General features: G+C 53.7%; 44 protein-coding genes, 1 tRNA gene and 1 riboswitch (2 of these 46 running past the window's edge). Of the genes, 27 read left to right on the forward strand and 18 right to left on the reverse strand.

The annotated features are described in order from the left end of the window. Window positions 1–931: the beginning of an RNA polymerase-associated protein RapA gene (rapA, locus tag CBE72_RS15515; protein ID WP_100144797.1), read on the reverse strand. It extends 1,976 nt beyond the left edge of the window; only the first 931 of its 2,907 coding nucleotides appear in the window; it begins with the start codon at window positions 929–931; the stop codon falls past the left edge of the window. A gap of 343 nt (window positions 932–1,274) precedes the next feature. Between rapA and CBE72_RS15520 the strand changes: the two genes are divergently transcribed. From CBE72_RS15520 to CBE72_RS15535, 4 genes are all read left to right on the forward strand, one after another. Next, the gene (locus CBE72_RS15520; protein ID WP_100144799.1) at window positions 1,275–2,669 is read left to right on the forward strand and encodes a PhoH family protein; all 1,395 of its coding nucleotides are present in this window, start codon (window positions 1,275–1,277) and stop codon (window positions 2,667–2,669) included. A 147-nt stretch (window positions 2,670–2,816) separates the two neighbouring features. Beyond that, on the forward strand, window positions 2,817–6,509 hold the full coding sequence (locus CBE72_RS15525) for a response regulator (protein WP_100144801.1): 3,693 nt from the start codon (window positions 2,817–2,819) through the stop codon (window positions 6,507–6,509). Window positions 6,510–6,569: 60 nt separating this feature from the next. Further along, entirely contained in the window at window positions 6,570–8,975 is a 2,406-nt protein-coding gene (locus CBE72_RS15530) for a zinc-dependent metalloprotease (RefSeq protein WP_100144803.1), read from the forward strand. Window positions 8,976–9,094: 119 nt separating this feature from the next. Beyond that, entirely contained in the window at window positions 9,095–11,878 is a 2,784-nt protein-coding gene (locus CBE72_RS15535; protein ID WP_229671993.1) for a M16 family metallopeptidase, read from the forward strand. On the opposite strand, the gene CBE72_RS15540 is transcribed toward CBE72_RS15535, so the two are convergent. Further along, window positions 11,875–13,683 carry a protein kinase domain-containing protein gene (locus tag CBE72_RS15540; RefSeq protein WP_100144805.1) on the reverse strand — a complete coding sequence of 603 codons (1,809 nt, stop codon included), beginning with the start codon at window positions 13,681–13,683 and terminating at the stop codon, window positions 11,875–11,877. The two genes, CBE72_RS15535 and CBE72_RS15540, sit on opposite strands and share 4 nt — an antisense overlap. Window positions 13,684–13,911: 228 nt before the next feature. Here CBE72_RS15540 and CBE72_RS15545 point away from each other — a divergent pair, with 228 nt between their 5' ends. Further along, window positions 13,912–14,259: a hypothetical protein gene (locus CBE72_RS15545; protein WP_100144807.1), complete on the forward strand. Its 348-nt coding sequence runs from the start codon at window positions 13,912–13,914 to the stop codon at window positions 14,257–14,259. Window positions 14,260–14,396: 137 nt separating this feature from the next. After that, window positions 14,397–15,053, forward strand: a complete 657-nt coding sequence (locus CBE72_RS15550; protein WP_100144809.1) for a thiopurine S-methyltransferase — start codon at window positions 14,397–14,399, stop codon at window positions 15,051–15,053. Between the two features lie 113 nt (window positions 15,054–15,166). On the opposite strand, the gene CBE72_RS15555 is transcribed toward CBE72_RS15550, so the two are convergent. Beyond that, window positions 15,167–16,225, reverse strand: coding sequence for a porin (locus tag CBE72_RS15555; RefSeq protein ID WP_100144811.1), 1,059 nt, complete (start codon window positions 16,223–16,225; stop codon window positions 15,167–15,169). A 551-nt stretch (window positions 16,226–16,776) separates the two neighbouring features. Here CBE72_RS15555 and tcdA point away from each other — a divergent pair. Together tcdA and pepT are read left to right on the forward strand one after the other, a co-directional pair. Continuing rightward, window positions 16,777–17,610 carry a tRNA cyclic N6-threonylcarbamoyladenosine(37) synthase TcdA gene (gene tcdA / locus CBE72_RS15560; protein WP_100144951.1) on the forward strand — a complete coding sequence of 278 codons (834 nt, stop codon included), beginning with the start codon at window positions 16,777–16,779 and terminating at the stop codon, window positions 17,608–17,610. A 127-nt stretch (window positions 17,611–17,737) separates the two neighbouring features. Beyond that, the gene (pepT, locus tag CBE72_RS15565) at window positions 17,738–18,967 is read left to right on the forward strand and encodes a peptidase T (RefSeq protein ID WP_100144813.1); all 1,230 of its coding nucleotides are present in this window, start codon (window positions 17,738–17,740) and stop codon (window positions 18,965–18,967) included. A 27-nt stretch (window positions 18,968–18,994) separates the two neighbouring features. Here the strand turns inward: pepT and CBE72_RS15570 are convergent, their stop codons facing one another. Then, window positions 18,995–20,626, reverse strand: coding sequence for a sensor histidine kinase (locus CBE72_RS15570; protein WP_100144815.1), 1,632 nt, complete (start codon window positions 20,624–20,626; stop codon window positions 18,995–18,997). Window positions 20,627–20,787: 161 nt separating this feature from the next. Here CBE72_RS15570 and CBE72_RS15575 point away from each other — a divergent pair, with 161 nt between their 5' ends. Then, window positions 20,788–21,399, forward strand: coding sequence for a superinfection exclusion B family protein (locus CBE72_RS15575; protein ID WP_100144817.1), 612 nt, complete (start codon window positions 20,788–20,790; stop codon window positions 21,397–21,399). Window positions 21,400–21,480: 81 nt separating this feature from the next. On the opposite strand, the gene CBE72_RS15580 is transcribed toward CBE72_RS15575, so the two are convergent. Next, entirely contained in the window at window positions 21,481–21,609 is a 129-nt protein-coding gene (locus CBE72_RS15580; protein WP_071237139.1) for a DUF3149 domain-containing protein, read from the reverse strand. Between the two features lie 279 nt (window positions 21,610–21,888). Here CBE72_RS15580 and CBE72_RS15585 point away from each other — a divergent pair, with 279 nt between their 5' ends. From CBE72_RS15585 to CBE72_RS15595, 3 genes are all read left to right on the forward strand, one after another. Then, entirely contained in the window at window positions 21,889–23,478 is a 1,590-nt protein-coding gene (locus CBE72_RS15585; RefSeq protein WP_167387687.1) for a bacteriohemerythrin, read from the forward strand. 130 nt (window positions 23,479–23,608) lie between these two features. Then, window positions 23,609–23,695 (forward strand) — tRNA-Leu (locus tag CBE72_RS15590). A gap of 946 nt (window positions 23,696–24,641) precedes the next feature. Next, entirely contained in the window at window positions 24,642–25,211 is a 570-nt protein-coding gene (locus CBE72_RS15595) for an acetate uptake transporter (RefSeq protein ID WP_100144819.1), read from the forward strand. A 259-nt stretch (window positions 25,212–25,470) separates the two neighbouring features. Here CBE72_RS15595 and CBE72_RS15600 read toward each other — a convergent pair whose 3' ends face one another. Next, window positions 25,471–26,010 carry an outer membrane beta-barrel protein gene (locus CBE72_RS15600; protein WP_100144821.1) on the reverse strand — a complete coding sequence of 180 codons (540 nt, stop codon included), beginning with the start codon at window positions 26,008–26,010 and terminating at the stop codon, window positions 25,471–25,473. Window positions 26,011–26,680: 670 nt separating this feature from the next. After that, window positions 26,681–30,400, reverse strand: a complete 3,720-nt coding sequence (metH, locus tag CBE72_RS15605) for a methionine synthase (protein ID WP_100144955.1) — start codon at window positions 30,398–30,400, stop codon at window positions 26,681–26,683. Window positions 30,401–30,641: 241 nt separating this feature from the next. Here metH and CBE72_RS15610 point away from each other — a divergent pair, with 241 nt between their 5' ends. The 9 genes from CBE72_RS15610 (at window position 30,642) to CBE72_RS20155 (ending at window position 39,434) form a co-directional block, all read left to right on the forward strand. After that, window positions 30,642–31,400: a histidine phosphatase family protein gene (locus tag CBE72_RS15610; protein ID WP_100144823.1), complete on the forward strand. Its 759-nt coding sequence runs from the start codon at window positions 30,642–30,644 to the stop codon at window positions 31,398–31,400. Window positions 31,401–31,495: 95 nt separating this feature from the next. Then, a riboswitch (cobalamin riboswitch) is annotated at window positions 31,496–31,632 on the forward strand. A 99-nt stretch (window positions 31,633–31,731) separates the two neighbouring features. Continuing rightward, window positions 31,732–32,673, forward strand: coding sequence for an ABC transporter ATP-binding protein (locus CBE72_RS15615; RefSeq protein WP_100144825.1), 942 nt, complete (start codon window positions 31,732–31,734; stop codon window positions 32,671–32,673). Continuing rightward, a complete protein-coding gene (locus tag CBE72_RS15620; RefSeq protein ID WP_229671994.1) occupies window positions 32,670–33,740 on the forward strand; it encodes a FecCD family ABC transporter permease in 1,071 nt (356 codons plus the stop codon). The genes CBE72_RS15615 and CBE72_RS15620 overlap by 4 nt, the downstream gene beginning before the upstream one ends. Window positions 33,741–33,757: 17 nt before the next feature. Further along, complete coding sequence (gene cobT, locus CBE72_RS15625) at window positions 33,758–34,822, forward strand: nicotinate-nucleotide--dimethylbenzimidazole phosphoribosyltransferase (protein WP_071237202.1); 1,065 nt, start codon at window positions 33,758–33,760, stop codon at window positions 34,820–34,822. Further along, window positions 34,822–35,598 (forward strand): adenosylcobinamide-GDP ribazoletransferase, encoded by a 777-nt coding sequence (locus CBE72_RS15630; RefSeq protein ID WP_028781210.1) that lies wholly within the window; start codon window positions 34,822–34,824, stop codon window positions 35,596–35,598. Before cobT ends, CBE72_RS15630 begins: the two co-directional genes overlap by 1 nt. Further along, window positions 35,595–36,191: a bifunctional adenosylcobinamide kinase/adenosylcobinamide-phosphate guanylyltransferase gene (cobU, locus tag CBE72_RS15635; protein ID WP_100144827.1), complete on the forward strand. Its 597-nt coding sequence runs from the start codon at window positions 35,595–35,597 to the stop codon at window positions 36,189–36,191. The genes CBE72_RS15630 and cobU overlap by 4 nt, the downstream gene beginning before the upstream one ends. 74 nt (window positions 36,192–36,265) lie before the next feature. Further along, window positions 36,266–37,987, forward strand: coding sequence for a cobyric acid synthase (locus CBE72_RS15640; RefSeq protein ID WP_229671997.1), 1,722 nt, complete (start codon window positions 36,266–36,268; stop codon window positions 37,985–37,987). Next, window positions 37,977–38,591, forward strand: coding sequence for a cob(I)yrinic acid a,c-diamide adenosyltransferase (gene cobO, locus CBE72_RS15645; protein ID WP_100144831.1), 615 nt, complete (start codon window positions 37,977–37,979; stop codon window positions 38,589–38,591). Before CBE72_RS15640 ends, cobO begins: the two co-directional genes overlap by 11 nt. Window positions 38,592–39,077: 486 nt before the next feature. Beyond that, complete coding sequence (locus tag CBE72_RS20155) at window positions 39,078–39,434, forward strand: hypothetical protein (RefSeq protein ID WP_144360944.1); 357 nt, start codon at window positions 39,078–39,080, stop codon at window positions 39,432–39,434. Between the two features lie 274 nt (window positions 39,435–39,708). On the opposite strand, the gene CBE72_RS15650 is transcribed toward CBE72_RS20155, so the two are convergent. The 5 genes from CBE72_RS15650 to CBE72_RS15670 form a co-directional block, all read right to left on the reverse strand. Further along, window positions 39,709–40,980, reverse strand: a complete 1,272-nt coding sequence (locus tag CBE72_RS15650; RefSeq protein ID WP_100144833.1) for a hypothetical protein — start codon at window positions 40,978–40,980, stop codon at window positions 39,709–39,711. 416 nt (window positions 40,981–41,396) lie between these two features. Next, window positions 41,397–41,963 (reverse strand): hypothetical protein, encoded by a 567-nt coding sequence (locus CBE72_RS15655; protein ID WP_100144835.1) that lies wholly within the window; start codon window positions 41,961–41,963, stop codon window positions 41,397–41,399. A gap of 73 nt (window positions 41,964–42,036) precedes the next feature. Further along, window positions 42,037–43,710, reverse strand: a complete 1,674-nt coding sequence (locus CBE72_RS15660) for a hypothetical protein (protein ID WP_100144837.1) — start codon at window positions 43,708–43,710, stop codon at window positions 42,037–42,039. Between the two features lie 12 nt (window positions 43,711–43,722). Then, window positions 43,723–46,074 (reverse strand): PEGA domain-containing protein, encoded by a 2,352-nt coding sequence (locus tag CBE72_RS15665; RefSeq protein WP_100144839.1) that lies wholly within the window; start codon window positions 46,072–46,074, stop codon window positions 43,723–43,725. Window positions 46,075–46,084: 10 nt separating this feature from the next. Beyond that, window positions 46,085–47,497 (reverse strand): glycerophosphodiester phosphodiesterase, encoded by a 1,413-nt coding sequence (locus CBE72_RS15670; RefSeq protein ID WP_229671995.1) that lies wholly within the window; start codon window positions 47,495–47,497, stop codon window positions 46,085–46,087. 303 nt (window positions 47,498–47,800) lie between these two features. Here CBE72_RS15670 and CBE72_RS15675 point away from each other — a divergent pair, with 303 nt between their 5' ends. The 4 genes from CBE72_RS15675 to CBE72_RS15690 all read left to right on the forward strand — a co-directional run bounded on the left by CBE72_RS15675 (window position 47,801) and on the right by CBE72_RS15690 (window position 50,524). After that, window positions 47,801–48,640, forward strand: a complete 840-nt coding sequence (locus CBE72_RS15675) for a cobalamin-binding protein (protein ID WP_478010356.1) — start codon at window positions 47,801–47,803, stop codon at window positions 48,638–48,640. A 322-nt stretch (window positions 48,641–48,962) separates the two neighbouring features. Then, window positions 48,963–49,337, forward strand: coding sequence for a curli production assembly/transport protein CsgE (locus CBE72_RS15680; RefSeq protein WP_052248079.1), 375 nt, complete (start codon window positions 48,963–48,965; stop codon window positions 49,335–49,337). Between the two features lie 12 nt (window positions 49,338–49,349). Beyond that, window positions 49,350–49,742 (forward strand): curli assembly protein CsgF, encoded by a 393-nt coding sequence (locus CBE72_RS15685; protein ID WP_100144842.1) that lies wholly within the window; start codon window positions 49,350–49,352, stop codon window positions 49,740–49,742. Beyond that, window positions 49,739–50,524: a CsgG/HfaB family protein gene (locus CBE72_RS15690; protein ID WP_025008874.1), complete on the forward strand. Its 786-nt coding sequence runs from the start codon at window positions 49,739–49,741 to the stop codon at window positions 50,522–50,524. The genes CBE72_RS15685 and CBE72_RS15690 overlap by 4 nt, the downstream gene beginning before the upstream one ends. Window positions 50,525–50,729: 205 nt before the next feature. Here CBE72_RS15690 and CBE72_RS15695 read toward each other — a convergent pair whose 3' ends face one another. Further along, window positions 50,730–51,344 (reverse strand): TetR/AcrR family transcriptional regulator, encoded by a 615-nt coding sequence (locus tag CBE72_RS15695; protein ID WP_100144844.1) that lies wholly within the window; start codon window positions 51,342–51,344, stop codon window positions 50,730–50,732. Beyond that, the gene (locus tag CBE72_RS15700; RefSeq protein ID WP_100144846.1) at window positions 51,341–52,789 is read right to left on the reverse strand and encodes a coniferyl aldehyde dehydrogenase; all 1,449 of its coding nucleotides are present in this window, start codon (window positions 52,787–52,789) and stop codon (window positions 51,341–51,343) included. Before CBE72_RS15700 ends, CBE72_RS15695 begins: the two co-directional genes overlap by 4 nt. Window positions 52,790–52,988: 199 nt before the next feature. Here CBE72_RS15700 and CBE72_RS15705 point away from each other — a divergent pair, with 199 nt between their 5' ends. Continuing rightward, window positions 52,989–53,372 carry a SpoIIAA family protein gene (locus CBE72_RS15705; RefSeq protein WP_100144848.1) on the forward strand — a complete coding sequence of 128 codons (384 nt, stop codon included), beginning with the start codon at window positions 52,989–52,991 and terminating at the stop codon, window positions 53,370–53,372. Between the two features lie 51 nt (window positions 53,373–53,423). Here the strand turns inward: CBE72_RS15705 and CBE72_RS15710 are convergent, their stop codons facing one another. Beyond that, entirely contained in the window at window positions 53,424–54,668 is a 1,245-nt protein-coding gene (locus tag CBE72_RS15710; RefSeq protein WP_100144850.1) for a lysozyme inhibitor LprI family protein, read from the reverse strand. A gap of 89 nt (window positions 54,669–54,757) precedes the next feature. On the opposite strand from CBE72_RS15710, the gene CBE72_RS15715 reads away from it, so the two are divergent. Further along, the gene (locus tag CBE72_RS15715) at window positions 54,758–55,189 is read left to right on the forward strand and encodes a universal stress protein (protein ID WP_100144851.1); all 432 of its coding nucleotides are present in this window, start codon (window positions 54,758–54,760) and stop codon (window positions 55,187–55,189) included. 25 nt (window positions 55,190–55,214) lie between these two features. On the opposite strand, the gene CBE72_RS15720 is transcribed toward CBE72_RS15715, so the two are convergent. The 3 genes in view from CBE72_RS15720 to CBE72_RS15730 are tightly spaced (at most 25 nt apart) and all read right to left on the reverse strand, a layout consistent with a single transcriptional unit that may run on beyond the window. Continuing rightward, a complete protein-coding gene (locus tag CBE72_RS15720) occupies window positions 55,215–55,778 on the reverse strand; it encodes a DUF924 family protein (RefSeq protein ID WP_100144853.1) in 564 nt (187 codons plus the stop codon). Between the two features lie 25 nt (window positions 55,779–55,803). Beyond that, window positions 55,804–57,282 carry a PH domain-containing protein gene (locus CBE72_RS15725; RefSeq protein ID WP_229671998.1) on the reverse strand — a complete coding sequence of 493 codons (1,479 nt, stop codon included), beginning with the start codon at window positions 57,280–57,282 and terminating at the stop codon, window positions 55,804–55,806. Between the two features lie 5 nt (window positions 57,283–57,287). After that, window positions 57,288–57,671, reverse strand: the 3' portion of a protein-coding gene (locus CBE72_RS15730) for a PH domain-containing protein (protein WP_100144857.1). The gene runs 165 nt beyond the window's last position; 384 of the gene's 549 nt are visible here — the last part of the coding sequence; the start codon falls outside the window, past its right edge; it ends in the stop codon at window positions 57,288–57,290.

The following is a 57,671-nucleotide window of genomic DNA, read 5'->3' on the forward strand; positions in this document are numbered from 1 at the left end:
TCAGCAGCAGTACGCCGGGCACCACTTCCGCCAGAGCTTCAACCACTTGATAGGCGCGGCTCGGAGCTTCTTCGGTCCACTCCAGGTGATGGGCCTCGTCGACCACCATAAGATCCCAGTCGGCATCCAGCGCCTGATCGAGACGGCGCTTCTTGCGCAGCAATTCCAGCGAGCAGATCACCAACTGTTCTGTGTAGAAGGGGTTGTCGTGGTCGGCAAAGGCCTCGATGCAGCGGTCTTCATCGAATACGGCAAACCGCAGGTTAAAGCGGCGCAGCATCTCCACCAGCCATTGGTGGCGCAGGGTATCGGGCACTATCACAAGTACCCGCTCGGCGCGGCCTGTCATCAACTGTTGATGAATGATGAGGCCGGCTTCTATGGTCTTGCCCAGGCCCACTTCATCGGCCAGCAGTACCCGTGGCGCGTAGCGGCGCCCAACTTCATGGGCAATCCACAGCTGATGCGGAATAAGGCCGACTCTGGGGCCCTGCAGTCCCAGCAGATCTGAGGTGGCCAGATTGTGGCGCAGTTGCTGGGCGGCGTAGCGCACCCCGAATCTGTCCAGTCTGTCTATCTGGCCGGCAAAGAGTCTGTCTTGCGGTTTGTTGAAACGAATATTGTGATCCAGCAGGGTTTCCCGGAGCTGCACTTCTTCGCCGGTTTCGCTGTGAATGCCGGTGTAGATCACCAACCCGTCTTTTTCATCCAAAGAGTTGATGGTCAGTGTCCAGTCTTCATGGCTCTTGACCTGATCACCTGGGTTATAAATCACCCGGGTTAACGGGGCGTCGTTGCGGGAGAACATGCGGTTCTCTCCGGTGGCGGGGAACAGCAGTGAGACCATGCGGCCTTCCAGTTGTACTACTGTACCCAAACCAAGCTCTGATTCGGTATCACTGATCCAGCGTTGACCTAAGGCGAAGGGCATCTTTAACTCTCATCTCCGGGCGGATTCACAAAGGGCGCGTATGTTATACCAATCCGAGTATAATACCAATCCCGCCCTCCTGGCCTTTTCGCCCGCCTGTCATCCAATCGTCATCTTTGACGCCCTACACTCAAAATGGCTTTTGCGCAGTGACGATTAAAGAGGTTGTAAAGGGTATTTGTCATCCGTTGTTAAAGGTGCCAGTATTAGTTTAAGCCATGTCACAGTGGTGAAACCTGCCCGCATCAGTTAGAAACAGGAGTGCCATATACCCCAATCCCAGGCCTGCGCTGGCCCATGACAACAAAGCTGTGAGTAGCTCATTGACGCAAATGGAGGCGCCATGGAACAAGACGACAGAAAGTTGTTTGTACTTGATACCAATGTGTTATTACATGAACCCTTAGCGATTTACTCCTTTAAAGAACATGATGTTGTGGTCCCAATGACGGTACTGGAGGAATTGGACCAGATAAAAGACAGAAAGCGGGATGTCAGCCGCGATGCCAGGGTCGCCATTCGGGCGCTGGAAGATATCCTCGGCGGCAAGACCACTCCGGAACAGATAATCAAAGGGGTTCCCCTTCCGAGCCGCGAAGGGCACACAGATGCCACAGGTACTCTGGCCATCTTCCCCGACCACCAGATTGAATTCACCATAGGCTCGCTGCCCGGCGACAACAACGACAACCGCATCATCAACACCGCCCTACATCTGCAAAATCAATATGAGCCCCGTACCGTGGTGCTGGTCACCAAAGACATCAATATGCGTCTCAAGGCCAAGGGCGCCGGGATACTCCTGGTAGAAGACTACCGCACCGATCAGTTGATCGATGACATACGTTTTCTATCCAAGGGTTTTCATCAATTTGAAGGCAACTTCTGGGAGCATCTGCACAAGGTGGCCACCGAACGTCATGGCCGTCATACTGTGCATGATGTGCCGCTCAAGGACCTGGGCGACGATCTCTTTTATATCAACCAATATCTGCTGGATGAGGAATCCGAGTTTTGTGGCCGGGTGGTCGGCCGCAGTGAAACCAGTCTCAATGTGCTGGATCTCGGTCGCGAACGCCTGATGAATATGGAGGCCTGGGGCGTGAGGCCGAAGAACATCTATCAGGGCATGGCACTGCAGGCCTTGATGGATCCCGATATCGATCTGGTTATTCTCACCGGCCCTGCCGGATGCGGCAAGACCTTGCTGGCGATGGCGGCGGCACTGGAGTTGGTGGTGGAGCGCAATCTCTACGACAAGGTAATCGTTACCCGTAACACCCCGGAAATTGCCGAGTCGATAGGCTTCCTGCCAGGCACGGAAGAGGAGAAAATGGCGCCCTGGCTGGCGGCAATTACCGATACTCTGGAGGTGCTACACAAGCATGATGTCAATCCCAGTGGTTCGCTCAACTACATAATGGAAAAGGCCAATATCCAATTTAAGTCGATCAACTTCATGCGTGGGCGTTCGATTCAGAACTCAGTGGTATTGCTGGATGAGTGTCAAAACCTGACCGCCTCACAGTTGAAAACCATGATCACCCGTATGGGAGAAGGCACCAAGCTTATCTGTTGTGGCAACCTGTCACAGATAGACTCCAACTATCTGACCGCGGTCACCTCGGGTTTGACCTATATGGTTGAACGCTTTAAAAATTTTGAGGGTAGTGCCAACATTTATCTCAACGGTGTAGTGCGCTCACGGCTGGCAGAGTTTGCCGAAGAGCACCTCTAGAGAAACCCAGCAACAGAAAAAGGCCCCATTTAGGGGCCTTTGCTTTATGCGGGGGACTGCATATTGGCTCAAATTAAGTATATGATATTGGCTCTGTTCTTTGTGCTTTCCCGCCGCTTGGGATGGGCCGTGATGCAAGGGTAATGGATGAAATTGAGTGAGCCGGATCTGCAGCTGAAATCTCCGATCCAGAGAAATTACAACCGCGCAGTGTTTTACACCTATATGGGGGTAATCGTACTGGCGCTGCTCACCGCCTGGGTGTTTTTTGAACGCCAGAAAACCCAGCAGATGGAGCTCAGGGAGGAGCAGGTCGATCGCCATGTGATGCAGATTGATCTCTTGCTGGAATCCAGTATCCGCGCGGTCAAGAGCCTGCGTAATGTGGCCGTGGATCACTTACGTCTGGCCGAGCAGGTGCGCAAGGACAGGTTGCCCCAGTACGAGAAGTTTAACGAAAGCGGACAATTTTTTACCCTGGAGCCCAATTACGCCAAGAGTGGCGAGCCCTTCACCAACATGGGGCGGATAACCGGCTCCGGCTCTCTCGATGGCCGCAGCGACAAGTTCTATCAGGAACTGGAGATGCTGTTCGAGTTGTCGTTGTCGTTCCCGGTCGCCAAAGAGGCCGCACCCAAGGCCTCGGCCATCTATTACCTGTCTAAGCGGCGGATGATGTCTTACTACCCCTGGCCAGCGGACGAGCAGCGTTTTCGCGATGAGATGCTGAGTAAGAAACAGTTCCAACTGGCGACACCGGCGATGAATCCCCAGCGCAGCGTGTTCTGGAGTGAGGCCTATGTGGACTCGGCCGGTAATGGCTTGTTGACTACCCTCGGGGTGCCCATCTATCTCGAAGATGAGTTTATCGGTTCCATCAATCTGGACATGACACTGGCATCGCTCGCCAAACAGATACGCCTCTATTTCAAGATGCCGGGCACAGTGATTTTGCTGGATCAGGGCAACAATATTCTCTCCCACAGCGATTTTGATACCTCCAGCATCAACCGGGTCTACCACATCAGCCAGCGGATCCCATCCGAACTGCACTCGCTGCCTGAGTCTGAACTGTTCGATGCCCACGAGGGGATGATCCGCAACGGTTATTACATCCACTCGGTGGCGCTGCACAACGCCCCCTGGCGTCTACTCTACCTGCAGGATGTCGATGAGTTGTTTCTGGATTCGTTCGAGAAACTGCAGCTGACCTTTATTCTGGTGGTACTGGCCTTGTCTGTGCTGGTGACCATAGTGCACTGGCAGACTCGCCGCGCCTTCGTCAGCCCGGCCTCGCGTCTGTTGTCACACCTGGAAGACTGTTCCCGTGAGCCGATCCGACCACCGGCGAAGATCACCCAGGGCTGGGAGCCCTGGTTCCAGTTGGTCAGCCGTATTTTTGAAGAGAACCAGCAATATACCCGTCACCTGGCAGAGCAGAACAAGCGGCTGGATAAACTGGTGGCCCGGCGCACCGAACGACTGAAGGAAACCACTGAGCGGCGGGAGCGGGAATACGCCCTGCTGCGCTCTCTACTGGACTCGATTCCGGAAGCCATTGTCTTCAAAGACAAAGAAGGCAAGTACCTCGGTTGTAACAAGTCGGCCGAGCGGGTGCTTGGCTACACAGAAGCCGAGATGATAGGCCTGAATTCAGACACTTTGACCACCCCGGAGCAGGCCGCCAGAATTCGCGCCGAGGATGAACAGGTACTCAAGGACAGGGCGCCGCTGCGTTATCAGGAAAAGGTCGAACTGGCGGGCAAGCCCGTGCTGCTCGATACCCTCAAGCTGCCGTTTTATAACCGCCGCGGTGAGATGCTGGGCTTGATTGCCGTTTGGCGTGATGTGACTCGCGAATATGAAGCCGCCGAGCAGTTACGGTTGTCGGAAGAACGTTATCACCTGGCGATGGATGCGGTAGAAGATGGCCTGTGGGACTGGTATCTGGATTCGGAGCAGATCATCTGTAATCCAGCCTACTACACCATGCTGGGCTACAAGACTAATGAGTTTCCGGCGCTGCTGTCGACTATAGACGAGTTGATCCATCCGGATGACAGGATCCGGGTCGAAGAGTATCGCGAGCAGTATCTGGCCGATCCTATTGGAGCCTACGAGATAGAGTTCCGAATGCGCGGCAAGAGTGGTCAGTATCACTGGGTGCTATCCCGTGGCCGGGTGGTGGAATTTACCGCTAACAATGAGCCCAAGCGTATGCTGGGTACCCACAAAGACATTACCCGCAGCAAGAGCAATGAAGTGGCCTTGCTGGAGGCCAAGAAAGATGCCGAACTGGCCAACCTCTACAAGAGTGAATTCCTGGCCAATATGAGTCATGAGATCCGCACGCCGATGAATGCCATCATAGGCATGCTGCAGCTGGCGCAGCGCACCAACTTGACGGTGCAGCAGAAAGATTATCTGGAGAAGGCCGGCTTCTCGGCTCAGTCACTGCTGCGGATCATCAACGATATTCTCGACTTCTCCAAGATTGAAGCCGGTAAGCTGGAGCTGGAGCGGGTCTCCTTCCCGCTGGATAAGGTGCTGGAGCACGCCCTGGATATCAACTCGCTCAAGGCACAGGAGAAAGGGGTCGAGCTGTTGTTGTATGCCCCTGTGACCGCCGGGCTGATCCTCAAGGGCGATCCGCTGCGTCTCGGCCAGGTGCTGGTGAATCTGCTGTCCAATGCGGTTAAGTTTACCTCAGAGGGGGAGATTGAACTCGGTTGTGAAGATGTCGGCGAACGCGATCATCGCATTACTCTCAAATTCTGGGTTCGGGACACCGGCATAGGGATCAGCAAGGAACAGCAAGAGATACTGTTTGATGCCTTTGCCCAAGCGGATGGCTCCACCACCCGTAAATATGGCGGCACCGGCCTTGGCTTGTCCATCAGTAAGCATCTGGTGTCCATGATGGGCGGCAAGATGCAAGTGCAGAGTGAGCCGGGTGTCGGCAGTGTGTTCAGCTTTACTATCAGCTTTGAGATCGCCGAGGAGGCCAAGATTGAACCTCTGGTGATGCCGGAGCAGCTCAACAGCCTGCGGGCGCTGGTGGTGGACGATAACTCTACGGCGCTGCAGATATATTCGACCCTGATGCGCGACTTCCACTTCGAGGTGGACACCGCCGCCAGCGGTGCCGAAGCCCTCTATAAGCTGGGCAAACAGGAAACCGACCTGCTGCTTATCGACTGGATGATGCCGGAAATGGATGGCCGCGAGGTGATCCGTACCCTGGACGAGATGGTGGCCGATGGCAGAATAAGCAAGCGCCCCGTGGTGATCATGATGACGGCCTATGCCGCCGAGCCACTGGCACAGGAGGTGGAAGATACCAATGTGTTTGCGCTGTTGCAAAAACCCTTCAAGGCCTCGACTCTATTTGATGAGATAATCTCAGCCTTCGCCGAGAAACCCCATCCGGCGACTGCGGCTGAAATTACCGATAATCAGAGCGGTGGTCATAAAGGCTTGGTGCTGCTGGTGGAAGATAATCTGATCAACCAGCAGGTGGCCTCTGAACTGCTGCGTAGCGCCGGTTATGAGGTAGATCTGGCCGACAATGGCCAGATTGCCCTCGAGATGGTGGAGCAGCGTCAATACGACGCGGTATTGATGGACATTCAGATGCCCGTGATGGATGGCCTGACGGCGACCCGGGAACTGCGCAAGAAATACGACAGGGAGACGCTGCCGATTATCGCCATGACGGCCCATGCCATGTCAGGCGATCGTGAGAAGAGCCTGGCGGCGGGAATGAACGCCCATATCACCAAGCCCATTATGCTCAATGAACTCTTTGATACCTTGAGTGAATGGGTGGGCAGGACTTGAGATAAACCGGCCAATCCCTTAACTTGAATGGCAACTTACAGATAACAATCAGGAGATGGGATGAAACCTCAAAGTTGGACCTTGTTGCTGGCGCTGATCGCGGTACCTGGATTGGCGCAGGCGGCACAGGAGAGGGAGGCCGCAGACGTCATCAGCGAAAGCACTCAGGCCGAAGGTTTTATCAATCTCTTTTATGATGCCAAAGCCGGGCAGCTGTATCTGGAACCGAGCAGACTCAACCAGCCCATGTTGCTGCTCTCCAGCTTGCCCCACGGCGTTGGCTCTAACGACATAGGGCTCGATCGGGGGCAACTGGGATATACCCGCATGGTGCAATTTGAACGCCAGGGCCCCTATATTCTGCTCAAACAGCTCAACACCCGTTTTCGCGCCGATACCGACGACCAAGCCGAGCAAAGAGCCGTGCATGAAGCCTTTGCTGAATCTGTGCTCTGGCGCGGCAAACTCCTGCCGGGAAAACGTCTGCTGGTGCCGGTCAATGACTTGATGTTGCAGGACCTGCACGGCATCAGCCAACAGTTGGCGGCCAGGGGCCAAGGGCATTATCGTCTGGACACCAGCCGCTCTGTGGTGTTGCCAGCCTCGGTCAAGTCGTTCGAGCGTAACTCGGATGTGGATGTGCAACTGACTTTCGCCAGTGATAAGGCCGGCGCCAGAGTCGCCGAGGTGACTCCGGATGGCCAGGCCCTGTCTCTGAGACTGCGCTACTCCTTTATCGCTTTGCCCGAGCCGGGTTATCAGGTGCGTCGTTATCATCCCATGAGTGGTTATCTGTCCGATGAGTACAAGGATTATGCCACCGCCATAGATCAGGATATCAACCAGCGCTTCTTGCTGCGCCACCGGCTGCAGAAGGTCAATCCCGGCCCCGAGCCAAGCGAAGTGGTTGAGCCCATTACCTATTATCTGGATCCCGGTGTACCCGAGCCTATCCGTGGTGCCTTGCTCGAAGGCGGCCGCTGGTGGGAGCAGGCCTTCAATGAGGCGGGGTTTATCAACGGTTTTAAGTTGGAGCTATTGCCCGAAGGCGCCGACCCTCAGGATGTGCGCTACAACGTGATCCAGTGGGTGCACAGGGCCAGCCGTGGCTGGTCCTACGGCGCGGCGGTGACAGATCCCCGCAGTGGTGAAATCATCAAGGGCCAGGTCACTCTGGGGAGTCTGCGGGTGCGTCAGGATCACCTGATTGCCCGTGGCCTTACCGCCGGGTGGGAAGACAGACAAGCGGCCGATGCAGCCGCAATGGCCTTGTCTCTGGCGCGTATTCGCCAGTTATCGGCTCATGAAATCGGTCACACCCTGGGGCTGGACCATAACTTTGCCGCTTCCACCAATAACAACGCTTCTGTGATGGATTACCCCCATCCCTATGTGCGCCTCGATGGCAAGCGGGTGGATATCAGCCAGCCTTACGCCGAAGGCCTGGGTGCCTGGGATAAGTTTGCCATTAAGTACGGTTATGGTGACTTTGGTGATGAAACCCAAACCCAGGCCGCGCTCAAGTTGCTGCTCAAAGAGGTGCAGCAGCAGGGGCTGAGATACATAGGCGAGGGTGACTCGCGAGCGACTTCAGCCGCCCATGCCTATGCCAGTCTTTGGGACAGAGGCGAGGATCCGGTCAAGGAGCTGGCCAGAATGCAGCTGGTCAGGCGCCAGGCACTGGAGACATTCTCCGCCAAGGCGCTGTTGCCGGGGCAACCCTTGGGCGAACTCAGTGATGCCCTTGTGCCCATCTATCTGCTGAATCGCTACCAGATCAGCGCCGCGGCCAAGTTTGTTGGCGGTATTGACTATAATTATCTGGCCGATGCCGATAGCGGTAGTTGGCATTATATTGCGCCAGAATTGCAGAAGCGGGCACTCGATACCGTGCTGGCGACCCTGGATCCCAGAGAGCTGTATCTGCCAACCGAGCTACTGGAGCAACTGGTGCCCAAGGCCGGCAACTATTACCGCAGCCGCGAGAGTTTCGGCTCATCTCTGGGGGGGGCCGTGGATCAGCTGGCCATGGCAGAAGTGCTCAGTCGCCACACAGTGTCGGCGCTGTTGAACCCTCAGCGGCTCAACCGTGTGGATCAGGCCTTTACCAGAGACACAGAGCAGCTGTCGGTAGAGGGTTTACTGGACAGATTGCTGGCTAAGACACTGCTGAAATCCCTGCCTTCTGGAGATCAGACCAGTATTGCGATGCGGGTTAATGCGGTGGTTTTGGACGGCATGTTGCAGAGTTTCGAGAGTGACGCCAGTAGTCCAGAAGTTAAAGCCATATTGAGAATGAAGCTGGAATATCTGCTTAAGCAGTTGCCCAGAAAGGAAAAAAGAAGTTCAGGTTACAAGGCTGCCCACTATGACCATTTGCAAGCTGTGCTTGAGCAGGCACTGAAACAACCTGGGGTCAGAGTGATCAGCAAGCCTGCGGAAATACCACCGGGATCGCCGATTTAGTACGTTGTAAGGTATTGATTATGTGACACAATTAATCCTATGTCTTATATTGGTATCTTTCATATTCCAAAGGTTCGGGCCTGTTTTGCACCGAACCTTTGTTTTTTGGGGGAATTCTTTTGCCAAAAATCCTGTTTCTCAGAGCCTGGCTCGGCGGTTTATTGCTGCTGCTCTGCTTCATCGCCAAGGCCGATGGGCTCATTGTCAGCCCACGTATTCACCAGGGCCAACTGGACAATGGTCTTAAATATCAATTGGTGGATAACAAGACTCCGGCGAATGCCATAGTGATGCGGATGCGGATCGCTTCCGGCTCACTGCTTGAGGCAGAAAATGAGCAGGGGCTGATGCACCTGCTGGAACATATGGCGTTCAAAGGCTCCGCCGCTGTGCCTGAAGGGGATATGATCCCAAGATTGCAGCGTCTCGGCTTGAGCTTTGGCGCCGATACCAATGCCGTGACTGAATTTACCCAGACAGTCTATAAGTTCAACATCACCCAAGGAGATGAGCAGAAACTGGATACCGGGTTGATGCTGATGCGGGAGATTGCCGACAGACTCACTCTGGACCCCAAGGCGCTTGCCCAGGAAAAAGCCGTGGTGTTGGCCGAGCTCAAGGAACGCACCTCGGCCGGGCTGGAAAATTATCGTAACCAGTTGCACTTTGAGTATCCATCCAGCCTGCTGCCCAGACGTTTCCCTATCGGTGAAGCCGCCAGCATCAAGGCGGCAGATGTCGCCAAGCTGCGCTCTTTGTACCAACGTTTCTATACCCCGGAGCGGACAACGCTGATCCTAGTTGGCGACCTGGACATTGCTCGTTCCGAGGCTCAAATTAAGCAGTTGTTTGCCGATTGGAAGCCGCACCCTCAGGCGGTTGCCCCGGCTCAGGTGAAGCTTGCTCCGCCTGCAGTCAGAAAGCAGCCTCAGGCGGACGCTTTCTTCGACCCCAGTTTGCCGACTCAAGTCTCTCTTGGGGTGCTGACGCCCATAGAGCCAAAGCCTGATGGTATTGAACGGCGTCGTCAGCTGATGCTTGAGTCGCTGCTGAGTAATATGCTCTATCAGAGGTTGCAACCGCACCTGTTTGCCGAAGAAGGTTTCACCGATGCCGCCGTTGAGATAGGCGAAGAGTTTGGCACCGCAGTAAGGGTGGAATTGACTCTGGCGACTCTGGAAGACAACTGGCCGCAAGCCGCGGCCCTGTTGGAGCAGACCATACGTCAGACCCTGCAATATGGCTTCAGCAACGAAGAGTTGCAGCAGGCGCTCAGGCGTCAGCATAGGCAATATCAACTCAATCTGGCCGGTAGCGATACTATTCACAGCCTGAATATGGCGGAGGCTTTAGTTTCACTGGATGCCAAGGCCATGATACCGCTTGAGCCTGCGGATGAACTGGCTATTTTTGAGGCCTTGGCGCCGCAAATAACCCCGGCATTGATGAGGCAGACACTGGTAGAGCTCTGGCAGGGACAACCCGGTATCTATCTCTCTGCTGCCAAGGCGCCTACCGCAGTAGAAACACAACTCTTGGCGGCATATGAACAGAGTCAGCTGCAGCCAGTTACTCCCTATACAAGCACAAAGGCCAGCGAGTTTGCTTATCAGAGCCTTGGTGAACCCGGGAAGATAGTGGCCGATAAACGGGATCCCGATACCGGAATACGCCAGTTGCGTTTTGCCAATGGCACTCTGCTTAACCTCAAGCCTACCGAATTTGAACAGGACAATGTCGCCGTCAGTTTGTCATTGGGATTCGGTGAGTTGCCATTTCCGCACCTAGAGGGGGTGGGTACCCTGTTCAATCAAGCCTTTGTTTACGGCGGACTGGAGCAGCACTCCTGGCAGCAGTTGATGGATATCTTTGCCGGGCAAAATATTTCGGTCAACCTGGGGGTCGGCCTGCAAGGCTTTGGCGGCGTCACTCATACCAATGCCGCTGAACTCAGAACCCAGTTGGGGTTACAGGCCGCCTTTCTTAGTGCGCCGGGCTGGCGCCAGGAAGCCATTAGCCTCTTTCGGCAGCAAGTCGAGGCTGGAAGTCAGAGTCGCAATGCCAATCCGGAACAGGCCTTCTGGGATGGCCTAACGGGGCTCTTGTTCCCCGGCGACCCCCGTTATGGGTATGGCCGGGAAGAGCAGGTATTGCAGCGGGACTTTTCTGAAATTTCCAAGGTGTTGGCATCGGCGCTGGATAAAGGAATGCTGGAAATCGCGCTGGTGGGGGATTTCGATGAGGCTCAGGGAATAAAGGCGGTTGCCGAGACATTCGGTGCCATCGAGCGGCATCCGGCCAAGGAGTCGACCTTCGAGCGGCCGGTATTCCCCAAGGTGCCGGCTCAGAGGCAGATTTTCCATAGAGGTGCCGAGAACTCGGCGGCACTGGCCTGGCTGTGGCCGACCACCGACATGCAGGATGTTCGGCGCCACAGTGAACTGATGTTGCTCGAGCAGGTGATGGGTATTTTGTTGAATGAAGAGGTTAGGGAAAAAGCCGGCGCCGGATATTCGCCCTATACCTTCAATCATTTCGATTGGCATCCAACCGGTTACGGCTATCTGGGGCTGTTTACTGTCACTGATATGGCCAAGCTGAAAGCGGCCGAACAAGGCTTTGCTGCGGTCGTAGCCAGAGTCAAGGCCAAGGGCGGCATAGATGGCGAACTGCTGGAGCGGGCGCGCCAGCCCTTGCTGCAATGGTTTGAAAGCGCCCCGGCAAGCAACGGTTTCTGGCTGGAACTGGCAGCAACGGCCCAGAGCCGACCTGGCCGTTGGCAGGGATGGCAACAGCGCAGGCAGATATTGGGGCAACTGGATGGTGAAGTTTTGGAAGCCTTGGCTCGTGAGTATCTTGACAATGATCGCCGCTTGAGCGTGACGACCACTTACGCCAACTAAGCACTGGTCTTGGGATTTCTCGGATAGAAGCGCTCCGGCTTGCGCTGCAGGTGTTCGAACCTGCGGGTATTTTTATAGGGTAGCTTCATAAACCCCGAGACGCCTTGACCTTGGATCTTGTCGACATGACTGAGGATCCTGTCCAGACAGGCGCGAAACTGCGCCTGTTTTCTCGGGTTGAGTAGTCTCAGGTAGCTGTGGATCTTCATATGAGTTGGCAGGGCTTCGAAGATGATACAGCCTGTGTGGTGTATCTGGTTGAGCCAGCCAAGTTCAGTCATGATTTCCGCAGGCAGCTCCAGGTTTTCATCCGGATCCCGGCCATCTTCAAAGTAGGAGTGCAGCCGGGATTGATCTTCGAGTGTCGGCACATCGCCCACCTCAAAGGGCAGCAGCTGATCTGCCTTGGCCTTGAACGGCTCTGAAGGGGCGCTTCGCTCCAGGTGCAGGGTATCTTTGGCGTTGAAGAAACAGGCCTTGAAGATACCTATGCGATGAATGCCTCGGGCCAGAGTCACCATGTTGTTGACCGCTTGAATTAATGCCGGCCTGAGCTCTTCATCATAAAGCGCCAGGTTGGAGTCGATATAGACGCCTGTCTCCTGCCAATGAATCGCCAAACCGCCCACAATCGGATACTGACCCAGGCGGCCAACGGCGGCGATAAAGCCCTTCTCTGTGTCTCCCATGCCGGCGAGGAAGTTGCGGTAGTACTTCTCCAGTTGAATATCTTCGGCGCGAATAGCCTCGGCATCGGCGTCCGGATGATGGCTGCGCAGAAACGACTTCCGCGAACTGTAGCTGACAGTTTCCACGTCCCGGGCCCGCTTCTGTACCCAGACGGGGATCTCGGCGGTCAAATCCTGTGGCAGCGGCGGCAGCAAAAGATGCTGGCTGTATCTCATGCTGCGCAGGAAGTAGTCACCGGCCTTGAGACGGGTGAGAGGATCTGGGCCCAACATCCCCTCGAGGATCCTGGCCAGTTCTAGCGGCAGACCTATGCTGGTGGGCGGGATCACCTGGGAGCCGAAGCGGCTGGCCTGGCCGGACGCCAGCGCATAGAGGGTGGCGGCAACCCCCTGTTCATCAAACCTGGGGCTGGAAAGTGCCCCCGAGAGTTGCTCATCGCCGATAAAGTAAACATCGCCCATGCGGGCGTTGGTATGCTGTTGATCGCTTGACATTAACTCCATCACATTGCCGCCGACCGGGCGGTTATCGGCATCGCGCTGGGCAAATACCGCCGAGCCCCAGTCAATCAGAGACAGCTTATCTTCCTCTGGGTCATAAACCAGATTGGAAGGTTTGATATCCCCGTGTACCAAGGGTCTGCCGTCACGCAGATACTGCAGCAGATCTGCCAACTGTCTGGCAATGCTCATGATCTCCGCCACCGGCAAGGCGCCATGTCGGCGACAGCGCTGATCCAGATCCTGGCCCCGAGCTCTGGCCATTACCAAGATCCCCTGGCGCCCAACTCTGTCGAACTTTATCAGTGGCGGCACATTGGGATGATTGACCTGAGACAGCATGAAGGCTTCTTCTTCAAGTCTGTCCTGTACCTGTTGGGGCAGGGTGATGCGAGAGAACTTGAATACATGTTCCTGGCCATGGCGGTTTCGTCCGGCGAACACAAAACCATAGGCGCCTTTGCCTATCAGTTGCGGATCGTCATAGCCCAACTTGATCAGTTGCTGGCGGCAGAGGCGGATCCAGGCCCTGTGCTTGCGGGCATCATCGGCCTTGAGCAGATAGACAGACTGCTCTTCAGAAATATAAAAGTGCTGCAGCTCAGGTGTTTGCAAGCGATTTCTCCATTGGCAGAGGCAAGGATACAAAGTAACAACAAGCAAAAGCTCATTAAAACAGCAAGGTGTGAGACCGGCAAGTGGTGACTCTGGGATCCAGCTCAGAACCAGGCTTCCTAGCGTATCCTTTTGGGCTGCACTTTGACCTATATCAATTTCATCGCAGCTGCCTCGGAGTAACCTGTTCGCAACAAGCCATAATGGCAAAAGCAATATGGAGGCCTTATGTCAGTGCCAGACAAGCAAGAGCTGATCGCACTGTTCGAGTATGCCCGTCCCCGAGTGATACAGTCGATGGAATTGCGCCATTGCCCCCATGCAGGTTTCTATAATCCGGTGGATGAGCGCTGCAATTTTTGTCATCAGGGAATGGAATGTATCTGGATGAACCAGAATGATGAGCTGGTGGATCTGGAGCAGAAATCACTCGAAGAGTTGAAGCAGCAGTTATTGATAGCGGTCGACTTTGTCGACTCCAGCCTGAGCCCACACCATTTGTCACGGCGTAAGTGTCAGTGTGATAACTGTAATTGGCTGCGCAAAGTGCAGGATATCCTGGCTAGGTTGCCCTGAATCCGAGAAAATTTATGCGGCCCACCCTGGAGTCATCGGCTCCTGGGTGGGCTTTTTTGTCTGTGGCAGCAGCGCTCTTTGCATTCGGCGTGCAAGTCGATAGAGTATTAAGATTTTCTGATGCACAGGATGGATAGATGGAACCCGGATTTTGGCACGAACGCTGGCACAAGCAGCAGATAGGTTTTCACCAGCAGGATATTAACCCCTTCTTGGTCAAGTACTGGCCCACACTCGCACTCCGGGGCAATGAACAGGTCTTTGTCCCACTCTGTGGCAAGTCTTTGGATATGTGTTATTTGGCCGAGATGGGCCATGATCTGCTCGGTTGTGAACTGAGTGAATTGGCCGTCAGGCAGTTCTTTGAAGAAAATGGCCTTGCGTATCAACAGAAAGCCTTTGGCGAACTGCAGGCTTTTTCCAGCGAACAGATGACCCTGTTGCAGGGCGACTTGTTTGCATTGCAGGTTCAGCAACTGGCATCGGTAGGGGCCTTCTACGATAGGGCAGCGCTAATCGCCTGGCCTGAGGAGATGCGTTTGCAATATGCCGCCAAGCTGGCTGCCTTGTTGCCAAGTGGTTGTAGTGGCCTGTTGGTCACCCTGGAATACCCTCAGGATATGCTCAAGGGGCCGCCATTCAGTGTGACCCGGGAGTGGATAAGGGAGCATATGAGCCAGTGGTTTGAGGTCACGCTGCTGGAGCAAGTCGATGTGTTGGCCGACAACCCAAGATTCATTGCCAAAGAGGTGCCTTGGCTCAACGAGAGTGCCTATTTGCTGAAACGTAAATAGATTTCTCTGACGAGGATAAGCGTTGAAGGCGTGAACAGCGCTTGGTTAAAAGCTCGACAAACAAAAAGGCGACCCTAAGGTCGCCTTTAGTTCAACCACTATCTCAACAGAGATTAGAAGTCGTAACGTACACCCACGGTGAATACGTTGTCGTCTTCCAGGTCAAACTTAGCACCAGCATCTTTGAACTCACCTTCATAGTGAGCATACTGGCCGAAGATCATAGTAGACTTGGCTACACGGTAGTCAGCACCCACAGTGATGTTAGTCACTTCGATGTCAGTGCCAGTTTTGTCGCCCAGAGCCTTGTAGTACTTACCGAAACCGGCTTCATCATAGCCGTATTGCAGCTTCAGGTTTACACCGTTCAGGTTGTAAACTACGTTAGCGAAGTAAGTGTTGTTGTCATCTGAACCATCAACGATGCTTTCAGAGTTCTGGAACAGACCACCCAGCTTGAAGTCACCCAGTTTCACTTGACCAACTGCACGGTATGCATCGATACCACCGATAGCCTTGTTGTAGGCGATGGCAGCATAGTAGTTCTGAGCTTTCAGCTTCTTGTCACCGATGGTGGCGCTCAGAGCGTACATGTTGTCTTTGTCGATTTCCTTACCGTTCGCGTCGTAAGTCGCGTAGTTGTCTTCCATCAGGTAAGTGGCGTTCAGAGTGATCAGGTCGGCGATCTTTGGAGAGTAGTACCAAACACCGTCACCGCTACGAACTTGACCTCCAACCAAACGGTCGATATCCGCGTTGGTGTTACCGAAAGCATCTACGCTGCCTTCAGCTTGCTTGAATACTGTGTCATTACGACCAGCCAGTACAGTACCGAAGGCGGTCTTGGCACCCAGGAAAGTGTTACGGGCTTTGAAAGTGTCACCTTTACCAGAAGTGTTCTCTACTTGGAACTCCATCTGATAGATGATGTCTACGCCGTCAGCAATCTTCTCGGAACCTTTTACACCCAGGTGTGAGAAGTTGTTTTCGATGTAAGTACCGCTCTCACCTACTTTAGCTCCATTAGTACCAGTCTGCAGAGTGGCGCCTTGGTCGGAGTTGGTGATAGCCAGATCCAAACGGCCATACAGAGTTGGGCCATCAGCCAATGCACCGAAAGAGGCTGCAGCCAGAACTGTTGCTACTGACGCAGAGATAAGGGTCTTCTTCATGTGTTGTGCTCCCTAGAACCTGAGTTCTAATCCATGTATTTATGGTTATTTAACAAACGAGTGTTCCTGGATTTGTAGCGGACATCCTGTCCGTCACAAAGCTGCGCTGATTCTTACAGTTTTGTTTGCCCAAGATTGTGGCCTGGATCAAACTTTTGCCCCCATTTTGGCCGAAAAAGCCTTAATCTGTGACCAAAATGTCCGTTTCGGTTAAAAAGTGTTCCGATGCTATTGTTTGTAAAATCAGCACAATCATTTTTCTCCTATAAAAAGGTGATTTTTCAGTATGTATGACTGTATCTGTCGGTTAATTTTAATGGAGTTAAACGTAAATTAGTGATAGATGATGTTCGTTGAAAAGTGAAGTTTTGCATCATAAAAATGATATTTATGTGCGCTAGTTCTCATTGGTTGTGCGAAAAAGAGGTTGTTGCTGGAAGTTATTCAGGCTGATAAGTGTATCAGACCGCTGAAAACCCGATACATGCTGCAGTTTGGGGAAAATGGGGAGTTCGGCTAGAATGCCGCCGAAGATAATTGGGAACCAAATTATGCAAGATACAGACACAGACTTGTTGAATTCAGAGGCCTATCAACAGCGTTTTGGCGGTATTGCCCGTCTATATGGTGTTGCTGCGCTGGCAGCCTTTGCCAAGGCCCATGTGATGGTGATAGGGATTGGCGGCGTCGGCACTTGGGTGGCCGAGGCGTTAGCCCGCAGTGGCATAGGGCATATCAGCCTGATGGATCTTGACGATGTCTGTGTCACCAATACCAACCGCCAGATCCATGCTTTGGCAGATACCATAGGTGAATCCAAGGTGGCCGTAATGGCACAAAGGATTCAGGCGATTAATCCTTTGTGCCGGGTGGATGAAATCGAAGACTTTATTGCTGCGGACAATCTGAGTCAGTATTTGTCACAGGATAAGGGCATAGACTTTGTGGTGGACTGCATAGATGCGGTTAAGCCCAAGGCGGCCTTAATCGCCTGGTGCAAACGTAATAAGATCAAGTTGGTGACAGTAGGGGGAGCCGGCGGCCAGATTGATCCTACCCAGATCCAGCAAACAGATTTAGCCAAGACGTTTCAAGACCCTTTGCTGGCCAAGGTACGTAACTTGCTGCGTAAAGAGTATGGTTTTACAAAGAACCCGCAACGGCGTTTTGCCATAGATGCGGTGTTTTCCAGCGAACATCTTAAATACCCCCAGAGTGATGGCAGTGTTTGTGCCAGTAAGGCCGGGGCTCAAGGCAATATGAGAATGGATTGTGCCTCGGGGTTTGGTGCTGCGACCATGGTGACCGGTAGTTTTGGTTTCGTGGCCGCCAGCCGGGTACTGGCGCGGTTAGCGCAAGCTGCCGATAGCAACGGCCAGGAATGAGTCGGGCCTTGTGGGGGGAGAACAGTCTGGCCCTCAAGGAAACTGCGCAAAACATGATCTGAGTCTAATGCGGGCCAAGTCTGGATTGTTAGAATCCTGACACTTTTTCGCTACAGATATTCAAATTATGCGACAAGCACTGCTCAATCGTTTTTTGCGCTATGTTCAACAGGATACACAAGCCAACCCTGACTCAGTTGCCGTTCCCAGCTCCGCAGGGCAAGTGGCCTTTGCTAAACAGTTGCAGCAGGAATTGCTCGAGCTGGGATTTGACGATGTTTTCCTCAGTGAATCATGCTGTCTTTATGCCAAAATCGCAGCGAATACTGCCAAGGTGCCGGCGATCGGTTTCTTGGCTCATCTTGATACCGCGGCCGACTACTCTGGTGCCGGGGTTAAACCTAGGGTGATAGACAAGTATCAAGGACAGGTCATCCCATTGGAACAAGGGGAAGAGCTGAACCCTGAGCAGTTTCCTTCTTTATTGAATTACCTCGACAAAACCCTTATCACGGCCGATGGCACCACGCTATTGGGTGCCGATGACAAGGCCGGTATCGCCGAGATCATTACGGCGTTGCATTATTTACTGCAACACCCGGAAATTCCCCATGGACAGATCCATCTTTGTTTTACTCCCGATGAAGAGATTGGCCGTGGCACAGATGGCTTGGAGCTCGAGCGCTTCGGTGCCGATTGGGCCTATACGGTCGATGGCGGCGCGATAGGTGAGCTTCAATATGAGAACTTCAATGCGGCCACAGCGGTAATCACTGCCAAGGGGAACAACTGTCATCCCGGTAGCGCTTTTGGGGTAATGGTTAATGCTCTGACCATGGCTGCCAGGTTCCATGCTCGCATGCCCCTCAATGATGCTCCCGAGACCAGTGAAGGCTATCAGGGCTTTTTCCATTTGCTCTCTATGGAGGGGCAAACAGAAGAGGCCAAACTGGTATATCTGATTCGGGACTTTGACCGAGCTCAGTTTGAACAGCGCAAGGTCTGGCTGCAAGAGTCGGTAGCTAAATGCAATGCCGAGCTGCAGGCCGGTAGCCTGGAGATCAGCATCAGCGACAGTTACTACAATATGAAAGAATGTATCTTGCCCGTGCCTCATGTGACAGATATTGCCTGTCAGGCGATGGAGATGGCTGGTATTACACCGGATATTAAACCCATTCGGGGTGGTACCGATGGTGCACAACTGTCCTGGAAGGGGTTGCCTTGTCCCAACCTCTTTGCCGGCGGTCACAATTTCCATGGTAAGCATGAATATGTTTGTCTGGAGTCAATGGAAAAGGCGGTTGAGGTGATAATCAATATTGCCAAACTGACCACTCAGAGATACGCAGAGTAATTAGGCTCACCACCAGACTAAAACGAGTTACATAAAGAGTTCCACCCTGTCGTCATCGGTGGGGTGGGACGTAAATGTCGCCGGAAAGCGAACCCGGAAATGCGCACCACCCAGTGGGGAATCGGGTACAAGAGTAATACTGCCCTTGAGTAAAGTGGCGGCGTTAAAGGCGGCAGCCAGCCCCAATCCTGTGGCCCCGGTTCGTCTACTGGTGGTAAAGAAAGGCTCAAAGATCTGACTGGCAATCTCGGGTGCGATCCCCTTGCCATTGTCTTCGATATCCAGCAATAGTTCTGGACCCTGCTGTTGTGCGCTGATGCTGATCTTATGGCCGGTATCACCCTCAAAGGCGTGAGCATAGGCGTTGGAAATTAAATTGGTGACTATCTGCTTCAATAAGCTGTGGTTACCGGTGAGCCAGAGGTCGGGGGCAACGTCAATCTCCACATCTACTTGTAATTGCTTGAAAGATAGCGCCACAGCATCGGCAAATTCCTGCAATACCTGAGATAGCAGCATCTGTTCATTGGTATCATTGCCTTGCTCGGCGGCAATCGCCTTAAATTTCTGGATCAGATTACTGGCACGGGTAATATTGCTGATGATCAGCTCACAACTCTGTTGATACTCATTGAGAATGGCATTGAGCTCCTCCAGCGTAGCGCCATCACTTTGCAACAGTTCAATCAATTCATGAATATGTTGTAGTTGGCTGCTGGCGGCAGTGAGACAGATACCTATTGGAGTATTGATTTCATGGGCTATCCCGGATACCAGCCCGCCGAGCGCCGCCATTTTCTGTTGCTCGACCATGACCTGCTGGGCGCGCTTCAGTACCAAGAGTGACTGCTCAAGCTCTTTGGTTTGCTCTTTGACTTGTTTGGCCAACTCATCTTTATAACTGCGTTCCAGTTCCAATAATCTTTCTCTGTCGTTCAAGGCCTCTTGCAACTCGGTGCGGGAAAGGTTGAGTTGCGAAAAGGTGGTGCGCAGTTGTTGTTGCATCAAGTTGATGGCCTGAGCAACCCGGGTAAATTCATCCTGTTTTTCCCGGCGTTTGAACTGCAATGGTTGATAGTCCTGCTCCAAATCGAGCTGCGAGCAATACTCACTCAGTTGTAACAGGTGTCGGGTGATCGTGGCCCAGACCAGATAGAGAATGAAGCCTGCGACCAGGAAGGTCTTGATAGCGTTAGCCAGTAGGATCAGTAAGGCTTTGTTGACTAATCTATCGTAGATTTTGGAGAGGTCGGCCTGTACTCTGAGTTCGCCGACATTAAAGGTTTGATCGCCGGTTTGATGTATCAAGGGAAAGCGTTTTTCTATCACTCCTTGGTTACGGTGTTCACCGGCCGTCCATTCCTTGCCGCTATCATCTTCTATGATCACAAAGCTGGTATCCGGCAATTGGTAAAGGCCGTTCAACTGGGTCTTGATGAGCCTCTCATCTATTACCCAAATACTTGCCGCGAGCACATCCAGGTTGGCCTTTTCAATATTGGCAAACTCATTGTTTATTCGGCCAATGTCGCTCTTGTAATCAGAAATCAGCTGTAAACCCGTGGTCACCAGGGTGATCAGCGAGCTGAACAATATAATCGCCAAGGCTAGTCTTCGACCTATGGGGCTGCTGATGAGCTGTTTTAAAAAACTGGGCATTCAACAATCTTAAGTACTTGCTGTAGATAGCCTTAAGCATAGCCTCGCCGCCAAATTTCGTAGTTTTTTGTTATCGGATAATCATGAAGCGTTTCGAATGAACGTGGCACTGTTTTTGCTTGTTTAGTGGTTGGAACAATTTTCTGACGCTGGATAGAGCCATGAAGAGACTGAAATTTGAGGTATTGAAAGAGGGCAAGTTCAAGGCCGCTGCATTGCAACTGACACTGTGGGTGCTGCTGATAACCACATTGCTGCTGTTTATGCCTAAGTCCTTACTGGCTCTGTTGCATTTGGAGTCTTGGGTTGATAGTCATGCTCATTATATTGGCCTGACGTTACTGCTGGCTTTGGCTTATATCGGTGCCTTGGCCGTCAATCTTTTGCTGGATGAAGCTATTGGTCGTCTGAGCGAGCGCAGGATCAATGAAACGATCGAAGAAAAAGTGAGGTTGTTGGATCCTGCCGAGCGCGCGCTATTAAGGGAGTTCTTCCTGCAGGGTGCCAGTGTTTTGACCCTGCCGCAAAATGAGGCTCCTGTGCAGGCGCTGCTAAAGGCACACATACTGGAGAGTCTGGGGAACGAGCGACATTACGCCATTCAAGGCCCTACTGCCGAGTACAAGATAGCCATGGCCGCCCGTAAGCATTTAAACCGAAGAGTGTTGCGTCTTCCTCCGGGAGAACCGAGTCAGGAAGAGTTGCAATACCTTATCAAGGCAAGGCCGCAATTTATCAATGGTATTGCCCAGGTGCGCAAACACGCTGCCTGATATCGGTTAAAAAAGTGGGCAGCCTTAGGGCTGCCCAAACATTAGATCAAAAATGTCATTGCATTTAAAGAACATGGAAATCTAAGGCTTTGCCGACTTTACGATAAACATCCACATAATGTAGGAGATAATACCGATAGTACTGAAGATAACTATCATCGACAGTAAGCCTATAGGGTTTCCAAACATTAGATCCAACCAGAATGCCATCACTGAAGTCCTCTTTCTTGTAAAGTCAAAGCTAAACTAACCAAATCGACGTTGAGCAGAACTGATCTCGATCAACAAATGTTACCTGAGCGTTTAATCTGACAAACTACCTTGTTAAAACATGATTTGAATCATGTTTTGCTGAATTAGGTGGTTGCGAAATTATCTGCGTTAACGGCAAGGGATATTGAGAAAGGGATAAGCTCAAAGGCTAATATTAACCTCTACACTAAAGGGGTAGAGTGAACGGCGGCGATAACCATTGGCAAGGAGCGTGCGATGCAAACATCCCAAAGCGTGTTGAAACTCATGTTGCAAAGGTGGCAGTGGTTTCCTTTGCTGTTGTTATTTATCTATCCACTTTTTATGTTGTTGAGCACAGCCGCTTATCTTGCCTTTGGCTCATTGTTGCTCGTTCTCCTGTTGTTGGTTTGGCTTGGCGTCAAACAACTCTTCAATCTCAAGCGCTTGGAAAATGCCGCCCGTCATTTCGGCGAGGGTGACCTCAGTTATCAATTATCTGAGCGGGATGCCGGTATGTTTCATTCCGTGGTTCATGGCATTAACCGTATGGGAGAGGATGTTAGCCGAACGATTCTTTCCTTGGTCAATACTGCCGAAGCCATGAAAAAGGTTTCCATGGATATCAAATCCATCAGTGATACCGCCCATCTGGGAGTCGAAGAGCAGGAAAAACAAGCGGAACTGGCCGCGACAGCCATGACTCAGATGGTATCTACCGTACAGGAGATCAGTCGTAACGCCGCCAGCACCGCCAATGCTGCGGAGCAGGCCAAGCAAGCGGCTCATCGCGGCGATCAAACAGTTAGGCAGGTGGTACAACAAATTGATGGTATGTCTGCCCAAGTAGGGCAATCCCAACAAGTGATCGCCAGACTGGCCGAAGACAGCAACAATATCAGCACTATCATTGACACCATTTCCCAAGTGGCCGAACAGACTAATCTACTGGCATTGAACGCCGCTATTGAGAGCGCCCGTGCGGGTGAGCATGGCCGAGGTTTTGCTGTGGTTGCCGATGAGGTTCGTAGTCTGGCGCAGCGAACGTCCGCGGCTACGGTCGAGATCCAACAACAGATACTGCAATTGCAGCAGGGAGCCGATGCGAGTGTGAGGGTCATGACCACCAGTGTTGCGCAGGCCAATGCTACTCATGAGATGGCGCATCAGGCGCAGCAGGCTTTGGGACAGATAGTGGCGCAGATTGAAAGTATTACTGATATGTCGCATCAGATTGCGGCAGCATCGGAACAGCAGCAAGCTGTGGCCGAAGAGATCAGCAGTAATATCTCATTAATGGCTCAGGTCGCGGTCGAAAATGCCAAGGAAACTCATAGCACTAACCTCTCCAGTCTGAAAGTGTTCAATATGTCACAAGAGATAAGCGCCCTACTTGGGCGGTTTCATGTGGATAAACAAGCCATGGCGCAACTCGAAAAGCGTCATCGTTTTGTTGAATGGGGACCGCAATTGGATCTTGGGATGGAAGAGATCAATCGTCAGCACCTGCGTCTGGTATCCCTGATCAATGAACTGCATCGCACCCTGGAAGAAGCTTATGGCCTGGAAGCGATTAAACGCATTGTTCAAGGCCTGGTGGATTACACCGCCAATCACTTTGCTTACGAAGAGGAGTTATTTGCCCGCTTCGGTTATCCGCAGACCGAGGAGCATAAGCTGAAGCATCAACAACTGGTAGCCAAAGTATTGGATTTTCAAAAGCGGGTTGCCAAGGGAGAAGATGTGGCCAACGAACTGATGGCTTTTCTCAAATCTTGGTTAATCAACCATATTCAGGGTAGCGATAAGGGCTATACCAGCTTCCTTATTGCCCATGGCGCCCAGTAGTCAGACTGAATTTTGTCCAAACGATCAGGATTTTGGCAAACAAGCTTGTAAAGCACTTGCCATTGGACTGAGCACAGGTATAATTCCGTTCACTCGCTGATGAGGCATCATCGCGAAACAATCTATATGTGCCAGAGTGGTGAAATTGGTAGACACAGGGGATTCAAAATCCCCCGCCCTTAAAAGCGTGTCGGTTCGAGTCCGACCTCTGGTACCATCTCTTTTAGAGATAATAAGCCGACCTTGAGTCGGTTTTTTTATTTTCAGGCCCGAGTAAGTTATTGCGCCACGCGCGTGTCGGCTGGAAGGCCAGCCCCATTGCTCCGACCTCTGGTACCATCTCTTTTAGAGATAATAAGCCGACCTTGAGTCGGTTTTTTATTTTCAGGCCCGAGTAAGTTATTGTGCCACGCGCGTGTCGGCTGGAAGGCCAGCCCCGTCGTTCCGACCTCTGGTACCATCTCTTCTAGAGATAATAAGCCGACCTTGAGTCGGTTTCTTGTAAGTTTTTGATGGTGCCGAAAGGTACTGGGGTTTTTCCCTCTATTGCGGCTTATTAAACCTTCTTTGTCAGGCTATCCAGCACTTCCAGTTCTACTTCGCGACCCCGTGGGAAACTAAATCCTTGAGTGCTATTACGGTGAAATGGTCACAACAAGTCCCACCACAGCCAATAGCTTCACCTCAGGCTGACGGCCGTGGAGCCGCAGCTGAATGGCATTGTGTGCTGCTTTATGGCGGGATGGAAACAAGTGTTATCAATTTGTCTAAAATTAGACATGTCTCAACTTTGGCGGATTTATGAGGGGAAGTTAATGTTTTTGAGGTTTTTCATCCGTTCATTGCCCAGCCTTTCTCTACCCAGACAGTAAGAAATTTGAGCTCTCGCAAAATTACCATTTAAATTCGAGTGAGAGCGGGATTTTACTGGCTATTTTATAGCTAATTGAATCGTAAAAGGTTATTTGGGCCTAAATAAGCCTGTCTACATTTTTTTATGTTTAATTATTTGAATTTTAATAATAAATTTTTAATTTCAGCCTTGCTAATGTTTTGATTGTGCTCCGTTCGCTTGTTATCTAAAATTCGCCGCTTTTTAGATAACAAGTACGGCATGTTGACTGCCCGTGCTGAAATTAACTTATTCATTTTGGGGACTTTTTGTGTCTAAAACACTGGCGAATCCTGCTCCATTAGGCTTAATGGGCTTTGGTATGACGACTATCCTGCTGAATATTCATAATGCGGGTTACTTTCCGATTGATGCAATGATCCTAGCGATGGGCATTTTCTATGGCGGACTCGGTCAAGTCATTGTCGGTATTATGTGTTTTATGCGAGGTGACACCTTTGGGACGACAGCCTTTACATCCTATGGTTTATTTTGGTTAACCCTAGTCGGGCTTATTCTTATGCCCAATGCTGGTGTAGCGGCTAGCCCAACTCATTTTATGGGATGGTATTTGACCCTTTGGGGGATCTTTACTGCCTTTATGTTTGTGGGATCGCTGCGCTACCCCAGAGCTAAACAGTTTGTCTTTGCATCGCTAACCATTTTGTTCTTCCTGTTGGCCGCGAGAGATTTTACCGGCAGTGCTCTGATTGGCACTATTGCAGGTTTTGAAGGCATTATCTGTGGCGCGAGTGCGATTTACTTCGCTATGGCGCAAGTGCTCAACAATGAATATGGCTACACGATTTTGCCAATAGGCGAGTTAAAGGCCAAGGCTTAGCATTCAGTGAAAACTGAATAATACGGCGATTACTCCCGGCATTGTATAGGCATTGCTTGGATATCAGTGCTGCGATAAATACAAGGACCTGCGCTCAGGTGCATTGGCATCTGAGTTTGCAAGACATGACCGAGCCGGATTAAAAAAGAATGCCAGTCAGTTCGAGCTGACTGGCATTAGCCAAATGGCCATTGGGTTGATGAATTAAGGATGAGAATAAATTCGCTGGCTTAGCTATCGGCAATTACGCCGCTACAGTTCAGAACTTGTAATCCAGGGTCAAATACACTTGTTGACTGTCATTGATTTCAATGCCGTTTTCTTCATAGTCCTGGGCCAGGTAGCGATAGCCGAGGTCTGAGGAGAAATGTTCGCTCCATTTGTACTGCACACCGACTTGACCGCCCCAAACAAAATCTGTTGAAGATTCACCGGCAATCTTGTTGTCATTGGCGCCCATACTGACACCGGCGAATAGATTGACATCTTGATGCACCGGCAATAGGTAGTCATAGGAAACTAGCCAGCTGTATTGTTCCTGTTTGTAGTTGTTGGCGGCAAAGCTGAACTTATCTTCCATGTAGCCAAAAGTACCGGTAATACGGTGTTGCTGTTCAATCAGCATGCCTATACGTGCCTGATAGCTCATATCTTCGGCATCTTTATTGACTACGCCCTCGATTTCATCGCTTTGGTAGCCTAAGCCTACCCCGGCAAAGTAATCTATCTCGACCGCTTGTGCACCGCTGCACACCAATGCTGCTCCTGCAGCCATCATCATTACTTTATTTAACTTCATCATCGGCTCCTGAGACTGCTAAGTCGTTTAATCAGAATGTTTATTGGCTTGGTGAGTCATACTTTATGGTAAGCAAAGCGGTGATAGAAGCCCGTAACTGTGTGTCTCTTTGTCTCAAAAAATAGAACAATAAGAGCCTTGTTACAGAGATAGTTCCAGATCTTGTGTGATAACTATGAGCGGAGAGGAAGAGGCTGAGATTACCGTTGCCAAAGATTGTATCTACATGATTTAAATATGTATTTCAAATAAACCAAGTTGGAGTTGTCAGGCGAGTTGTGAACAAGTCCCATGCGTGCGTAGCGTCGGTTTACCTGCTTGGATGTAAGGCGTTATTAGCCGTCGATGTCCCAAGCTAATTCATATAATTTTATTATTTAACAGTTGGTTAGGTTTTGTTTGGCGGGTTGGGGAGTACATGTTTTTATCTTTCCTGAACCTAAGCTGACTCATTGCCAATTATCCTTCGGGATATTCAACACCGCTGATATAGATGCTGATGTTTTCGCGGCCTTTACACCAGAAAGCCCAGAGGGCTGTGATTGGAGGCAATAACGGGTTTTGGGGAGCGCTTGTTTTAAAGGGAAACAATGGTCAGCAATCAGGGGCTCTGATGGGAAACGGTGAGAGCCCCTGAACGGTTCAGTTGTTCGCTTAAGAGCCTGTCAGATCACTCAGGATCATAATCCAACACAGGCGCCAGCCATTTTTCGGCTTCGGCCACTGTCATCCCTTTACGGCGGGCGTAGTCTTCCACCTGATCTCGGCCTATGTTACTTACCCCAAAATAGCGTGATTGCGGGTGCGCAAAGTACCAGCCGCTGACCGCCGCCGTGGGGTACATGGCAAAGCTTTCGGTGATCTTGAGGTCGATACACTCATCTGGTTTAAGAAGCTGCCAAAGCAGACCTTTTTCCGTGTGGTCCGGGCAGGCAGGGTAGCCGGGAGCCGGTCGTATGCCCTTGTACTTTTCACGAATAAGCGCCTCGTTATCCAGGTTTTCTTCGCTGGCATACCCCCAGAACTCCTTCCGCACCCGCTCGTGCATCCGCTCGGCGAAGGCTTCGGCCAGGCGGTCGGCCAGACACTTGAGCATGATGGCGCTGTAGTCATCGTGGGCCGCCTCGAAACGGGCAATATGGGCATCGATGCCATGGCCGGCGGTGACCGCAAATCCCCCCATATAGTCGGCCACGCCGCTCTCTTTGGGAGCAACAAAGTCAGAGAGACAGAAGTTGTGGTTGCCCACCCGCTCCAGCTGCATCCGTAGATGATGGGTGGTCAACAACACTTGGCTGCGAGAGTCATCTGTGTAGATCTCGATATCATCGAAGTTGACGCTGTTGGCGGGAAAGAGGCCGATAACCCCCTTGGCGGTGAGCCACTTCTCTTGGATGATTTGCTCCAGCATCGCCTTGCCGTCGGCATAGACTTTACGGGCCTCAGGACCGACGACTTCATCATCCAGTATTTGCGGGAAATGACCGTGCAATTCCCAGGCGCGGAAAAACGGCGTCCAGTCGATGCGATCGAGCAAGTCCTCCAGCGGATAGTCGTCAAACACCTGGATCCCCGGGGTGTTGGGCTTCACCGCTTGATAGTTGGCCCAGTCGTGGCTGCAGCGGTTATCCCGTGCTACCTGCAAGGGCACTATCTGCTTGCGCTTGGTCTGCGACAGGCGCTTTTGGCGCATCAGTTCATATTCGCGATAGGTTTCGTCTATGGTGGCCTGGCGGGTTTCATTGTTGATGAGCTTGCTGACCATGGGCACGGCGCGCGATGCATCGGCAATATAGATGGCGCCGTGGGGATAATGAGGCGCTATCTTCACTGCGGTATGGATCTTGGAGCAGGTGGCACCACCGATAATCGCCGGCAGGGTCAGACCTTCGCGCTCGAAGGTTTTAACGTTGTGTACCATCTCATCCAGGCTAGGGGTAATGAGCCCGGACATGCCTATGATGTCGACCTTTTCGGCCTTGGCGACTTCGATGATTTTCTCCACCGGCACCATGACACCGAGATCTATCACTTCGTAGCCGTTACAGGCCAGCACCACCCCGACTATGTTCTTGCCTATGTCGTGAACATCGCCCTTGACCGTGACCATCAGCACCTTGCCGTTGCTCTGGCCTTCTACTTTTTCGGCTTCGATATAGGGGTTGAGATAGGCGACCGCCTTTTTCATCACCCGGGCGGACTTGACCACTTGCGGCAAAAACATCTTACCGGCGCCAAAGAGATCGCCCACCACGTTCATGCCGTCCATCAGCGGGCCTTCAATCACATCCAGCGGCCGCTTGGCCTGCAGGCGCGCTTCTTCTGTGTCGGCGTCTATGTATTCGGTGATCCCTTTCACCAGCGCGTGTTCCAGGCGCTTGTTGACCGGCAACTTGCGCCATTCGAGATCTTCTTTCTTGCCTGCGCCGCCCGGGCCACCGCGATACTTCTCGGCGACCTCGAGCAACTGCTCTGTGTTACTGGAGTCGGCAACCGGGCAGGGCAGGTTGAGCACCACGGCCTCTACCTTCTGCTTAAGCTCAGGGTCGATATCGTCATAGATGGCCAACTGACCGGCGTTGACTATGCCCATATCCATACCCGCCTTGATGGCGTGATAGAGGAACACGGCATGAATGGCTTCCCGCACCGGGTTGTTGCCGCGGAAGGAGAAAGAAACGTTGGACACCCCGCCGGAAATCATCGCATGGGGCAGGTTGGCCTTGATATCTTCAATGGCGCCGATAAAGTCCACCGCATAGTTATCGTGCTCCTCTATGCCGGTGGCGATGGCGAAGATATTGGGGTCGAAGATAATATCTTCCGGCGGGAAACCCACCTTATCCACCAGCACCCGGTAGGCACGGGTACAGATTTCGGTTTTGCGCTCTCGGGTGTCGGCCTGGCCCTGTTCATCGAAGGCCATGATGATGGCGGCGGCGCCGTAGCGCTTCACCAGTTTGGCCTGTTCAATAAACTTGGCCTCGCCCTCTTTGAGGGAGATGGAGTTGACTATTCCCTTGCCCTGAATGCACTTGAGCCCGGCCTCAATCACCTCCCACTTGGAGGAGTCGATCATCACAGGCACCTTGCTGATATCCGGCTCTGAGGCGATAAGGTTGAGGAATTTCTGCATCATCTCGACCCCGTCGAGCATGCCCTCATCCATGTTGATATCTATGATCTGGGCGCCGTTTTCCACCTGGTCACGGGCCACCTCCAGCGCGGTTTCGTACTGGCCTTCTTTGATTAACTTGAGAAACCTGGCCGAGCCGGTGACATTGGTGCGCTCGCCCACATTCACAAACAGGCTGCTTGCATCTATGGTCAGGGGTTCCAGTCCGGAGAGGCGACATGCCACCGGCAGCTCAGGCAGCGGCCTTGGTGCATGAAGGCTAACGGCTTCAGAAATCGCCTTGATATGCGCAGGCGTGGTGCCGCAGCAGCCGCCGACAATATTGAGCAGTCCCTCTTCGGCCCAGGGGCCTATCACGCTTGCCATCTCCGCCGGAGTCTCGTCATAGCCGCCGAATTCATTGGGCAGACCGGCATTGGGGTGCGCCGAGACAAAGCACTCGCTGATACGGGAAAGCTCCTCGACATAGGGCCGCAGTTCTTTCGGGCCCAGGGCGCAGTTGAGGCCTATGCTCAGAGGCTTGATATGTCTGAGAGAATGGTAAAAGGCCTCTGTGGTTTGCCCTGTCAGGGTGCGGCCCGAGGCATCGGTAATGGTGCCGGAAATCATCACCGGCAACCTTTGGTCCAGTTTCTCGAACACATTTTCGATGGCAAACAGCGCCGCCTTGGCATTGAGGGTATCGAAGATGGTTTCCACCAGGATGATGTCGGCGCCACCGGCGATCAGCGCCTCGGTGGATTCGCTGTAGGCCAACACAAGATCGTCGAAATGTATGTTGCGAAAGCCGGGGTCATTCACATCCGGGCTGATGGAGCAGGTGCGGTTGGTGGGGCCGAGCACCCCGGCCACATAGCGGGGAATACCGCTGGTGGCGGCCACTTCATCGGCCACTTCGCGGGCGATTTTGGCGCCTTGGTAATTGATTTCCGCAGCCAGGCTCTGCATCTCGTAGTCGGCCATGGCAATGGTGGTGGCGTTGAAGGTGTTGGTTTCTATGATGTCGGCACCGGCCAGCAGGTATTCCCTGTGAATGGTCTTGATGATCTCGCTCTGGGTCAGTACCAGCAGATCATTGTTGCCTTTGACATCGCAATGCCAATCTTTGAAGCGCTCGCCGCGGTAATCGGCTTCTTCCAGCTTGTAGTCCTGGATCATGGTGCCCATGGCGCCATCTAAAATCAGGATCCGCTCTTTGAGGGTCTGTTTGAGCTTGAGCTCTGTCTGGCTTGGGGAGTGCTGGGAAGTCGCCATAGGGTTACCTTTCATACCTGTCTTATTGCTGTTTTACATTCGCGGCGCTTGGCATCCGCGACATCATCTCTGTCGACCTGACGCCCGGGACACTATCTGGCATGATAGCCAAAGGCGTGTGTGGGCGCGGAAAGTTATTTTGGACATTTATACGTATAGACGTCCATAATATACGGATTCCGGCGGCCTGCGGCAAGGTTAAATTGGCCCGGTAACCACCGGACTCTGACGGGAGAAGTGTGTGGCTGAACATAGGCAACTGAATATCTATCTGCTGCGGCACGGTGAATGTGAAGGCGGCGAGATTATCCGCGGCCGCAGTGATGTGGCCCTGAGCGATGAGGGCAAAGCGCAGATGTGGCGCAGCTGGCGGGCTATCAGTAGTGCGCTGGAACAGTTGCCGAGCCCGCCCGAAAGCCTGACGCTGCTGAGCTCTCCGGCCCAGCGTTGCCAGGCCTTTGCCGCCGAGCTCAAGGCCGATATGCCTGACTATTTCCCGGCGCCGCTGCAGCAGCATGACTGGCTCTGGGAGCTGGACTTCGGTGACTGGGACGGCATGAAGGTGGCGAGTGTCTATCAGCAGCATAGCGAGGCGGCCGAAGCCTTCTGGCGTGACCCTGTGGCCAATACTCCGCCGGGCGGGGAATCGCTGCCAGCCTTTCGTAGCCGGGTGTTGGATGGCTGGCAGACTATGGTGCAGCGCTGGCTTGCGAGAGAGGCTAATTCTTCCGAAGGCTCTGGTTTGCAAGACTCTGGTTCAAAAGGCTCTGGTTCCTCAGCAAGCGCCGATGCGGCAATGATCCTGACTCACAGCGGCGTTATCCGGTTGCTGCTGGCCGAGATTTTGCTGCCGGGGCAAATGCCGCCTGCGGCAGTGTTCAACGCCTTGGAGCTACCTTATGCGGCCTGGGTCAGAATAACCCTCTATGCCAGCCGTGATGCCAGCGGTGAAAGTGGCCAGGAATGGCAGTGTTTCAGCAAGCTCCACTGGCCGCAATAGTGCGGACCAAGCGTCCGGCGGTGATTGTGCTGCGCTATTGCGTCAGGCAATTGTGCCGGGCGATAAAACCGGGATAATAACCCCAAATGGCCGCCAAGTGCGGCAGCAGCCAGGGTGTTGGCACCTTTGCAGGTGAACCAACCCAGGGAACCGGGAAAGCCCGGACTGTGCCCGCAACTGTGAGTCGCCGTTGGCGACGAGTCAGGAGACCTGCCCAGGCTGATAAACCAAACCAGAAACCCGGGCGGGTAAACCGGGGGAGCGAATAGATGATTCTTCCACTGCAGCTTGAGCCTTCTGCCGGTCACAGGCTCAATGTCGGGGGGCGGTTATGAGCCTGGCACTCAAGGTGCAACAGCTTAGCTGGCTTCCCGGTGGTCACAGCGTATTGGCCGATGTGGGTTTTGAGCTGCCAAGCGGCAAGATGCTCGGGCTCATAGGCCCCAATGGTGCCGGTAAGTCGAGCCTGCTGCGCTGCCTCTATCGTTATATCCGCCCGGACAGCGGCCAGATCCAGCTGTTTGGGCAGGATATCAATAGCTTGTCAGCCAAAGCCTTCGCCAAAGAGGTGGCCGTGGTGCTGCAGGATACCCCGGCCCAACTGGCACTGGATCTGACTCAATTGGTGGCCATGGGACTGACTCCCCACAAGGGTTTGTTTGATATGCCATCGGCGGCCGACAAGGCCCAGGTGCAGGCGGCATTGGCGCAGGTCGGGTTGCAGCACAAGGCCGCAGAGCCTTTCGCGCAGCTTTCCGGCGGTGAGAAGCAAAGGGCCTTGATTGCCCGCGCCATAGTACAGCGCCCCAAACTTTTGATCCTGGACGAGCCCACCAATCATCTGGATATCCGCTATCAGATCCAGATCCTCGAGCTGGTGCGCAGCCTGGGGGTCACGGTGATCGCCTCGATTCACGATCTCAATCTGGCCTCGGCCCTGTGTGACGAACTCTTGCTGCTGGATAACGGCCGCCGTATTGCCCACGGCTCTCCCCAGAGCGTATTGACCGAAGACAGAATTGCCGGTGTCTTCGGTGTCTGCTGCCAGGTGGGGACGCATCCGCAGTTGGGAAGGCCGCTGATCCACTACTTTTACGGCTATCAGTCGTCAGAGCCTGGTCACGGCAAGACTGTAAGCTCGGCGGCGCTCGCCAGTGGCGAGGTTCAAGGCGCTGCGATAGTTGAGCCAATGGCAGGGCCTGCCTCGGCCGAAACCTGTGTTGCTCACAAGGAAACTGACCGGCACCCAGGCTCGGTGGGAGGTGGCGCATGAATGCTTCCATGGCCGCACCGGGGCGCTCGCTTATCGGCTGGTTTCTCAAACCCTTGCCCAGACTTTACTGGTGCTGGCTGCTGTTGCTGCTCGGCACTGTGTTGACACCATTGGCCGCCGCCGGTTTTGGCGCTGCCGATATCAGCCTCTTCGATGTGGCAAGAGTAATTGGCAAACACCTGCTGGGCGTGGGTGAGCCGTCCGCCATCAGCGAGCGTATTGTCTGGGATCTGCGCCTGCCGCGTATCTTGCTGGCCTTTATCGCCGGCAGCGGTCTGGCACTGTCGGGTTATGTATTGCAGGCGGTGACCCGCAACCCGCTGGCCGATCCTTACCTGTTCGGTATCAGCTCGGGCGCCAGCTTCGGCGCCGTGGTCTCGGTCGCCCTGGCGACCGGCCTTGGGCTGAGTTCGGCCATCTCCGGGGTATCGCTGCCGCTGGGAGCCTTTATCGGTGCCAGTTTGGCTGTGCTTATGGTACTGCTGCTCGCGGGCAGGAATATCGGCAACCAGATAGAGAGAATGTTGCTCTCCGGGGTCGCCATCTCCTTTATGTTCAGCGCCCTCACCAGCTTGATCTTGTATTTTTCCACCCCGCAGGCTACCACCTCCTTGCTGTTTTGGAGCCTGGGCAGTTTTGCCCGCGCCAGTTGGGATGGGCTTGGACTGCCCACTCTGGTAGTGCTGGCGGCCTTGCTGGTGATCCTGGCCTTCAAGCGCCAGGTACTGGCAATGCTTGCCGGTGATGAAACCGCCCACACTCTGGGAATCAGGGTGCAAAGGCTCAGGGTTTCCATGCTGCTGCTATGCTCGCTTATTACCGCCACTCTGGTGGCCCACTGCGGCGGAATTGGTTTTGTGGGGCTGATGGTGCCTCATATTGTCAGGTTGTTGCTGCCGGGGCAGCATCCCATGGTGCTGACGGCACTGGCGGGCGGCCTGTTTATGGTTTGGGTCGATGTGCTGGCTCGCAGCATACTGCCCACTCAAGAGCTGCCGGTGGGGGTGATCACCTCGGCCATCGGCAGTCTGTTTTTCCTGATGGTGCTGCGTAAACGCGGCCAATAACGATAAGAGAGGGAAGGATGTACCAGGTTGCAGCAATCAATCACGCGCTGGATGACGCGATTCAGGCCCGCATAGACAACAAGACCAAACCCCTTGGCGCTTTGGGTGAGCTGGAGGCTTTGGCGCTGCAATTGGGGCGCATTCAGCTCGGTTCCGCCACTGATGAGTTGGTCATCCGCCGCCCCGTGATGCTGGTGTTTGCCGCCGACCATGGTATTGCCGCGGCCGGGGTGTCGATTGCTCCCAGCGAGGTGACCACTCAAATGGTGCTCAACTTTGTTGCCGGCGGCGCCGCCATCAATGTGTTTTGTCGCCAGACCGGCTTCGAGCTGGAGGTGATTGACTGCGGCATTCTCAGCCCCTTGGGGATCCCCGAGGTTACAGAGCAACGTCTGGGCGCCGGTACCGGGCCTATCCACAAACGCGCCGCCATGACTCTGGGCGCTGTGCATCAAGGGTTTGCCATGGCGCGCACTTTGGTAAAACGCCATATCGATGCCGGCAGCAACCTGCTGGCGCTGGGGGAGATGGGAATAGGCAACACCTCTTCTGCCGCCGCCGTGATGGCCGCCCTGACCGGTCTGCCTGTGAGTGAATGTGTTGGCCGCGGCACCGGCATAGATGCCGCGACGCTTAAGCGCAAATGCCTGCTGATAGAGCAGGCACTGCTGCTGCACCACTGCGAGCTGACCGAGCCGCTCAGTATCCTCGCCTGCCTCGGAGGCTTTGAAATAGTGCAGATGACAGGAGCCATGTTGGCGGCGGCCGAATTTGGCGTGCCCGTGCTGGTGGACGGTTTTATCGCGTCGACAGCGGCGCTGGCGGCTGTGCGTTTGGCGCCGGGGGTGAGGGATTATCTTATTTTTGCCCATGAGTCTGAAGAGCGCGGCCACAAGTTGCTGCTCGAGGCCATGTCCGCCAAGCCTTTGCTGCGGCTTGGGCTCAGGTTGGGCGAAGGCTCGGGCGCGGCGCTGGCGCTGCCTTTGGTGCAGGCGGCGGCCAACTTCTACAACCAGATGGCCAGCTTTGGTGAAGCCGGGGTCGACAAGGTGGTAGAGCCTGCTACCCAAGAGGTGTTCTGATGGGATTCTGGCTCGGGCAGCTGCGGCTGTTTTTGATCGCAATAGGTTTTTTCACCCGTATTCCTGTGCCCAGCGCCCTGACGGTGGATAGCGACAGCCTCAACAAGGCCAGCCGCTACTTTGGCCTGGTGGGCGTGGTGGTGGGCTTGATCTCCGCCTTGGTGTTGCTGCTGGCCGCCGGCATATTGCCAAGCTCCATCGCCATAGTGCTGGCGATGATTAGCAGTGTGCTGGTTACCGGCGGTTTTCATGAAGATGGCCTGGCCGATACCGCCGATGGTTTCGGCGGTGGTTGGCGGGTAGAAGATAAACTGAAAATCATGAAAGACAGCCGCCTTGGCAGCTATGGCGCCTTGGCATTGGTGTTGGTGTTGCTGCTCAAGTACCAGTTACTGCTGGAGTTGGCACTTTACGACATCAACCAGGCGGCGCTGGCCCTGGTATTGGCGCACTGTGTCAGCCGGGTGACGGCGGCCAGCATTATCTTTAGCGAAACCTATGTTCGCGATGAGGGCAAGAGCAAACCTCTGGCGCAGCAGCAGGGGCTCAATGAGCTGGGTATTTTGCTGCTGACTGGAATTGTGCTGACGGCACTGCTGTCCACCACGCTGCTGTTCTGGCTACTGCCGACCATGTTGTTACTGCGTTGGGCCCTGGTGTTTTGGTTCCGGCGCCAGATTGGCGGTTACACCGGCGATACCCTGGGAGCGGCGCAGCAGGTGAGTGAGCTGACGGTTTATATGCTGTTGCTGGCATTGGGGGGCAGCCCTGCATGATCCATCTAATTCTGGGCGGTGCCCGCAGCGGCAAGAGTGGTTACGCCGAGCGGCAACTGGCCGACTTGTGCCCGGCCAATGTCCGCCCCTGGTATCTGGCAACGGCCGAGGCCGCCGATGAGGAGATGGCCCGGCGTATCGCCCACCATCAAACTGAACGCCAAGGCGGCAGCCTCGAATGGCAGTTGGCCGAGGTGCCGCTCGATTTGGCCAAGGCGCTTGTGCAGCGCTCAGGCTCTGGAGCGCCGGTATTGGTAGACTGCCTGACGCTTTGGCTCAGTAATCAGCTCTGCTTAGGTGCCGATATGGCTTGCGAACGCGCGGCCTTGCTGCTGGCGGTAGCCGGGTTTGACGGCGATCTGCTGCTGGTGAGCAACGAAGTCGGCTCCGGCATAGTGCCGCTTGGGGAGCTGAGTCGGCGTTTTGTCGATGAGGCCGGTTGGCTCAATCAGGCGCTGGCCGCCAAGGCCGACAGAGTCACTCTGGTGGTCGCAGGTTTACCGCTGGCGTTAAAGCCTGTGAGCTCTGATAGCAGTGGCTCCCTGGGCTTGAGCGTTTCGGGTACAAGCCCGGATCAGCGGGGTAAGGTATGAGTAATCCAGTACCCCATAATGGCGCAGAACTTAAAGCTGAATTGTCGGCTCTGGCCCGGCCTGGCCGCAGCCTTATGGTGCAGGGCACCACTTCGGATGCCGGTAAGAGCACCTTGGTGGCCGGACTCTGCCGGGTGTTTCATCGTCATGGTCAGCGAGTGGCGCCCTTCAAGCCGCAAAATATGGCGCTCAACAGCGCCGTCACCCGGGATGGCGGCGAAATTGGCCGGGCCCAGGCGCTGCAGGCGGTGGCCGCCGGTCTTGAGCCGAGAATCGACTTCAACCCGGTATTGCTTAAACCCAGCTCAGATACCAAGGCGCAGGTGATAATTCAGGGCAAGGCGCTGACCAGCCTGGAAGCGGCCGCCTTTTTCGGCCCCGAGAGTCGTGACTATAAAGCCGCTGCCATGCAGGCGGTGTTGGCATCCTGGCACAGGTTGCAGCAGGAGTTTGACTGGCTGCTGGTAGAAGGCGCCGGTAGCCCGGCCGAAATCAATTTGCGCCAGGGCGATATTGCCAATATGGGTTTTGCCGAAGCGGTGGACTGCCCGGTGATCCTCATCGCCGATATCGACAAGGGCGGGGTATTTGCCCACCTGGTCGGTACCTTGGCCCTGTTGTCCGAGAGTGAGCAGGCGCGGGTAAAAGGCTTTGTGATCAATCGTTTTCGCGGTGATATCTCATTGTTGCAGTCTGGGCTGGATTGGCTCGAGGCTCACACCGGCAAGCCGGTATTGGGCGTATTGCCCTACCTCGATGCCCTGCATCTGGACGCCGAAGATGCACTGGTGCAGCCCACTACTCAGTCTCAGGTTGCTACCGAGCAGCCGACAACAGCTCAATCAGCACGAGCTCAATCTGAAACAGCTCAATCTGAAACAACTCAATCTGAAAGAACTGGGACGCGACTGCGAGTTGGCGTCTTGGTGTACCCCAGGATCAGCAACCATACCGACTTTGACCCGCTGCGGCTGCATCCGGATATCGAGTTTTGTTATATAGGGCCGACCCATCAGGGCGAACTTCCAGGGCTGGATCTCCTGCTGTTGCCCGGCAGCAAGAATGTGCGCGCCGACCTGGCTTTTGTCCGCCAACAGGGCTGGGATAAGGGCATAGCCCGCCATCTGCGCTATGGCGGCAAGCTTATCGGTATCTGCGGCGGCTTTCAGATGCTGGGGCAGAGCATTGCCGACCCCTTGGGGCTGGAAGACTTGCCCGGTACCAGCCAAGGGCTGGGCTACCTGCCGCTCACTACCGAGCTGCAAGTCGAAAAACAGCTGCTCAATGTCAGCGGTACCCTGAGGCTTGGGCAATCATCGGCGTCAGTCTCCGGCTATGAGATCCACTGCGGAGCGTCGCGGATCCCGGACAGATGCACCCAGCCACTGTTGCTTAATGAGCGAGGCGGTGACGGCAACCGCGTCAGTGCCACTGAGCCCGCAAAAATCACTGAGCCTGCAAAAGTCACTGAGCCCGCAAAAATCACTAAGCCTGCAAAAACCACAGTACCTTCACAAATCGCAGGGCCTACACAATTCACTGCAGTCCGCAGCGAAGGCCTGCTGTCGGAGGATAATCAAATTCTCGGCAGTTATTTGCATGGCCTGTTTGACAGCCCAGAAGCCTGTGAACTACTGCTCGCCTGGGCCGGGATGACGGCGCCACAGGGCCATGCCGTGGATATCAATCAGCAGCGCCAGCAACAGCTGGATCGTTTGGCCGATGTGCTGGAGCAACATCTGGATTTCAATAAAATAATCAACATATTCAAAGAGGAAGACCCGGGTGACCGATAATAATCAAACCGATATCAAGGCAGAGCGTCATAAGCAGCGGCAGCAGAAAGTGAAAGCGGCGGTGGATGCCAAAATCGCGGCTGCCACCGAAGAGAAGGGCATACTCCTGGTAGTGACAGGTAACGGCAAGGGCAAGTCCACCTCCGGCTTTGGCACTCTGGCCCGCGCGGTTGGTCATGGCAAGCAGGGTGCCGTGGTGCAGTTTATCAAGGGCACCTGGGAGTGCGGTGAGCGCAAGCTACTGGAAGGCGCCGGGGTCAAGTTCGAAGTCATGGGCACAGGCTTTACCTGGGACACCCAGGACAAAGCCAAGGATATCGCCGCCGCCGAAAAGGCCTGGGCGGCCGCCGAAAAATGGCTTCAGGATGCCAGCATAGACATACTCCTGCTCGATGAACTCACCTACATGGTCAGCTACCACTATCTGGATCTGCAGCGGGTGATAGATGCGTTGCAAAATCGTCCCCCCATGCAGCATGTGATCATCACTGGCCGCAACTGCCACAGGCAACTGATTGAATTGGCGGATACTGTCAGTGAGGTGAATAGCGTGAAGCATGCGTTTGAGGCGGGGGTTAAAGCGCAGCTTGGTTTCGACTACTGAATCTGCAGCCTGTTCTTCGAGGCTGACGGTATTGCCAGCGTAGCTTCATCCCATCACCTAGGATAACTAGGCTCAGGGACTGAAGCGACTCGGCGGCTTTGTCAGCCCTCGATCAGACTGCAGTGCTTTACTTTTTGTGCGACCGTGGCGTTATTGTCTGCGTCGGCTCACCCAATCACATATTTATTGTATGCTCATGGGCTGAGCAACCTTGATGGCTTAGCCACAGCCGCAAACAGTTTGAAATAGGTGCATTTGCTCAGGAACTAAAGCTACTCGGCGGCTTTGTCAGTGCTTTATTTTTTGTTTGCGACCGTGGCGTTATTGTCTGCGTCGGCTCACCCAATCACATATTCATTGTATGCTCATGGGCTGAGCAACCTTGATGGCTTAGCCACAGCCGCAAACAGTTTGAAATAGATGCATTGGTTTAGGGATTGAAGTGACTCATCTTTTCCCATTTTGATTTTCTGTTCTGAGGGCTTTATGAATATCGATGAGTTACTCAATGTTGTAGCAGAACAAGAATCTAATTCTTGTTCTGAGTGCGGAAAGGAATCCAAGCTTCATTTGACTAACTCTGATGGCCTGGAAAACAAACTTCATTTTATGGGTAAAATAGAACCAATGACTTTTCTCGGTTATCAGACTTACAGCAAAAATGGTAGTAATCCATTTTCAGATATGGCTCCTGTGAGTTTGTCGCATTACCCTTACAACGGTAGTGATGTATATCGTTGTGATTCGTGTATGGCTACATTTGTCATATATTTAGAAACTGGTGGGCATGCTGCAAGATACCAAGCAAGGTGGATTAGGCGTGATCTTAACTTTTTACCCTAACAAGTAATAATGAACTGACCTTTCCCCCGAATTTAAGACCATGACATTGATATGACTCCCTTGGCCAAATTGATGAAAACTTATGATAAAGAGATTAGATAATATGATGGCTTGCTATGATTTATAAATTGTTGCTTTGGCTTGGTTTATTGTATTTTGATAAAAATAACGTGTTAAGAGTGAACAAATTCAAGATGCCAGAGTTGTTGAAAGAGTGGGAATCAAGGGGCTGAGGTGTTGATTCAAACTCACCCCTTTGACTCCCATTTTATATCTAGCCTTTATCATAGTGGCGAATGGGCAGCTGGCTGACGCTGTCGAGTCGCCAGGCTCCCTTCTCATACACGAAGCTAACGCTGTGCAGGGCATCCTTAAAGTCATAGCTTTGGTTCGAGTCTGGCAGGAGATTGTTAAACTCCAGCTGAATGTGTTGATAACCATCCTCGATAGACAACTTCCCCAGATGGTTTGGCAGATCGATAAGGCGGCTCAGCGCCTTGTCCAACTCGCGATCTTGTATTGGCAGTTGCTGCTTAAACTGCTCACTGAACAGGGCGGCGAAGGCCTGTTTGTCCTTGCTGTGGATATAGGCGGCGTTGGTCCAGTCGGCCAACAAGAGTTCGAAGGTCTTGTTGGCCTGGGTTAGAGATGCGATGGGGGTCTTGTTGTCGTTGGTAAGGTAACTTTTAAGAGTCGCCTCGGCTTCTTCAAGGCCGCGCTCGAATATTTGCGCCACCTTTATCGCCGCCGGATCCTGGCCGGCCTTTAGCTCAGCGCTGACTCTGTTGACGGCCTCCACCCGCTCTTGCCAACTGTTGAAACCCTTCATTAAGCCTTGTAGTGAAGCTTTATGCTGCTTCATCGCTTCGGCGACAGCCTCATCCTGCTGCCGCGCCGCTCTGGCTTCGATGCTCACATAATCTCTAAAGGTACTGTTGAGTATGGTTTCGGGGGCATCGAAGTAGAGTCCTGCGCCGCTGTAGGGATCGACCCAGAGATCGCCTGTGCTTATTGGGGCTGATGGCTTAGGGTGGATATCGCCGTAATAGATTCGATCTAATTTGGCTTGGTTTTGGCTAAGGAAGGCGCCAATCGCCTTGCCATCAGTGGCGGACAGCCGTTGGTATTCGGCCGCCAGTTGCTGCAACTCTTTGGAGTTCTGTACCCTTTGGCTGGCATAGTAGCCGCAGCGCAGGTTACAGGCTTGCTTGGTCAAACTGGAAGCCGGGCCCAAGGTGATCGCCTCGCTCTGGACAAACACTTCGGCGGTATAGATACCTCTGGGGATGGCACCACTCTTATCCATCAGGTAGATGGTGTTGTTGGGGCTATGGCGGCCCACGACTTGGAGATCTTGCTTGCTGGCGCACAGGGAGTAGTCCCTGTTGGTGACCGGTAGCTCCTTGTCATAGGTGGAAACGACCAACTTATCCAGGCTAATCCCTTCGGGCACAGTGCCTGTGATGCTGAGATCGCACTGCTGAGCGTTGACATTGAGGGTTAGGCCACCCAGGGCCAGGCCAAGAAATACCAATCCTTGTTTCATGCAAAGTCCTTGTTGCGAGTTGTTTCATTAAGCTTGTAGCTGGGCTTTTGCCATCATTTTTTCGCAAAATACCCCTGTATTTACAATTAAAATGAGGGGCTTAGTGAATGATGGTTTTCATTCGCTTATGCTATCGTGAACAGTCCTGCTTTGTCATCAGTTTATAGGGGGCAAGGGGGAGGGGGAAATGGCTGCGGTATGGGGCTTTTAGTGCAACGGTTATTTTTCGGGGGCTACCGCCATTAAGGCGGGGTGCCCATGAGTGGCCTTTCTGATTGTAAAACCCAGGCTATTGAATCGCATGGTTCGGTAACGCTTCGATTGCTTCAAACCAATGTTTGCTGATCCGCTCCATATAAAGATGCCGGGCGGCATTCTTGGTAGGATTCATAGCCAGGTGCATCCGCTTTAAAGGCTTATATTCTAGGTGTCTCTTCAGATGTATCGAATGAGAATGCCACAATGCTGGTGTTTATCTTTCCTTCCTCGTCCAGGCGTATGAGGGCTTCAAGTAATTCAATAGAGAAGAATGTTTTCGTCATTCCGATCGGTTTGAATACGTGCCTCTTACTTTCGGGGAGTTTGTTGATTTTTTCAGCTGATAAGAAAAACCGGCTGGTAGCGTTGGTTATTTTGATGCTGTTTTCGGTATCAACGGCATCCACCAAGTTGTCTACTGCCAGTATATAACGATCGGTTAAAACCCATGAGCCGGCGCAGGTTAACTTGGAGGGATAGACTTCAACCCCGTAAGGGTCAAAGCTCATGATTAATTCGGCTATCTCCTTGGTAACATTAAAAGCGCCCCCTCTGATTAAGTCCAGCGCTTCAATATCGAGGATGTCAGTGTCCTGCCATACAATCTCATTCAGACAACTTGTTGGGATAAAGTCATTGTCATCATAAAGTGACGAGCGAATATCGACCGCACTAAATAGTGATTCCCCTTCATTAATGTCTTCGTTTATATAGGCTACTTGCATTCTCAATTCTCTATATTTTTCTCTGGGGCAAAAAAGCCACCTCGTGAGGTGGCTTGGGGAGTATAAACCGGCGTTAGCCCATACGTTTAAGCTTTTCCTTCAATTCTGGGATGGCGCGAGTAAAACCGTCGATATGGTCGGTCAGGCGTGACAGCAGTTTACGTTTACGCTCTTGGTTACGCCGACCATACAGTAGGGTCCAAACCAGCAGTACTGCACTGACCATGATAAACACTACCAGGGTCAGGTTGTGTCTAAAGAAGGAGGTGCTGTAGATGGGATCCAGCAGCGGGAAGTAGAGCATATCGAACAGCGGATACCAGATATGATCCGGGCCCCAGAAGTTGAAGATCAAGGCGGCAATCGCCAACAAGATCCAGGTGCCTGCGCCGTTGAGCTTGCCGTATTGCTGGAAAGATGTGTTGTTATAACGTTTGCTCTTGGTCAGGTTATAGGCGTACTCACGGTTATAGTCATCAACGCCCAATTTGGCCCTTGAGCTGGCGTAAATCATCCAATCGCCCACATCCAGATCCCCCAACAGATCTTCGCCGAAGCGCATCTCCCGCACTTCACCATCGGCCAGTTGCAGCAAGACTTCGCCATCAACGTTGGAGCTGCGGCTGCGATGGCTGCTGGTTTCAGTGTCTGTGGTGCTGTGGGAGAATCTGTTACCCACATAATGGTCTGTGGTGGTGGTTTTAGTGGTGGTGACCGTGAAGTCATCGACACTGGCGCTGGCACTTCTGTCGAGCACTTTGCCCATGATACAGGAGACGCTGACTTCACCCTTTTCATCGCCCGCCAAGACATGCTTGTGCAGATAGGGCTCACGGTAACTCAGGCTGTATTGCCGCATCATGGCCTCTTCCTCATCGCGGACACTGAGGCTGTTGGCGGCCGTTGCCGGTGCTTGCTGCTGCGAGCTGCCGCATTGAACACAGTAGCCGTGCTCGCCGTCGATGCGACTCTGGCATTTGAAGCAGAAAATATCCGAGTCTTTTCTCGGCCGCTGGGCGATATGGTAGCCCAGCGCTTCTTGGGTGACAGACAACAGGCGTTTCATTGCCAGTTGCAGGGCCTCGTAGCGGCGCAGTTCCCTGGTGTGTTTCTTCTGGTTGCGCTGACGCTCCAGAATGAAACACACCACAGACAGAACCACGGCTACCCCGATAGCGATTTCTGTGGGTTGCTTGGCACCAAAGTACAGCAACAAGGCGCTGGCAATCCCCAGCAGCAGCCACCAGAAGGCGCTGGATTGGCTACCCGGCTCATAGTCGGGCACTATGGTGGAGCGTTGACCGTCGGCTTCATGACTGATGGCTGCCGGAGCCATATGGTTATGGCTGACCAGGCGTTTGGCGTCTTTACCTTCGATGCGGTAATTCAGGGTGTAGTCTGTCGGGTAGAACAAGGTCAGCACATCGCCGCGGCGAAGTTGGTCGTAGAACTTGTTCTCGGCATTGACACTGACCCGCTCTATGTTGCCGTCCTTGTCTTCCAGCTCAAGCCACCAGTAGCTGTAGGTGAGGTTATTGCCACTGTCTACCCGGCGCCGCTTGTAGAGGAAGCTGGAGTTGACCCGGCCGGTGAACGTCCTGGCGCCGGAATAGTGGGGTTTAAGATCTTTTAGGATCTCAGGGGCGACATCCTCAATATTCTTCAGTTTGGGCTGCTCAGGCAGGGACTCTCCGCAGTGACCGCAGAAGTTTTCCTTGGCATAAATGGGTTGATTGCAGTGGTGCATTCAGTTTCCTTGTCAATGGGGTAAAAGACGGATTGTCAGTGTTTGTTCGCCGCCATTCAGGCTGTGCCATTTGCGGTAGGTCTGATAACCGGGGGCGCTTACCTGCACATCGTAGTTGCCCGGTTTAAGCCGGATCCCAGGGTGATACTTGGGGCCTATGTTCATGATCCTGATATTTGCGTTGTTCACATTGGTTTCGACCTTGAGGCGTGTCTCGGTCGGTGCCAGCTCGCTGGCCTTGAGTGGCGCTGGAGTGCTCTTGTGCAGCAAGTCTATCTTGGCCAGTGAATGCGCCAGTGGCGAGAAGGCCTGATAGATACCCGTGTGTTGCTCAAAGCTCAGCCCCAAAGGATGCAGCAGCGGCTGGGCGTGCAGTGTCCAGCGCAGGGCGTAGGCAAAGCCGATATTGCCGGACTGTTCCACCTTGGTGAGGAAGTAGTTCACCGGGCTGGTATCATCCTGGGTGTAGCGGTTTTGCACCAAAAGCACCGGCAAGGTCAGCAGCAGTAGGGGCGGCAACAGCTTGGCGGTCAATGCCAGCCAGCGGCGTTTGCCGGACTTGGCACTTTCAGTGGCATTCTCATCTATGCCGGTACTGTCTTCGCTGCCACTTGCTTGACTCGCGCCGGGGCGGAATAGCTGCAGCGTCTTCAGCGGCAGTTTGATAAAGGTCATACAGATCAAAAACAGGCTGAGTGACATGGAGATGGGCGGAATAATCACAGATCGCAGCGCCTGCTTGCCTTGCTCGGCATAGCGGCCGCCATCGGCAAATTCACGTTCTGACTCGGCCAGCATCTGCAGGTAACTCTGGGTACGTTTCTGGATGTTGGGATCCAGCACATGGCGTTTGAAGTTGGCCTGGTTCCAGTCGGCGCGGACGTTAGGCACATAGAGATCGCCCATGCGAGCGGCTATCTTGCGTTGGATCTGCGGATGCAACTGGAAGGCGTTCCAACTTAAGTTGATGGGCAAGTCCAAACCGCGTTTACGCATCTCGCTCTGCCAGCGGGCATCGGCTTCAGCCTTAACCGTCTTGGCCACGCTTTGACTAAACAGCGGACGATTGTTGATATGCCAGCTGTCCGGCAGTTTCAGCCCCTTGGCCTTGAGGGCCCGGCGCAGTTTCACTTGAGTCACAGGATGCACCCTGAAGTCGGCCAGTGACGCTATGTTGAACGGATAGCCGGTTTCCTTTTCAAACATCGCCTGGAACTTGGGATGGGCCAAGAACAGGCGCTGGTAATGATCCGGATCGTCTGTGTACTTATAGCGTTTGTCCTTAAGACCGCCATCGCCACCAGTGGCCAGGCTCAGCGCCTGCATGGCGGTGCCGACACCGGCGGTCATCACCCCGAACAGGGCGCTGGACAGCAGGTTTTCGCCTGTGCTGATGTCTTCGACTATCAACCAGTAGTTGGGTTCTATGTAGCCGAGCCCCGCCTTGGAGATCATTGTCTTGTAGCGGGCGTTTTCCCGTTCTATACATTGATAGCGACGTTCTTTCTGGGACGACTTCTTGTAGCGTTCCTGGCAGCGGTTGGTGTCTTCGTGGTAGGCGAAGATCTTGGGGCCGTATTCCTGGGCCCTGGCACCGGCCTTGGCCACATGGGCCTTTTGCGCCTGTTGATACTTGCCCCATCCCTGATTGACCTCTTGCTCTATGTTTTGCCAGTAACCCATCTCCCGCTCAGGGATCCCCGCCAGGGTCTGGTTGTAGCGGTTGGAGCCTTCGGCATAACTGCGATAGCTGGCCGACAGCTCATCATAGAGTTGACCAAAGTCGTGATAGTGCTGGTCAAAGTCGCGATAGGCCCGCTTTTGCACGAAGTTGTGAATGATCTTCTGTTTGTAATCATCCAGGTTGTCGGTGAGGTTGTGGTCGGCATAGGCCAGGCCGCCGAATAGGGCCAGAAAGGTCAGGTTTTCAGAGCTGTGCAGCTCTTGGGGGTCGTAGTTGAGACCTTCGACTTCGACCGCATTAACCGCCAGGGCATCACGCAGCGCCGCGCTGTAGGCCGCGTATTGACGCTGCTCCGGGGTAGAGGGTTCAATCAGCCATTGCTCTATCAGGTATTTTTGACCGAAAAACACGCTGGGCCAGACGCACAAGGTGAGCAGCAACAGGGTCAGGCTGCCTCTCAGGCCGGTTTTGAACAGCCGTGCCGGCAAGAGATCGGCCAGCAGCAGGGTCACACCTATCCCGGAAATGGTGCGGCCGTAAATCTCCAGGTGTTCGAGTTGTTCGGGCTTGGGGGTGCCCAAGCCTACCAAAGAAACCAGTTGGGCGTTGAAGATGGCCTCTGGGATCAGATAGGCGGCGCTAAGCAGCAGGAAAAATACCCGCCAGGATAGTTTTTTCATCCTTGGTTCCTCACTGCTGCTCGCTGCGGCGCAGCTCGATTTTCACTGCGTCATCTGCGGTGAGGTCTACTTGGGTCTGGTTTTCTCTGGGGCCGGCCTGGGTTTTCATGATCACAGGAACAAAGCCGCCGCCAGCCTCGGACTGGGACGCCTTGCTTTTATTGGCCACAGCGCCTGTCTTGAAGGACTTCAGTTTGCCATCCACCGCCGGATACAGGCCGTTGGGCCAGTAGGTTTCCAGCAAAGAGAGTTTGGAAAGATCCAGATCCTTGGGCAGCGTGGCCAGCTTGCGGGTCAGCTCAGTGCTGCCTTGATAAGGCAGCATGGGCGGCAGGGCGAAGCGGCTGCAAAAACCATAGAGACTGTCGTCGATAATCACAGAGTCGGGCAGTTGACTGCGCTTGAGTCCCAGCAGGCTCTGTTCGTGGTAATCATGACCATTGATGGTATAGCTGGCCACAGGAATGCCGCGGTTATGGGCCAATGACTTGAAGCCTTGGGCGTTTCGCCGATAGTGGCGTATGTCCAGGGCGATACCGAAGTTGGACTTGAGCGCCTTTTTCAGCTTATTGAGTCCGGCCGCAGAATCGTAGCGTTTTTCCCTGTAGCGGCGGTTGGCGTAACCCTGAATATCCTCCAGCATGGATTGATTACGCAAAAAGATGGGGTCTTGACCTGCGCCGCGTTTCATATCGGCCGCCAGTTTGTTCATCGAGGCCTTGGCCGGGCTCTGGATAAAGGACAGGAAAACAGCGTCGTTTATCTGCCTCATTTTTTTGAGGTTTTCCAGCTCCAGACTGCTGTAGAAGTAGCGCCCCTGGCCTATGATACTGAAGGCCAGATAGTCGAGCATCTCCAGATCCCGGCTGCCGGCGCGACTCTTGATCTCAATATTCAGCTTCTGTCCGCTATGGGCATAACGACTGAACACCTGCGCCAGTTGGCGAAAGTTGGGCGGTACCGTATCTGTGAGGGCGCCGGTTTGCATGTCCCGCTGGCGCAGATAGCCCCACTCTTTCTCATAGCGAATCGACTCTATCTTGCGGCGCTTATTGTCTATGGTGCCGGTTTCACGTCCGGTACGGCCATCGTGATGAATGACCCAGACATCATCCCGGGTCAGGCGCACATCGATTTCAATCACATCGAACTGGTTATCCAGGGCATCTATGACGGCTTCCAGCGAGTTTTCCGGAAAACGTATCGAGCCTCTGTGGGCCTGAAGCTCCAGGTTGCTGCACTGCCTGGCCCCCAGATAATTGATGTTATCCAGTGCTGACAGAGTAAAGCCTCTGGCGTTGAAGGCTTGTTCCAATGCCAGTTTCTGCGGATCTACGGGTTGAGGTTCTGGGGCGGATGGGGTGCTTTTACAGCCGCCAAGCAGGCCGAAACAGCAAAATATCAGGACGAAAAAGAGACGCACAGGGGTTCCTTGGTGCTCTATAAGTATTTATAAATTAAGGGTATTAAAATTAATTATTTACTCTCGGTCAACCTGTAATGCCAATGTTTAACAAGTTTTACTTGTGCTGTCTCAAAACTGAACATTGGCTGACTTTTAATTGGTCAAATGGTGCGCTTTTTTGCGGCCGCATAACCAGGGCCGCGCGTTTTACTCACAACTTGCTTGAGGTATGCTTGAAGCACAATTGTGAATAACCAAGGAAACCAGGTGAACCGACTGATACTCTGCCTGCTTTGCAGTTTGGCTCTGAGCCCTGTCGCCCTGGCCAAGTCGCCCGACAAAGCAGTCAACAAGGGGGGCAACAAAAGCGTCAGTGCCAGGCCCGCCATGCGCATAGTGGCGCTCTCTCCCCATGCGGTGGAGATGCTGTTTGCCATAGGCGCGGGTGAACAGGTAGTGGCCACCACAGACTATGCCGATTTCCCCGAGGCCGCCAAGGCCATTCCCCGAATAGGCGGTTACTACGGCATACAGATAGAAAGAGTGATAGAGCTGAATCCGGATCTGGTGGTGGTCTGGGACACGGGCAACCGCAGCGAAGATATAGAACAGCTGACCAAGCTTGGGTATCGCATTTACGGCAGTGACCCCAAGACCCTGGAAGGCATTGCCGAAGAGCTGGAACAGCTAGGGCGTCTCACCGGTCACAGACAGCAGGCCGGGGAAGTGGCTGCCGACTACCGGCAGCAATTGGCAAATTTGCGCCGGGACAATGCCGCCAAGCCGGAGATCAAGGTGTTCTATCAACTCTGGTCCGAGCCTTTGATGACAGTGGCCCAGGACAGTTGGATCCAGCAGTTGTTGGAAGTCTGCCATGGCAACAACGTCTTCAAGGACAGCAGTTCACCCTATCCGCAGGTAAGCATGGAAAATGTGCTTCTCAGTCAACCCGAGGTGATCATCAAGACAGATGAAAAGGGCGATGGCAAGCGGTTGGACTGGAGCCAATGGCAGGAGATCCCAGCGGTGAAAACGGAACAAATCTACACACTTAACGCCGATATTCTGCACCGGGCGACCCCAAGGGCGCTGGAAGGTGTTGAGGCTATCTGCAAGGTGCTCGACAAGGCCCGTGAAGCGAATGCCAAGGCAAAACCATGATGCCGCGACTCGGTTATTTCCTGATGTTTATCGGTTAAAGGCACCTTTATTGTCAGCAAAAATATTGGGATAACGGTTTGCTGGAACGGATGTGGTTACCGCAACAGCGAGTCATACTTTCGGGTGGTTTTTAACGGATCTCGACTCAGCCGAAATAGCTATTTTTCAGGTAAATATGTCGCTGGCGGGTGACTCGGTTCCGGCGCTGCTGTTAATGTAATGCTCTTGTTAAAGGAATGGTCTTTTCAGGCAATAAAGGGAATTTTCGGGGACAATGTCGCACTCTGTCTTGTTATCCATGCGCTGTATCTTGTGCTTACTGATGCTGACACTTGCGCCTGCTCCGGCGTTGGCCGCAGCCGAGGCGGATGACATAGAGATCAGTGGTCTGGTCATAGACAGAACCCTGACCCGCTTTGGCAAGGATTTTGGTTTTTACTACTCGGGGTATTGGCGGGATCTGCCCTTTACCCAGGGATTCAATGTCACCCTTTACGAAACGGTTTTCCCTCAGGCCGGCACCTTGCTGACACTGGAGGTTAACGGTACTCGTATTTACCAAACCCATTTTGGCCGCAGAGCCAGTCCCATCAAGGAGCGGGCCGAACAGGCGATTCTCTTGACCATAGATTATATCGCCTCGGTCAGAGCCCAATCCATGACAGGGGAATTGGGATCCCATTGGGATGGAATTTAGGAAGCAAGCACAATGACACTCAGGATGTTAATCGCGGCCGGCGCCTTGCTGGCTTTTTCGGGGCAGGCCACCGAACTGGTCTATACCCCAATCAACCCCAGTTTTGGCGGTAACCCTCTCAACGGTTCGTTTCTGCTGAATAAGGCCCAGGCCCAAAATGACAATCAGCCCAGCGGCAATGAAAAGGACTTTGTTACCCGCTTCAAGGAGTCGCTGGAGCGTAACATTATCAACTCCATCACCCGCGGTGTGGCCGACGGCGAGATAACCGACGGTGTGTATGACACGGGGGACTACCGGGTCGAAGTCGCCTCCACCGGCAACGGCGTGATGTTGACTATTACCAACCTGCTTTCCGGCGAAGTCACAGTGATAGAGATGCCTATCTATGGAGGTAATCCATGAGGTGGCTGGCACTGGTTCCACTGTTACTGCTGGGGGGCTGTAGCCTGGTTCCCAAGCCTGATTTGAATATCAATGAGGCTCAGGTAAATCCCTTGAGTGAAACCATGAAGGCGCTGCAGTCGCGTCCCGGGCCACGTTTTCCTATCCCGGTTGCGGTTTACTCTTTCCGGGATCAGACTGGGCAATATAAGCCCCAGGCCAATGTCAGTTCCTTCTCGACCGCAGTGACCCAGGGGGCCACTTCCATGTTGGTGCAGACTCTGCTGGACTCCAGGTGGTTTACTCCTGTGGAGCGGGAAGGGCTGCAGAACCTGCTGACCGAGCGCAAGATCTCAGGTAAGCAGCAGGGGCGCAATAATGAAGTGCCGACCCTGACCAATGCCAGGCTGCTTCTGGAAGGCGGGATCATCAGCTATGAAACCAACGTGGAAACCGGCGGCAGCGGCGTGGAATACTACGGTATAGGCGCCTCCGAGCTGTACCGGGAAGATCAGGTGACCATTTATCTCAGGGCAGTGGATGTACACACAGGTAAGGTGCTGATGTCGGTCAATACCACCAAGCGGGTGTTCTCTCAGGAGATGCGTGCCGGCCTGTTCCGTTACACCAGTTTGAACCGCCTGGCCGAGGCCGAAGTGGGCTTTACCACCAATGAGCCAGTACAGTTTTGTGTGTTGCAGGCGATAGAACTGGCGGTCTCCGAGCTTATCGACAAGGGGAGCCGCATGGGTTACTGGAGCGCCGAGGCTTCGGGCGACGACAACAGCCTGAGTCAGGGATAAACCGCTTGAGCGAGAGAGCAACAGCTTGAGCGATAGGTAAACCGCAGTTTGTTGATTTTCAAAAAGAAGGGCCCGCAATTGCGGGCCCTTCTTTTGACTAACTCCAGGGCGTTCATTTCAGCTGGCTCATTTCAGAAAGCTGATTTCAGAAGGCCGATTTCAAGCGGCAGGCTGGCGGCTGTCATTGGACTTTGGCTTCAAATGGCTAGGCTGCCACACCGCGCCAGAACAGGCGAAAGCTGGCGTCTCTGGCCTCCTGAGTGGCCTTCTGAGGCTGGTTGCAGAAGAAGCGCGCCGCCGCCAGGAACTGGCTGTGGCAAGCTTCCAGCAACAGCTCTCTGGGTAGGTCAGCCAATACCCCTTGGTTGATGCCCTGCTCCAACAGCTCAGCGATAAAGCCGAGAATGCCATGCATTGCCTGCTGCCTGACCGCTTCACTGACACTGGGCGACATGGCGTATTGCACAAAGAAGCTCAGCTTCAGAGGCTGCGCCAGCGCCCAATCGAGCCCTGCCTGCCATAGCATTTCTGCCCGCTGCGGTAATTCAGTAATGCTTGCCGGCGTCTTTGGCAAACTTGCTGAAATGGCGTTGGCAAACTCTGTCTTTATGGCCAGAAACAGCTGGTCCATCAGGATTTCTTTACTGCTAAAGTGATGGAACAGGGTGCCTGTGGCGACACCAGCGTGGCGGGCTATGCTGGCGGTCGAGGTGGCATAGAAACCTTGCTCGACAAACAGTTGCAGGGCGCTGCCCAGGATCTGCTGCTTCTTGTCCAGTTTGCCGCTTATTGCCCGGGTTGCTTCGCTGCTGCGCTTCATCTGAGAAACACCTTCAACAGCAGCTTCTGGATCCCCTTGCCGTAGGGAGGATGCACCAGTTTGCCGGTATTGAATCGCCCCCGGGACAGCACAGTGCGGGCGTGGCTGAAGGTGCGAAAACCTTCCTGCCCGTGGTAGTGCCCCATGCCGGACGGGCCTATGCCTCCAAAGGGGGCATCGTCGGCGGCCACATGAAACACGGTTTCATTGATACAGACGCCGCCCGAGTGGGTTTGGGACAATACCTTTTGCTGCACTTCTTTATCGAAACTCATCAGATACAGGGCCAAAGGTCTGGGGCGGGCCTTGATATAGTCGAGCGCCTGCTCCAGCTCTTGATAACTGACCAAGGGCAGTAAAGGGCCGAAGATCTCTTCCTGCATTAGTTTCATATCGTCGCTGACCTTGGTCAGCAGCAAGGTGGGCCATTTGCGCTGTTTGGCGCTGGGCAGTTTGCTGAGTGGTTGCTCGCGGTCGGCGGCAAATACCTGTGCCCCTTTGGCGGTGGCATCTTCCAGGAGGGCGACCAGTCTCGCGGCCTGACGTTCGTTGAGTATCTGGCCATAGTCCGGGGTGTTGTCAAAGTCGGGGTAGAACTGCTGGAAGCGGCGTCGATAGGCGCTAATAAACTCAGCCTCTTTGCCACTGGGGCAGAGAATATAGTCGGGGGCGACACAAATTTGCCCGGCGTTGAGGCACTTGCCATAGATGAGGCGCTCTACCGCTGTCTCCATGGGCATGTCCCGAGCGATTAACACAGGAGACTTGCCTCCCAGCTCAAGAGTCACAGGGGTGAGATTATCGGCCGCCGCGCGCATTACATGGCGTCCTACCTGAGTCGAGCCGGTAAACAGAAGATGATCGAAGGGCAGGGCGGAGAAACTGGCGGCAATCTCGGCTTCCCCTTCAATCACACAGACCTCGGAGCCATCGAAGACTTCGGCCAGCAGGGTACGCAGGGCTGCATTGGTGTGGGGAGTAAATTCAGACAGCTTCAACATGGCGCGGTTACCGGCGGCAATGACTGTGGCCAGCGGACTCAAGGACAACATGATAGGGAAGTTCCACGGCACTATGATGCCCACCACGCCTTTGGGCTGATACTCCACCCTGACGCTGGCCGGGGCCAACAATAATCCGGCATGGCGGCGACTGGGTTTCATCCAGCCTTTGAGATGTCTGAGGCTGTAGTTGATCTGGGTAACGACCGGCAGTATGTCGGAGATCAGGCTATCGTCGGTCGACCTGTGGCCATAGTCGCGGCTGAGTGCATCCGTGAGCGCTTGCTGGTGTTTCAACAAGGCTTGTTTTAACGCCTTGAGCTTGGCCTTGCGCTCGTCAAGGCTTGGCATGGGGGCGGCACTGAAAGCCTGGCGCTGCACGGTGAATTTTTGCAGCAGTTGCTGATTTTCCACTGTGAGCGGCTCTGGGTAAACAAGCGACATTTTGCCTCCTTTGGCAGCCGTTAGACTGTCTTTAAAATAACCGACTGATTAGTCGGTCTGATGTTAGTTCAGTCTGCGTCTGTTGGCAATAACCCGGCTATATTTGATGTGGATCACAGAATGCGTTACGGCCGCCAACTAGACTGAAATCGAATAGATGGGGCTTTGTTTTTGAAATCGTTGACATAAGGAATTGATGATGAGCTTGAACATGCATGGTATTTCAATCGGAATTGAGCGTTATGGTGATGACGATTTCTTTGTCACCATGAAAGCCGTGGGAAAACTGACCCACGAAGACTATGAATATATGGTGCCTATGCTGGAGTCGGCGATAGCCGGTGTGAAGGATCCGGATATTTACGCCCTGCTGGATGTCACCGAAATGGATGGTTGGGAAGCCAGAGCCATGTGGGACGATCTCAAGTTGGGGATCAAGCATGGGAGTCATTTCGAGAAGATTGCCATCATAGGCAATACCAGTTTGCAGGAATGGATGACCAAGATGGCCGACTGGTTCACTCCCTTAGATGTGAAGTTCTTTGTCGACCGTCTCGATGCCATCGACTGGCTGAAAGACTAAACCGTCTTGCCATGAAATGCCCGCGACCTGTGAGGAGGCGCGGGCGTTTTTTTATTGCCATTCTAACAAGGTTTTGAGCTGCTCGCTGCGCTCTTGAGTCAAGAGTGCCTGCCACTCCTGCTCAGTGGTAGAGCCTTTAAGTGCGGCAAATAGACGCGCATTGCTGTCGCGGTATTTAAGCCACAACCGCTGCACCGCGCGAAGGTCTTCTTTGGTCACTTCAAACATATAAAGCTCTGGGTCATCCGCCGGGCGCAGTTTCTTCATCAAGGCGCGGTACACCTGGTTGAGCTCTTTGTCGGCGCTGGCAAAGTCAGGGAAAGTGCTCACCACTTGCTCTTCGTTACTGAGCATTTCCAAACGTGCCAGATAGTTTTGCCGCTGCTCGCTCTGGGAGCCGATAATAAAGGCGCTGCGCCCGCTGCCGCCATGGCCTTCCTCCCTTGAGGTTTTCGCTTGCAGCCACAGCTCGAATGCGCTGTTGGCCGACTCGAGTAATTTAAGCGGCGCTTGCCCCAGGCGTTGTTTGATACTTTGGTTGATCCGCTCTTGTTTGGCGAGGCGTTGTTGCTCCAGCCGCTGTTCTTCCCGGGAGGCACAAAAGCCCATTCCCATGCCGCTGGTAATCGCGCTGCAGAGATCAAATTCAGTGGTCTGTTTGGCACCGGGGTCGAGTTTGAGCCTGTCTTTGACGGCGATATCCAGCTCGGCCGGTACCTCGGCGCCATAACAGACGAGCTGTAGCACCTGGCGATCATAATTGTTGCCATCTTGCAGTTTGGAGAGATTCTCGGCCTGTTGCCACAAACGATAGCTATAGCCTTCCTCTAAGGGAGCGCTCAGAGCATTAAGCCGGTTGAAATCGGGCTTGCCGACATAGATGCAGGCATCCAGCGTGGTTTGATAGTCAAAGCTAAAGTCCGGATGGTGACTTTGATACTGTTTTAACACCTCGCCCAGCCTGAGCGGGTCGGCACTATTTGCTGAGCCGCCGCGGGTCAACAGGCGCTCTGTCAGGTAATAGAATGCCTTGGGGTGACCGGCCTTTGCCGCCTGGCTTAAATGGGCTATGTCTTCGGCCAAAGGTAAGGAATAACTGTAGCTCAGCATGAAGTGGGCTTCGCTGCTGCCAAGGGCCGCGGCTCGTTCAAAGAGCGGCTTGGCCTGCTGGCTCTGTCCGGCTTGTTGCAGCGCCTTGGCTTCTTCTACCAGACTGGCGGCATCCTCGGCGTAAACCGGGGTAAAAATAATCACCAATAGGCTTACGGTTGTGGCTAAATGGAGTAAAGTATTCATAGGGTGCTTAAAAGTTTTTCAATATAACTTGTTGATATTGTTCGGCAGGTATCTCATCAGTCGATGCCCGCCGTGTCAAGGAGGTCGCTATGCGTAACAAAGATATCCTCTGGCCCACTGATTTCAGTGATACGGCCGCCAACGCCTTGAGATATGCCATTGAAATGGCCAACCTCTATCATGTTGGGCTGCGGATTTTGCACGTGGTAGATCAACCTATAGGTGATGAAAACTATCAGCTGTTGATCATCACTCCGGAAGAGCTGGCACAAACCATGGAAAAGGCCGCCGCCGAGAAGATGCATGAGTTGCTGGCCAAGCTGAAAAGCCCACTGAAGATTGAAACTGTTATTCGCCGCGGTGACGCGGTTGAAGAGATCTTGGATGAAGCCGAGTCTGCCGATGTTGGCATGATAGTGATTGCCAGCCATGGTCGCAGTGGCCTGGCCCATTTTCTCAGCACCAATGTGGCCGAGGCCGTGGCCAACAAGGCTCGCTGCCCCGTGCTGGTGGTGAAGTAGCAAGTCGATGCGGCTTGAATGAGTACTAGAACGAGGAGCCGGGTTGCTCGAGAAAGGCCAGTTCCTCGGCAGTCGACTGTCGTCCTAATATGGCATTGCGATGGGGATAGCGGCCAAACCTGTCAATAATCGCCTTGTGCCTCAACTCAAAGTCATAGTTGTCCCTGGTCTGTTCCGAGGCGAATAGTTCCAGGGCTTTTTGATGGATAAGCGCCGACTCGCTGTGCATAAAGGGCATATAGAGGAATGCCAGCATAGGGGCTTGCAGTAGTTTGTCGGCGCCTATGCTGATCGCCTCCTGCGCTAGAGCCAAGGCCATGGGATCGGCACTGAAGGCATCGGGAGTATCACGGTGAATGTTGCGCGAGAACTGATCCAGCAGCAAAATTTCCGCCAGGCGTCCTTGTGGCGTTTGCCGCGAATGCCATAACTCGCCCTGACGGGCAGCATTCAGCAAGGCGCCGAAACGGCGCTCAATTGTTTGGTCAAACTCAGGATCCTTGCCCCACCAGGCCTTGGGACTTATCTCTTCAAACCAAAAATGGATTATCTGTTGTGGCCTGTACTCGGAGACGATTTGCGCTGACATGGCAATTCCTTCTATTGACCTGAGATTAAATCCAGTTGCTGTGATCATGGGCGATAAGCCTAAGGGTTTGCGCCGCGATATCCTGCGCCTTGGCCAGCGGGATGGATGGCAGCGTCAGTTCACCGCTGGCCAGTCCCAGCTTGAGACTGGCGAGGCCTCGGCGTTTTTGCCCCCGGCTTTGGATTAGCTGCAGATGTTGCACCTTGCTCAGAGACACCAACTGCCAACTGTGACCTAGGAGCCCCTTGTGGATCCAGAGATCGTTTTCAACCCGCCAAAAACCCCATTGGCGATAGCGCAGATAAAGTGCCGGGACAGCCATTACTCCTGGCAGTAATAGTAGCCAAACTTCTGTCGTCAGCCCCCAAAACGCCCATGTCAACGATGCGGGAGTTAAGCACCACAGCGCCCTATAGTAAAACCAGCTCGGGTGAATGGGGTGCCAACGATTGGGAATACGGTCGGCCTTGCTGCTTCTTTGGTTGAGTCTTTTTAGCAGGCGGCGCACTTCGCCTCTACCGAGCGATGGCACCAACATTTGATGGTTGCTGCTGCCTTCCACCTCATGGCCTTTTACCTGTTTGAAGCTCAGAGTCCAGCGTTTCAGCCAGCGGGCCAGCAACGACTGCTGCAAGCTGATGAGTTGAATTCTGCGCTGTTTGAGTATGTCTTGCTGGTGGGACAGCAGGCCGCCGCTACGCTGCAATGTCTCCTGCTCTTGGGTCAGGCGATAGGGAGCATATTTGAGCAGCGCAGCGACTATTGAGATCACGGAAAACAGCAGATAGCCAAGGAGCAGCAGGCCTAATAGACACCCCAGTTCCAGCAGCGGGTTGCCGCTTACCTGTTGCTGATGCCAGTCGAAGACTCGTTTCAGTCCCAGCTCCATCAGTTGAGTGCCTTCGAGCTGGCTGAGTATTGGGCCTGTAATGACGGCAAACCAGACAAAATTATTTTGATACAGGCCAAAGAGGGCTAACTCTGGCAGAGACTTCTTCACCAGTAAGCGGGAGTTTGGCGGTGCTGAGGTGGGGGCGCTTTCGTCTGTGTGACCCCGAGTCATCAGCTGCAATCTTAGTGACTGGGCTTGAGTTTGAGTGACGGCGCTTAAGCAGACCTCATCGTCAGTGGATCCCGCAGTTTCCACCAGTAGATTACCCAGTCGCAACGGCTTGAAATAAAATGGTTGCTCCAGACGCACATTCTGAATTTTGTCTATCGGCAGCTCGACTTTGCGCCTGAACAGGGCGCCACTGTGGACCTCGAGTTTCCCTGGAATCAAGCGATAACGGAATTTACGCCAGCTCAATAGCCCATGGGCAAAAATCACTACCAGGGTCAATGCCAGCGCCAGTGGCAGCCACACAGAGTCAAACCCCTGTTGCCAGCCGGTGTAGATAATAGGCACCAGGGCGTAACCGTTGCTGAAGAACTGCTTCAGGCTGGAGAAACTGAAACTGATGATCGCCCAGGGAGAGAGTGATTGCCAGTCGGCTTGCTGCACCTGGTTCAATTCGGCATCTCCTCCGAGGTTTCACCGCCATCCTTCCCCGCCAAAGCTAACAGGTGTTGGCGCAATGCTTCGGCGACTTCAATATCCAGCCCGGGTAGGCTGACTTCGGCCGCCGAACTGCCGGCACTGTAGCAGCGCAAACTTGTCAGCCCGAAATGGCGCTGTAATGGCCCCTGAGACAGGCTCACATGCTGCAGCCTGCTGGCCGGCATGGCGGTATGGCTCTGCCACCAAAGCCCTTCACGCAGCAAAATGCCGTATTCACAAACACCATAAGCCATGGCTTCGGCTTGTCTTTGATTGAGCCAGGCCTTGAACCCCAAGAGCAGCAGTGCCAGCATCACAGGCGGGATGAGCTCAAAGCCACTCAGTTGGGCGCC

The sequence above is a fragment of the Shewanella carassii genome, from assembly GCF_002777975.1.
GTDB classification, from domain to species: Bacteria; Pseudomonadota; Gammaproteobacteria; order Enterobacterales; family Shewanellaceae; genus Shewanella; species Shewanella carassii.

Bases quoted from the DNA above. Each gene is read 5' to 3' on its own strand.
- CBE72_RS15680 (WP_052248079.1), top strand. From the start codon at position 48,963: ATGCTGACACTTGCGCCTGCTCCGGCGTTGGCCGCAGCCGAGGCGGAT.
- CBE72_RS20155 (WP_144360944.1), top strand. From the start codon at position 39,078: ATGAATATCGATGAGTTACTCAATGTTGTAGCAGAACAAGAATCTAAT.
- CBE72_RS15615 (WP_100144825.1), top strand. From the start codon at position 31,732: ATGAGCCTGGCACTCAAGGTGCAACAGCTTAGCTGGCTTCCCGGTGGT.
- metH (WP_100144955.1), bottom strand. From the start codon at position 30,400: ATGGCGACTTCCCAGCACTCCCCAAGCCAGACAGAGCTCAAGCTCAAA.
- CBE72_RS15690 (WP_025008874.1), top strand. From the start codon at position 49,739: ATGAGGTGGCTGGCACTGGTTCCACTGTTACTGCTGGGGGGCTGTAGC.
- CBE72_RS15660 (WP_100144837.1), bottom strand. From the start codon at position 43,710: ATGCACCACTGCAATCAACCCATTTATGCCAAGGAAAACTTCTGCGGT.
- CBE72_RS15620 (WP_229671994.1), top strand. From the start codon at position 32,670: ATGAATGCTTCCATGGCCGCACCGGGGCGCTCGCTTATCGGCTGGTTT.
- CBE72_RS15630 (WP_028781210.1), top strand. From the start codon at position 34,822: ATGGGATTCTGGCTCGGGCAGCTGCGGCTGTTTTTGATCGCAATAGGT.
- CBE72_RS15715 (WP_100144851.1), top strand. From the start codon at position 54,758: ATGCGTAACAAAGATATCCTCTGGCCCACTGATTTCAGTGATACGGCC.
- CBE72_RS15580 (WP_071237139.1), bottom strand. From the start codon at position 21,609: ATGGCATTCTGGTTGGATCTAATGTTTGGAAACCCTATAGGCTTACTG.
- CBE72_RS15720 (WP_100144853.1), bottom strand. From the start codon at position 55,778: ATGTCAGCGCAAATCGTCTCCGAGTACAGGCCACAACAGATAATCCAT.
- CBE72_RS15685 (WP_100144842.1), top strand. From the start codon at position 49,350: ATGACACTCAGGATGTTAATCGCGGCCGGCGCCTTGCTGGCTTTTTCG.
- CBE72_RS15665 (WP_100144839.1), bottom strand. From the start codon at position 46,074: ATGAAAAAACTATCCTGGCGGGTATTTTTCCTGCTGCTTAGCGCCGCC.
- CBE72_RS15640 (WP_229671997.1), top strand. From the start codon at position 36,266: ATGGTGCAGGGCACCACTTCGGATGCCGGTAAGAGCACCTTGGTGGCC.
- CBE72_RS15520 (WP_100144799.1), top strand. From the start codon at position 1,275: ATGGAACAAGACGACAGAAAGTTGTTTGTACTTGATACCAATGTGTTA.
- CBE72_RS15550 (WP_100144809.1), top strand. From the start codon at position 14,397: ATGGAACCCGGATTTTGGCACGAACGCTGGCACAAGCAGCAGATAGGT.
- cobU (WP_100144827.1), top strand. From the start codon at position 35,595: ATGATCCATCTAATTCTGGGCGGTGCCCGCAGCGGCAAGAGTGGTTAC.
- CBE72_RS15600 (WP_100144821.1), bottom strand. From the start codon at position 26,010: ATGAAGTTAAATAAAGTAATGATGATGGCTGCAGGAGCAGCATTGGTG.
- tcdA (WP_100144951.1), top strand. From the start codon at position 16,777: ATGCAAGATACAGACACAGACTTGTTGAATTCAGAGGCCTATCAACAG.
- CBE72_RS15530 (WP_100144803.1), top strand. From the start codon at position 6,570: ATGAAACCTCAAAGTTGGACCTTGTTGCTGGCGCTGATCGCGGTACCT.
- CBE72_RS15570 (WP_100144815.1), bottom strand. From the start codon at position 20,626: ATGCCCAGTTTTTTAAAACAGCTCATCAGCAGCCCCATAGGTCGAAGA.
- CBE72_RS15695 (WP_100144844.1), bottom strand. From the start codon at position 51,344: ATGAAGCGCAGCAGCGAAGCAACCCGGGCAATAAGCGGCAAACTGGAC.
- cobT (WP_071237202.1), top strand. From the start codon at position 33,758: ATGTACCAGGTTGCAGCAATCAATCACGCGCTGGATGACGCGATTCAG.
- pepT (WP_100144813.1), top strand. From the start codon at position 17,738: ATGCGACAAGCACTGCTCAATCGTTTTTTGCGCTATGTTCAACAGGAT.
- CBE72_RS15650 (WP_100144833.1), bottom strand. From the start codon at position 40,980: ATGAAACAAGGATTGGTATTTCTTGGCCTGGCCCTGGGTGGCCTAACC.
- CBE72_RS15705 (WP_100144848.1), top strand. From the start codon at position 52,989: ATGAGCTTGAACATGCATGGTATTTCAATCGGAATTGAGCGTTATGGT.
- CBE72_RS15655 (WP_100144835.1), bottom strand. From the start codon at position 41,963: ATGCAAGTAGCCTATATAAACGAAGACATTAATGAAGGGGAATCACTA.
- CBE72_RS15555 (WP_100144811.1), bottom strand. From the start codon at position 16,225: ATGAAGAAGACCCTTATCTCTGCGTCAGTAGCAACAGTTCTGGCTGCA.
- CBE72_RS15545 (WP_100144807.1), top strand. From the start codon at position 13,912: ATGTCAGTGCCAGACAAGCAAGAGCTGATCGCACTGTTCGAGTATGCC.
- CBE72_RS15585 (WP_167387687.1), top strand. From the start codon at position 21,889: ATGCAAACATCCCAAAGCGTGTTGAAACTCATGTTGCAAAGGTGGCAG.
- CBE72_RS15700 (WP_100144846.1), bottom strand. From the start codon at position 52,789: ATGTCGCTTGTTTACCCAGAGCCGCTCACAGTGGAAAATCAGCAACTG.
- CBE72_RS15710 (WP_100144850.1), bottom strand. From the start codon at position 54,668: ATGAATACTTTACTCCATTTAGCCACAACCGTAAGCCTATTGGTGATT.
- CBE72_RS15525 (WP_100144801.1), top strand. From the start codon at position 2,817: ATGAAATTGAGTGAGCCGGATCTGCAGCTGAAATCTCCGATCCAGAGA.
- CBE72_RS15575 (WP_100144817.1), top strand. From the start codon at position 20,788: ATGAAGAGACTGAAATTTGAGGTATTGAAAGAGGGCAAGTTCAAGGCC.